Genomic DNA, 54,430 nt, shown 5'->3' with positions numbered 1-54,430 from the left:
AGGCAGTCACCACCATCGAGGGGCTCGCCCAGGGCGGTGCGCTGCACCCCGTGCAGGAGCAGTTCCTGGCCGAACAGGGCTTCCAATGCGGCTTCTGCACCGCCGGCATGATGATGACCGCAGCCACCTTCGATGACGAACAGAAGGCCAACCTGCCCCGCAGCCTCAAGGGCAACCTCTGCCGCTGCACCGGCTACCGTTCCATCGCGGACGCAGTGTGCGGGACCCACGACAAGCACAATCACGATGGCGGCGTGGCGGGTGGCGCGGCCCGTCCAGCTTCGGCGGCCGGAACCGCCGCGGACGGCAACACCGCGGCCGGCACCACGGCATCCCGGGCCGGGCAGCTCGGCGACAACGTGCCCGCCCCGGCAGGCCTCGCCGTCGTCACCGGCACCGCCCGCTACACACTCGATGTTCCGTCGGGCGAGCTGGAAGGACTGCTGCACCTGAAGCTGCTGCGCTCACCCCACGCGCACGCGCGGATTGTCTCCATCGACAGGACGGCCGCACTCCGGGTGCCCGGCGTCGTCGCCGTCTTCACGCACGAGGACGCCCCGGCGCAGCACTTCTCCACTGCCCAGCACGAGTTCTACACTGACGATCCCGACGACACCCGCGTGCTGGACGACGTGGTGCGGTTCATCGGCCAGCGCGTGGCCGCCGTCGTGGCCGAATCCGTGGGTGCCGCCGAGGCCGGGGCCCGCGCCCTGCAGGTGGAATACGAGCTTCTGGACACCGTCTTCAGCCCGCAGGACGCCATGCTTCCCGGCGCCCCGGCATTACACGGGGACAAAGACCCCGTAAAGGCCCGGATCTCGCGCCCGCGGCAGAACGTGGTGGCCGAGCTGCACTCGGAACTGGGCAGCGTCGCGGACGGTTTCGCCGCTGCCGATTTCATCCACGAGCACACGTACAGGACCCAGCGCGTGCAGCACGTTGCCCTGGAAACGCACTCCTCCATTGCCTGGCTCGACGCGGAAGACCGCCTCGTGGTCCGCACCTCCAGCCAGGTCCCGTTCCTGGTCCGGCGCACTTTGGGCCGCGTGTTCGACCTCCCCGAGGACCGGATCCGCGTTGTGGCCGGACGCGTTGGCGGCGGCTTCGGCGGCAAACAGGAAGTGCTCACCGAGGACCTCGTGGCCCTCGCCGCGCTCACGCTTCGCCGGCCCGTGCAGCTGGAGTTCACGCGCACGGAGCAGTTCAACGCCACCACCACGCGGCACCCCTTCACCATCAAGCTCAAGGCCGGCGCCAGCAAGGACGGGCTCCTCACCGCGCTGCAGCTGGACGTGGTCACCAACACCGGCGCGTACGGCAACCACGCCCCCGGCGTGATGTTCCACGGCTGCGGCGAATCGCTTGCAGTGTACAAGTGCGCCAACAAGAAAGTGGACGCGCACGCCGTCTACACCAACACCGTGCCCGCCGGGGCCTTCCGCGGCTACGGGCTGAGCCAGACGATCTTCGCGATCGAGTCGGCTATCGATGAGCTGGCTGTCGGCATCGGCATGGATCCCCTGGAATTCCGGCTCAAGAACATGGTGCGCGAAGGCGACGACATGCTCTCCACCACGCCCGAACCGGAGGAGGACGTCCACTACGGCAGCTACGGCCTGGACCAGTGCGTCTCCTTGGTGCGCGATGCCCTGTCTCGAGGCAAGCAGCGCTACCGCGACGCCGGGCTCGATGACCTCGGCCCGGGCTGGGTCACCGGCGAGGGCTCCGCGCTGTCCATGATCGACACCGTCCCACCCCGCGGCCACTTCGCCCACACCCGCGTGAGCCTGCTCCCGGACGGCACGTTCGCAGCCGACGTCGGGACCGCCGAATTCGGCAACGGCACCACCACGGTGCACGCCCAGCTGGCCGCGACGGCGCTCTCCACCAGGGCGGACAGGGTGGCCGTCCGGCAGTCCGATACCGACCTGGTGGAGCACGACACCGGCGCGTTCGGTTCGGCCGGGACGGTGGTGGCCGGCAAGGCCACGCTCCTGGCGGCCACCGGGCTCGCTTCCCGGATCGTCACCGTCGCCGCGGCGCTGACCGGCGTTCCGGAGACCGAATGCGTGCTCGACGACGGCGGCGTGGACTGTGCCCGGCGGCGGGTTCCGCTCGCGGACATCCACGACGCCGCGCGGCACCAGGGCGTGCAGCTCGCCGTCGAGGGCAACTGGGACGGTACCCCACGATCAGTGGCGTTCAATGTGCACGGCTTCCGGGTGGCGGTCAACACCGGCACGGGGGAGCTGCGGATCCTGCAGAGTGTGCAGGCCGCCGATGCCGGCGTGGTGGTTAATCCGCGGCAGTGCCGCGGCCAGATCGAGGGCGGCATCGCGCAGGCGCTGGGCGCTGCCTTGTACGAGGAAGTTAGGGTGGACGACGCCGGCCGGGTCACCACGGACATCCTGCGGCAGTACCACATCGCCTCCTTCGCGGACGTGCCGCGCAGCGAGGTTTACTTCGCATCCACCAAGGACCAGGTAGGCCCGCTCGGGGCGAAATCCATGAGCGAAAGCCCGTTCAATCCCGTGGCGCCGGCCCTGGCCAATGCGATCCGGAACGCCACGGGGGTCCGGTTCGCGGAGCTGCCGATCGGACGGGACAAGATCTACCTGGGTTTGAAGGAAGGAGGTCCAGTCCTCTCCCGCTAGAACCAACGCGGGGTCAGATACGGCCCATGGGGCGGGGTTTAGTAGGCCGTATCTGACCCCGCGTTGATGCGGTCGTAACCGTTTGTGACCAGCCGTGTTCCGGCGACCCCTTGACTGATGCGTGACCCAGGTCATACATTTATTTCACTAGTCGATACCTATCTTCCGCATTGTGGAAATTGCAAGGACGCCCCTGCCGGCAGTTTCCGGCATGAATCCCACAGCGGCACGCATGGAAGACATCTTCAAGAAGTGAGATCAGGATGCAGACAACCCCGCTGACCGGCGGCGACCCGACACCCGAGCCAGCCGTTGACCTGGGCAAAGCAGCCCATCCCTCCATGGGTGTCGACGCGCTTTGCGATGCAGCCAGCGTCGCCTCCGGCCGGACGTCCACAGCCTCGGAAACTACGCCTTTGCCATCGGACTCTTCGCCCTCGGGCTGGGCGGCTGGCAGATCCTTCTCGCTCTGGGAGTCGGAGCTGTCCTCCTGTTTGCGCTGCTCAGCCTCTCCGGCTTTATGGGCGTTAAGACCGGCGTCCCGTTCCCTGTCATGAGCCGGATCAGCTTCGGCATCAGGGGAGCCCGGATCGCCAGCCTCCTGCGCGGGGCGGTGGCCGTGGCATGGTTCGGCATCCAGACCCCCGCGTCCCAAGACAGTCATAGGCTGGCCAATAACGGCGGCGGAAGTGCCCGCTGCACCCTAGCCCGGCCATCAACACAAGGAGCGACCCCATGACTGCAACCCACCGGCCCGTACCACCCCACCGGCCGGCGCCGGTCGCCGTCGTAACCGGTGCTGGTTCCGGGATTGGCAGGGCGGTGGCGCGGCTCTTGCTGGCCGACGGGTACCGCGTGGTGTTGGCCGGCCGGCGTGAGGCTCCGCTGCTGGAGTCCGCGGCCGGGCACCGCCAGGCGCTGACGGTGCCCTGCAACGTAACAGTGCCCGACGACGTCGAGCGCCTGTTCGCTGCCGCCCTCGGGAAGTGGGGGAGGGTTGACCTCCTGTTCAACAACGCCGGCGTGTTCGGCCCGGCTGCGTCGGTGGATGAAATCAGCGTGGCCGACTGGGACGCGGTGGTGGCGGTGAACCTTACCGGCTCGATGCTGTGCGCCGCCGCGGCCGTGCGGGCCATGAAATCCCAGGAACCACAGGGCGGCCGCATCATCAACAACGGGTCCATTTCAGCGCATTCGCCGCGGCCGCGGACCGTGGCCTATACGGTCACCAAGCACGCCATGACGGGTCTTACCAAGAGCATAGAGCTGGACGGCAGGGGCTTCGGCATCACCTGCGGCCAGATCGACATCGGCAACACGGCCACAGACATCATGGCCACCATCGGCGTGGACTCCGGTGCCCTGCAGGCTGACGGCAGCCGCAGGGTGGAGCCCACCTTCCCGGTGCAGGATGCCGCGCGCGCCGTGCTCCTGATGGCAGGAATGCCGCCGTCGGCCAGTGTGGGCTCGGTGGTGATCACGGCCGCCGGCATGCCGTTCATCGGCCGCGGCTAACAAAGAGGAATCCACACCTTTCCGCCACGGAAACGGACGTCCGCACCGGGGTTTCCCCGGGCGAGCGTCCGTTTGCGTGGCGGATTGTCTTCTGTCCGAAGGATCTCCAAAATTTCGGCGGCAGGCCCGTGATGAGGCCGAGCAGGTCCAGGGATACCTCCTCGGGGATGCCGAGCCGGCGTGCATCGATCCCGCCCGACAGCCGATCTCGGGCGGTCGCCGCGCAGCGCGCCGTGCCGTAACGGGGCGCCGCGCCGAGCCCGGCGTGCCAGAGCAGGTGATCCTAATGCGGATGCGTCGAGAAGCCTGCCACAACGGTATGGCCCGAATCGGACAGGTCGTTCGCGAGGCAGGCCATTTCGTAGCCGTGCACCCCGGCGTAGATGAGCAACACGCCAGCCCCGCCCTGCACGACAACGGCGTTGCTTTGGCAGAACTCGCTCTCGTGGATCAGCACACCCTCTGCAACCTGCGTCAGCACGGGTGGCTCCTTCCGCCTGTGGTTTGCAATCGCTTGTTGAGACGGTAGTACCGGCGGTTGAGGTATGCAAGCAGTATGGGCGAAGCGTATGAGCCGCGGTCGGGGTGCCCGATCGACGCCACCATCGAGGTGTTCGGCGATAGCTGGAGCCTGCTCGTGCGCCGCGACATCGTCTTCGGGGACCGCCGCTATTTCCGAGAGCTGCAGGCCGGCTCAGAGGAGGGGATCCCCTCAAATATGCTCGCCGACCGGCTCAAGCGACTCGTCGCGGTGGGACTACTCACCCGGGAAGACGCGCGAGCCGGCCAGCGGGCGCGCCACAGTCTGACCGAACCCGCGATCCAACTCGTACCCGTGTTCGCTCAGCTTGGCAGCTGGGGCTTCGCCACCGGCCCACGAGCCGCGCGCTGCGCGTTCGCGCCGAACGGCTCGAACAAGGCGGACCCGCGCTCCGGCAAGCGTTCATGGACGAGCTTCGCCATCCGCACCTCAGCTCCGATACCTCACCGCGATCACCGAGCGTTCGCGAACGCCTAAACGCGGCCTATTTCGCTGCTACCAAGTCCTCGTAGCTGCCAGGCCGTCGGCCATGTCCCAAGGCGTCAACGGACACCGCCCGAGATGATGTCTCACATAGGGGACGTTCAACGGGCACTCGCCCGGAAGCTGGCGGTTCTGACACTGCTAGATTGCGACGGTGCCCGTTTGACCGTCCCGGCATCAGGCCCGATGACGGGGCGTGTGGAGTTGGTCGCTAAATGGCGGCGTTCTGTGATCGCTCCATGGCGCTAGTTTCCGATGACGAGGATGCTCGCGGCGGCTTCGATGACGTCGTCGGTGATGGTCTCGAGCTCGTTGATCTTCAGCACCCGGGCAACCTGTCCGACGGCGAGGTCCTCGCCGCGCTCGACGATCGCCGAGCGGCCATACTGCCCGCCCTCAGGCAGTACCTGAGGACTTAGGGTGTGTTGCTAAACCCCTGATTTGATCCAGATGAGGGCCGAGGCGAGGGTGACGCCAGCGAGGTAGCTGCGTGCTGTTTTGTCACTTCTGGTCGCGATGCCACGCCATTGTTTGAGCCGGTTGAAGCAGCGTTCAACCACATTTCGGCCTTTGTAGGCTTCCCTGTCGAAGGATCGGGGGCGTCCGCCTTTGGAACCGCGCCGAGCCCGTCCTGCGATCTGATCTGACCGCTCGGGTTTCGTGACTTTGATTCCCCTGCCGGCCAGGTAGCCGCGGTTGGCGCTGGAGGTGTACGCCTTCTCTGCCAGCACCCGGTCGGGCCGGACGCGCGGCCGTCCCCGGGAGCTGCCGGCGACCGAGATGGTCTCCAGCACCGTTTGGAAGAATGAGGTGTCGGCGGCCTGGCCGGCGGTGAGGACCAGGCCCAGCGGCCGTCCCTTGCCGTCCGTGGCAAGGTGGATTTTGCACGTCATTCCGCCCCTGGACTTGCCGATCGCGTGGTCGCCCGGCTCCTCAGCGCCGAGTTTCTTGTATTTCTGCGGGGCCCCTGTGACCCGGGGAAGGGTGGCGCCATGTTGATGCACCCGGGTGATCGTCGCGTCCACCGACACGGTCCAGTCAATATCACCGGCGCGCTGGCCGGCTGCCTGCACGGCCGCGAGGATACTGGCCCAGGTACCGTCTCTGGACCAGTCCGCGAAGCGCCCGTAGACCGAGTTCCAGTTCCCGAACCTCTCGGGCACATCACGCCAGGGCGCCCCGTGCGGAACCGCCAGACGATGCCCTCGACCGTCCGCCGCAAGTCCATGATCGGGCGCCTGTTCCCCTTCCAAACCGGGAAATGCGGTGCCATCACAGCCCATGCCTTGCCAGAAATTTCCTGCCTTGCTGCCATGAATCAAGCCTGACGGAAATCAACCTTCAAAGGGTTTAGCAACACGCCCTAGGGCCTGTGGCCGAATTCCGGTCGTGAGATGAGGCACCGTGGACTGGGCCGGTCGGCCGCGCCCGTCCGCGGCGGTCTCGTCGGCGCCGCTCCGCCAACCAGCGGCTGCGTCGGCGGGCAGGGGTGCCGGACATGTCCGGCACCGCGGAGTGTGGAGCGCGAGCCGGCCGGCGACGGTCGGAGTGGCGTCGCTCACCGCGGCAGCGGGTTCGGTCCGGTCGCCGTCACGAGGCGCTGCGGGACCCAGTCGTCGACGTGGACGAAACCGTCGAACGTGGCGCCGTGTTGGAGGACGACGACGTCATACAGGGAGCGACGGTAGAACTTGACGTGGGTGAAGTCCTCGAAGAGGACGTAGTAGGGCTCGTTGTCCGCACTCTGGAACTGCTGCCCGGTCAGCGCGGCGCGATGCTGCCGAGAGAAGGCCTCCACTTCGTCGCCGACGACCACTCCGAGGTGCTCGAGGCCCATCTTGTAGACGCGCTGGTGGACCGGCGGAATGAGCTCGATGAGCGGGACGGACATCCCGTCGAGGACCTCGAGCGGCGTGGCGAGCAGGATCATCGAGATCGGCCGGCCGTTCCAGACGTTCTCGGCGCTCGCATTCGCGTGGCGCTCGAGCAGGGTCCGCGCGTGGACGTACTGGTCCCATTCCGGCACGCGGAAGGCCATGTGGCTGAGCGTGTACGCGCGGATGTCGATGCCTCGGGCGAGCAGGCGGTGGTGCTGCTGCAGGGCGAACGCCCGATAGTCCCCGATTATGTCTCCCACCGGATCGGCCATCGTCTCCTCCTCTTGGTCGCCATCGTACTACGCGGTATGCGGCGAAGGGATCAGACGACCGCGCGCCAATCCACACAGACCGCGGGCTCCGTGGGAATGAGCTCGTCGAAGGCCGCTTCTTCAATATCGACCGCCTCAATCACCTTCGCGAGAGCATCGTTTAGGCGTTCGGTGCGTCGGTGCTCAAGCTCCCGACGATAGATCCAGTAGGCGATAACGGCCGCGACCGCTGCGCCGATGGAGGGTTCCGATGCTCGCGGACAGCGTGTCAGGCAGGAACGATCCCCAGAGGTCGGCGCTCAGCTGCACGGTCATGTCCGCACCCTACTGGCAGACAACGATGCGGAATGACTGCCACCGCGACGTCGAGGGGTCAGAGAACGCCGCCAAAGAGCAATCAACTCCACAGACGGGGCGTCATACGCACGAGCTCGAGCACGTCATCCTATTGTCTCGCAACCCTAGTGTTCTGAGACGGAAAGGTTTCGAGACACCGAGTGGGATGGGGAACCTTCAACGGTTCGTTTCGAAATTGGCCGCGTGGAAGCAGAGGTTGCGCGACGGCTATTCGGACGTCTAGTTGGTAGACAGGTCACAGGAACGTTAGAAAAGACCAGGAATGAATTTCGAACTGACCACACTCTTCCCTAATGCCTTGATGTATCTCGTACTAGAGGATGATCCCGAAGATTCCGGATATCGATATCCACGGGGTTACGCTGTGGTCGCGTCAGGGCAAGGAACTTGACCGGTATTTTGTTTGGCCTGAAGCGCCGCCGTGCTGACTTTGGCCTGTTCAGAGTGCACTATCAGTGCGCGACAGGTGTCGCTCACTTGTCTGAGTATCTCGACTTCATCCGGGACCACCATTGATACCAGGGAAGCACGGACAGCGTGTCTTCCAGGGTGGCAGCAACAACCGCGAAGTTCTTGATGTTGCCGAATTCGGACCCGACGGAAAATCAGGTACTCCCGGCCGGTGACTGGAAACCCTCATCAGGCGTACGGTGACTGCTACACACCCTTGGTTGGGTCCCCATGTAGAAGTCCAGTTGCTCCGGGTCCCTCTTGGTAGACCAGCTATATGTGAGAGGTGGATAGTGACTTCTAGGAGGTCATGAAATGCCTTTTGAATATCCTGCATCTGTCCGCCGTGGACTGAGCGAGCGTATGCGCCAGGGGGAAGCTGTCTTGGCGGTTCATGCCGAATCCGGGATCTGTTTGGGCACCCTGTACCGGTGGAAGCACCAGGCTCTGGTGGATGCGGGCCTTGCCGCGGGAACGCTGAGCACGCAGGCCCCGGACGTGCAGTCGGCTGCGAAGAGGATCCGGCAGCTTGAGGACGAGCTGGCCATCGTGAAGGCTGCCAGTGCCCTCTACGACGAGCAAGTGGTGGTGCCCCCAAAAGGAAGTTCGCGATTGTCGACGGGCTCGTCGCCCAGGGCTTCTCAGCCAGACGTGCCTGCCGCACCGTCGCGCTGAACCGTTCGACCGACATTAAGCACCTTCGCTGTGAGCTCTCTATCCGGGCCATCAGACGACGCATCGTGGCCGACTATGTCGTAATGATTCACGGGCAGTCCGGTGGGACCTACGGTTGGCGCCGGATCCGTGCCGAGCTCCTGGATGAGTACGAAATGATCGTCAACAGCAAGCTGATCAAGGCTGTCATGCGGGAGCAGCAAATTGCCGGGGTTCCGCGCTTCAAGATCTTCCGCAATCCGCTGGGAGACAAACGCGTGGACGCGGATCTGGTCAAGAGGGTCTTCACGACCGATGGCCCCAACCGGCTGTGGCTTACCGACGTCACCGAGCATCCGACCCGGGAGGGAAAGGTCTATTGCTGCGTGGTGATCGATTGCTTCGCCCGGACAGCTGTCGGCCGTTCTTTCTCTACGATCAACGACACGGCGTTGGTGAGCCGGGCGGTCAGCCAGGCCCACCACAGCCGTGAACGAGACGGAGCCACGGTCATGCATTCGGATCACGGCACCAATTTCACATCTTGGGGTTTCAGCGAAAACCTGCCAGTGGGAGCTCACCGCCTCACTCGGAAGTGTGGGTGACTGTTTCGACAACGCGGCCATGGAGACGTTCTGGGGGCGCATGCAGACGGAGCTGTTGGACCGGAAACGGACCTGGCAGACGGTCATCGAACTGGTGACGGCAATGAATGGTTGGCTCGATTTCTACAACGGCAAACGCCGGCACAGCTACACCGGATATATGAGCCCGGATGCCTACGAAGTACTCTGGAACGACATCAATAATCCGCTCCTTTTCACATAAGAACGGTTGAAGAACCAGGACCCCTATCAGCCTCCGCGGAGGTTTTTTATGAGTCAACTCGACCCGTGGACATTTGGTCAGGCGGAACCTACTATGAGCCATGCCCATGACCGGCCGAGTCGTCTCCGCCGCGGTGCTGCTCGTCATTGGGGCAGCACTGGCACTGCTGGCTGTGCTGGTCCACTACGAATTCATGAGAATATACGGTGATGTCAGCGGTACCGCGTTCGAGGGGCTCACTTGGGGGGTGACGGCCGGTCCCTCCGGATTAGCGCTTGGTCTGGTCGCGATCGTTGCCGTGATCGGCTTGGTACTCTCGACACGATGGTGGATGCGGCCGACGGCCGTGGCCATCCCGGTCCTCATGCTGCTCGGGATGCTCGCTGTCACCCCCGCGGCACTTGGGCAGAAGCTTGAGGTGCAGTTCGACTCGGCTCCGCAATGCGTGATCGAGGGCACGGACGAGCCCATGGCCACTGCAGATCGTGAGTCGCAACGGGCGTTCGATTCCATCAGTCACGTCGGCGATTTCAGCGGTGGCGGCGTAAGTGGTGTCGGCGGCTGTGAACGCAGGTTTGTGCTCTCGGGAGACGTTAACCTTGATGCGATGCGGCACTATCGTTTAGCGCTGCCTGCGGCGGGCTGGGAAGTGGTCGAGGATGACGGGCGCCGCTTGCGGGCCCAGCGTGAGGGCCTGGCGTTCGAGGTGATGCTCTGCCCTGGAGGCGGCGTCGTCTGGGCCGGCAGCGACGACGACCTCGCAAACGGAATACGGATGGGCTGTGACCAGCACTGAAATTTGCCCACACGACCTCTGGCAACGACGGTGAAAACGACATTCCGTAAGCTCAATCCCGAGCACTGTCCAGTGAAGTAGCGCTGCGCACTTTCGGTGGCGGAGTTCGTCTTAGCGGTCTTGAACCAGTTGGCATATCTGACTCGTGTCATCCTGCATCGGCGTGTGGTAGCTGGCCGATAAGGACCACACACGCGATGTCACCCACGACGTCCAAGGGGCGAGGCAGTTCAGTCCTGTAGGCCTCCTGCTGGATCGTGCCGCATCGACTACCGAAACCAGCCTGCAGACGTCCTGCTTCCCTAAATTCAAGAAGTAGGGCTTCGCTAGCACGTTCATCGTGTACCCGTGTCTCAGAAGGTTCTATCTCTGCAGCCTCGCGGCGGCTCCACGTCCACAGGTAGTTCCCGTGAACGTCCGGATGTGGGATCGGAGGGGCAGGAATGGTCACTGCTACACTCTGCTCATGATCGGGCTTCCCTTCGCGGGAGACGGGCTGGTGCACGCCGGCTTATTAGGGCTGGGAATCCTCGCAGCTCTGCTGTTCTACGCCTACGAAAAGCGCCGCAGAGGCCTCACCGATCCACGGTTGTGGCCCATTGCCGGTTTCGCTGTCGCCTTCGGAGCCATCGGCTCAAGGGTCCTCACGTGGGATGTTTCCCGGCAGTTCTCCTTGGCGGACTGGTGGGGCAACGGCGATCGCAGCATCCTCGCGGGCCTGGTCGGCGCGTGGTTCGGCGTCCATCTGGGTAAACGGCTGACAGGTTACCGCGAATCCACCGGGGATTTACTAGCACCCGCGGTCGCCTTGGCGCTGATCATCGGGCGCATCGGCTGCCTCCTTACTGAGTTGCCGGGCACTCCCACTGGGACAACGTGGGGGATCGCACTCACGCCCGGGCAGGCTGCGATGTTGGGCGGAGTTCCCGGGGTAGGGCTCCACCCGTCCTTTGCCTATGAAATCGTGTTCCACGTGGCCGCATTCGTGCTCATGTGGCGCTTTCGGGACCGCCTGCCTCATCCTGGTGACCTCTTCATCTGCTACGTGACCTCCTACGCACTGTTCCGCTTCGGAGTCGAATTCGTCCGAGGCAACGAGGTGCTCTGGCTGGGGATGAGCCGTCCCCAATGGTTCCTCCTGATGATTCTCCCCCTGCTGTTCTGGCGGATGCTGCGCGTATTCGGGAAACCACTCCGCCCGACGTTGGAAGGAAGAGTGGCATGAGCAAGGACCACCCACCGCGTCAAGAAGAGGAGGATCCCCCTGAACCAGGGCTCGGCCCCATGGGGTTCGGAATCCTGTTGGGGACTACTGCCCTTTATGCCTTCTATCTCTTGGGACCGGGTGCTTTCGGTCGTCTGCAGGCCGAGGCTGGTTCAGGACCCTCTTCCATGCGTTTCCTGACCGGGCCGTCCGCCTTCATTCCCATCGCCGGCTATCTGGCGATAGCGATTGTGCTGGCGGTCTGGCCACCCACATCCCGGTGGGGTGCGGGGCTGCTGATTGGTCTGGGGATCTTCACCCTGCTCGGCGGTGGGGTCTGCGTCGGATCCCTCGCACTGATGGGAGGCTGAGATGAATCCGTCACCGTTCTCTTCCCGGCAGGTGCTGCCCGGCCCGGGCCAGCCGCTGCGCGGGGACCGCATTCCGGTTCGGCGTCGAATTCGCCCGGGGCAACGAGGTGCTCTGGCTGGGGATGAGCCGTCCCCAATGCATCCTCCTGATGATTCTCCCCCTGCTGTTCTGGCGGATGCTGCGGGTATTCGGGAAACCATTCCGCCCAAAGTTGGAAAGAAGAGTGGCATGAGCGATGACAGCCCCGAAGAAGCCTGGAGCCCACTGCCACCGCCCCGAGAAGAGGCGCCGCCCTCTGAACCAGGGCTCGGCCTCATGGTGCTCGGAATCCTGTTGGGGGTTCCTGCCCTTTATGCCCTCTATTTCGGGACAACACGTGGTATCGCTCCGGATGAAGGGTACAAGACCTTCCTCGCCGGGCCTGCAGCGTTCATACCAATCGCCGTCTATCTGGCGGTAGCCATTGTGCTGGCGGTCCGGCCACGCACGTCCCGGCTGGGTGCGGGGCTGCTCATGGGCCTGGGTGTATTCACCCTGCTCGGCGGCGGGGTCTGCGTCGCAGCCCTCTCGCAGATGAGAGGCCTGAGATGAATCCGTCACCGTTCTCTTCCCGGCAAGCTCTGCCCGGCCCCGGCCAGCCGCTCCGTGGTGACCGTATCCACCGGTACGTCACAGCCTTCTGTCCCCACTGCCACGAGACAAACCCCCCGCTCGCGCAGGTCCGGCGCCTCTCCGGCGCGCTGCTGATCCGCGATGACCGGGTCTGGCTCGAACGCGGCTGCCCAGATCACGGACTCGTCAGCACCTTGTACGACGAGTCTCCGGAAATTCTGCGCTACCTGGAGAAGTGGCAGGCGCCGACCAAGCAACACATCCCGGACCAGGCCGACAACTACCGCCAGGTACCGGAGGCTTACGCATACGGGCTGCCCGCCATGCAGACGCAGCACACGTGCATCCTCCTGCAGGACATCATCGAGCACTGCAACCTGCGCTGCCCCACCTGCTTCACCGCCTCCGGCCCCCAGCTGCAGGGAGTCGCGCCGCTCAGCGAGGTGCTCGCAAATATCGACACCCGGCTTGCCCGCGAAAACGGGCGGCTCGACGTGCTGATGCTCTCCGGCGGCGAGCCGACGCTTTATCCCCATCTGGCCGAACTTCTGGATGAGCTCGTCGCTAGGCCGATCGTCCGGATCATGGTGAACAGCAACGGCATGCTCATGGCCACCGACGACGAACTACTCGGACTGCTGGCCAGACACCGGGACCGCGTAGAGGTGTACCTCCAATACGACGGCCCGTCCAAAGAGGCATCCATCCACCACCGAGGCGGAGACCTGACCCGCTTCAAAGACATGGCCATCGCGCGCCTGTCCGAGGCAGGTGTTTTCACCACCCTGACGATGACAGCGACACTCGGCGTCAACGACGGTGAGGTCGGCGCCGTCGTCATGAGGGCTTTGGAAACCCCGTTCGTGGGTGGGGTTGCGCTTCAGCCGGTGTTCGGTTCAGGGCGCGGCCACGGCATCGACCCCACCGACAGGCTCACCCACACAGGCGTGCTGGAACGGCTCGCGGAGCAAACCGGAGGGGTGGTCTCATGGCACGACCTGACAGCACTCCCGTGCTCACATCCGCATTGCGCGTCCGTGGGCTACATGCTGAAAGACGACTCAGGGGTCTGGCGTTCGCTGACAGCCCTCATCGGGCACGATCAGCTGCTCGCCTGGCTGGAACTCAATCCTGACAGCATCGCCAACCGCATCGCCGACAGCGCAATCCCGCTCGAGTTGCGCAACCTCATGAAGTCCTCCCTGCTGGACCTGCTGAGCGAGCAGTCCTCGCTGTCCCACCCGCGGACAATGGATCTTTGGAAGAACATCTGCACCCAGTGCGACCTCGGCATCGGCACACTCACCACACTGGCTGCCGGCAAGCTTCCAGGACAGCAACAGCGGCTGCGCAGACTCCTCGCCGAACGGATCACCCGCATCATGGTCAAGCCCTTCATGGACATCTCGACCATGATCGAGGAACGGCTCACGCAATGCTGCGTCCACGTGGGCACAAAGAGCGACACCGGCGATCACCAGTGTGCTCCCTTCTGTGCTGTCCAGGCGTGGCCGGCCCTGGCCAAGCAACGAATGAGCACAGCCACGGGCACACGGCTTCTCCCAGTCCGCCAGGTCTGAGTCAGCGATAGGAAGGAATGATGAGTTCAGCTTCTGATGCCCGGCGTATTGCAGCCGGGCCATTGCCGTCGCAACTGGTGCGCTCCAAGCACGCAGGCCGGCACGGACACAGCCCTGACCCTGAAACGGATCCGCAGTCCCCGCCGACCTTCGACCCGCTGCGGCTCTGCATCTTCGCGACCATTGCCCTGCTCGGCTGGGCAGCCGGTCCGGTGGCACTGGCCGTGTTCGCCGCAGTCGGATTCGCAGGCTATTGGAAAGCACGACGGAGGGGCCTGACGAGATCGAACTGCTACCTCCGCGATACGAGGCTGGTCTTGGCCTACCTGGGCATCCTGCTAGCGGCTGGGTTATGGGGGATATATTCGCTGGCAGCTCAACTGTCCGGCTTTTAAACCAACAACAGTGTGCGGTCGCATCGCCGAAGACCCATACCAGCAAGCAGGCGTGCAGACGACTCTGGACATTCCGTGCAGACGACTTCGAAAAGTGACAGCGAGCTTCACGACCCCAGTTCGATCGTGCACTCGACGCGCTAATCGAAGGAGACACCCTCGTCATCACGACGCTGGACCGGCTCGGACGGTCGACCCAGAACATGCTCGCCTTCGGCGACGAACTCCGCGACCGAGGCGCGGGCCTACGCGTCCTGAACCTCGGCGGTGGCGACGTCGACACCGCGACACCCATGGGGTCGATGTTGCTCACGATCATGGCCGCTCTCGCGCAAATGGAACACGAGATCAAACGCGAACGCGTTACCGATTCCATCAGCAAACGCCGCGAGGCTGGAAAGGACCTTGGCGGCCGACCCCGCCGGGTCACTGACAGTCAGATTCGAAGCGCTCTCCGCCTGGTCGAAGGCGGCGAGCCCGCTGCGCAGGTTTCCCGCGATCTCGGAATGTCCCGAGCAACATTTTATAGACGGTCGCGAGCACTCACGAACTAGTCGCGTCGCATCCCCTTAGAGCGACACCAAGCGATCACAGAACGCCGCCAAAGAGCGATCAAATCCACACTCTTGGTGACCCAACGGCCAGAATTTCCTATGTTTCCGCGGTTTTTCGATGATCTGCATCAACGGCACGCGGTTTGTGGTCACGAACAGATCTTCGCCGGCACAGGAGGCCCACCGGCTCGCTTTACCCACGCCATACTGCCGGCCATTCCAGCCAGCAACGCCCTGTTCCGGAAGGATTCTCAGTACGCGAAGTAGGCCACTTGGCAGAGGCGCTCGAGCTGCCGATCACGGAGCGCCCATTCAACGTAGGAGTGTCGAACCGCGTCTGAGCTGGGGATTCGGCAAGGATTGGGGCTATGACCAAGAGAACTGTGCTTATCGGGGGACGCTTTTTCTTTGGCCTTTTGACGTTGGCGGCGGTAGGAACACAGCTGACAGTTCATTTGGGCATGGGCTATGCCGTCTGGAACTTCTTCAGCTACTTCACCAATCTGTCCAACATCTTCGCTGCGTTGGTGCTTCTCATCAGCGGCTACAGGGTCCTGATCCGCAAACGCCCCAGCGAAATCGACGACGTCACGCGCGGCACGGCAACCATCGCCATGGCCGTGGTGGGACTCGTGTTCGGTGCACTGCTCGCCGGGGAAGATCTCGGCTCGCTGCTGCCGTGGGTCAACTTCGTGGTGCATTACCTGATCCCTGTGGTCATGGTGGTGGACTGGCTCTTCCAACCGCCGCGGGCCTTGCTCACGGTCAAGCACATCTGGTACTGGCTGCTCTACCCCGTCGGCTACCTGGTCTACAGCCTGGTCCGCGGGGCCTTAGTGAACTGGTACCCGTACTGGTTCGTCGATCCCGCACGGGCGGGTGGCTGGGGCGGGGTGGTGGTGTTTGCGCTCGCCATTTCCGTCGGCTTCCTCGTAGTGAGCCTGGCGATGCTGTGGCTCGGCAACAAGCTCAAGCGGCAGGTGGATTACTAAGCCCGCATGAGGCGGCCCACACATGCCGTTGCCGCACGTGACGGTTCGTACGACACGGCAGGCGGGACGAACGAGGCTCGGCGTTAGTCGAGGAGGTGCAGTTGTTCGGGGGTGTCGAGGTCCTCGCCGCCGGAGATGTCGCTGCAGTCCACGAGGTCTATCAGTTCCGGGTGGGCCTGGAGGAAATAGCGTGCCCCGGTGTCGCCCGTTGCCGTTTCCGCGGCCTGAGCGCGGAGGCGGGAATCCAGGAGCAGGGGATGACCCCGCTGGAGTTTTCCTTCGGTGCCACGGTAGGCGGCCGCCGTCACCCGGCCAGGCTGGTGGGATGCCAGCAACCGGGCGACGGTTTCTGCGGCCAGGCCGGGCTGGTCCACGAGCGCGATGAGCACATGGTCCCCCGGGGCTGCTGCGGCAACTCCCGCCCGGAACGAACTTCCCATCCCGCTGGCCCAGTCCGGGTTGTCGATGACCCGGTGCCGGCTGAGATCGGTGGCGGCGCGGACCGATTCCGCGTCCGCGCCGAGCACCGTCACCACTTCCAGGCAGCCGCCCGCGAGCAGCACGTCTGCCAGCACTTCAACGAGCGTGCGGCCCTGGAACCGGAGCAATGCCTTGGGCCCGAGCCCCAACCGCGTCCCGGCACCGGCGGCAAGCAGCACCGCCGTCGTGCGTTGTTTGTCCAGGTCAGCCATCGCCCCAGCCTATTCCCCAGCTCCGCCCGCCGCCCCATGGGAGTTTTTGTCCAGATAATGGCTTCAAGGTGGCTTTCAAAGCGCATTATCTGGACAAAAACTCCAGTTGTCGAAGGGTGGGGTCAGGAGTCGCCTCCGGCGCCGCCGGTGGTCCCGGCGTTGACGTCCAGGAGCTTGTAGCGGTCCATCGCGTAGGCGGGCACGCCGCCGTCCACCTCGCCGCGCGAGGCCAGCAGCTGCAGGGTCTTCACCACAATCGAGTGGGTGTCGTTCTTGAAGAAGCGACGGGCTGCTGCGCGGGTGTCGGAGAAGCCGAACCCATCCGCACCGAGCGAGGCGAACTGGTGCGGGAGGAACTGGCGGATCTGGTCCGGCACGGCCTTCATGTAGTCGGTCACCGCCACCACGGGCCCCTGCGCATCGGCGAGCTGCTGGGCGACAAACGGTACGCGGGCGGGCTGGCCCGGGTTCAGGAAGGCGTCTTCCTCCGCGGCGAGCCCGTCGCGGCGCAGTTCGTTCCAGGACGTCACGGACCAGACATCGGCGGAGACGCCCCAGTCCTCAGCGAGGATCCGCTGGGCATCAAGAGCCCAGGGGACGGAGACGCCGGAGGCCAGGATCTGGCTCCTGGGACCTTCAACGCCCGACGCCGACACCCGGTAGATGCCTTTCAGCACACCGTTGACGTCGAGGTTCTCAGGTTCGGCCGGCTGGGAGATGGGCTCGTTGTAGACCGTGATGTAGTACATGAGGTTCTTATCGGATGCAGTTCCGGTTCCGTCGCCGCTTGCGGCCGGCCCATACATGCGCTCGATGCCGTCCCGGATGATGTGGCCCATCTCGTACCCGTAGGCGGGGTCGTAGGTGAGGACGGCCGGGTTGGTGGAGGCGAGGATCGGGGAGTGGCCGTCGGCGTGCTGGAGGCCTTCGCCGGTCAGGGTGGTCCGGCCGGCGGTGGCGCCGATGATGAAGCCGCGGGTCATCTGGTCCGCAGCGGCCCAGAAGGCGTCGCCGGTGCGCTGGAAGCCGAACATGGAGTAGAACACGTAGATCGGGATCAGCGGTACGCCGTGGGTGGCGTAGGACGTTCCTGCTGCGGTGAACGCTGCGACGGCGCCTGCCTCGTTGATGCCGGGGTGGATCAGCTGGCCCTGGGCCGATTCCTTGTAGGCCAGGACCAGGTCCCGGTCCACGGACAGGTAGCCCTGGCCGTCGGGGTTGTAGATCTTGGCAGTGGGGAAGAACGCGTCCATGCCGAAGGTTCGGGACTCATCGGGCACGATGGGGACAATGCGGTGTCCGAATTTCTTATCCCGGAGCAGGTCCTTGAGCAGGCGCACGAAGGTCATGGTGGTGGCGGCCTGCTGCTTGCCGGAACCGCGCTTGGCAACCTCGTAGGTCTTGGGTTCTGGCAGTTCCACCGGCGCGTGGTCCGGCCGGCGTTCGGGGACGAAACCGCCGAGGGCGCGGCGGCGTTCCATGAGGTACTGGATTTCGGGGGAGTCCATGCCGGGGTGGTAGTACGGGGGCCGGTAGAGGTCCGCGTCGAGTTGTTCGTCAGTGATGGGGATGCGCAGGTGGTCGCGGAATTTCTTCAGGTCATCGAGGGTGAGCTTTTTCATCTGGTGGGTCGCGTTGCGTCCCTCGAAGTGGGGTCCGAGTCCGTAGCCCTTGACCGTTTTGGCCAGGATCACGGTGGGCTTGCCCTTGAATTCGGTGGCTGCCTTGTACGCGGCGTGGACCTTGTTGTAGTCGTGGCCGCCGCGCTTGAGGTTCCAGATCTCGTCATCGGAGAGGTCCGCGACCATGTCCTTGGTCTGCGGGGTCTTGCCGAAGAAGTGTTCGCGGACGAACCCGCCGGATTCTGCCTTGTAGGTCTGGTAGTCGCCGTCCGGGGTCTCGTTCATGATCTTCACGAGCGAGCCGTCGGAGTCCTGGGTGAGCAGGTCATCCCACTCCCGGCCCCAGACGACCTTGATGACGTTCCAGCCCGCGCCGCGGAAGAACGCTTCGAGTTCCTGCATGATCTTGCCGTTGCCGCGGACGGGACCGTCGAGGCGCTGGAGGTTGCAGTTGATCACAAAGTTCAGGTTGTCGAGCTTGTCGTTCGCGGCGAGCTGGAGCAGGCCGCGGGACTCGGGCTCGTCCATTTCGCCGTCGCCCAGGAACGCCCAGACCTGCTGGTCCGAGGTGTCCTTGAGGCCGCGGTTGTGCAGGTACCGGTTGGACTGGGCCTGATAGATCGCGTTCATCGGGCCGATGCCCATGGACACCGTGGGGAATTCCCAGAAGTCCGGCATGAGGCGGGGGTGCGGGTAGGAGGAGAGCGCGTGGCCTTCCTTGGACTTTTCCTGCCGGAATCCGTCCAGGTCCTCCTCGGAGAGCCGGCCTTCCATAAACGCGCGGGCGTACATGCCGGGGGAGGCGTGGCCCTGGAAGAAAACGTGGTCGCCGCCGCCGGGGTGGTCCTTGCCGCGGAAGAAGTGGTTGAAGCCGACCTCGTACAGGGTGGCTGCGCCGGCGTAGGTGGAGATGTGTCCGCCCACGCCGATGTTGGCCCGCTGTGCCCGGTGCACCATGATGGCGGCGTTCCAGCGCATGTACGCCCGGTACCGGCGCTCGAACTCCTCGTTGCCGGGGAACGGAGCTTCCTGGTCCACCGGGATGGTGTTCACGTAGTCCGTGGTGGTCACCATCGGAACGCCCACGCTCTGGGCGCCGGCGCGCTGCAGCAGGCTGCGCATGATGTATTGGGCACGCTCGGTGCCCTGTTCCCTGATCAGCGCATCCAGGGACTCAACCCATTCGGCGGTCTCTTCCGGATCACGATCAGGCAGCTGGTTTGTCAACCCGCTGAGGATATGGGAGGTATCTTCTCCTGCAGCCACGTCCAACCTCTTTTCATCGTTGAATAGTTGGCTCAAGTTTTCGGTGTGTGAGAAAACTTTATTGCATCTTGAGAATATGCAAGCGACGATCCGCACGTCAAGGCGAACCGACGGTCACAATCGGCGGCCAAGGGCTCTGCGCACCCGGCCACCAAAAGGTACTGCCTTAAGCAAGCTGGCTCAGGCAGACGTGAGCAGCCTGCCCCAGCGCCGGTCCAGCAGCGGTGCGCCCGTCATCTTGAGGCAATGCCATAGGGTGACGGCCACGGAGTCCAGCACGGGAACGCCGGTGCCTGCCTCAATATCCGCGGTGATGTTGGCGCCGTAGAGGTTGGTGCAGAGGTAGATGATGGCGTCGGGCGCGGCTGCCGCGAGTTCCTGCGACCCTGGACGCATTTCGTCATCCGTGACCCGGGCGAAGGACTCGTTGTCGCTCAGGCCCAGGAACCGGTGGTCGAGGGTCTTGATGCCGTCCCGTTGGTAGGACGCCACGATCTGGTCGTTGACGTCCCCGGTGTATGGAGTGAAGAGCCCGATGCGTTCGGTGCCGAAGGTCCGGAACGCCTCCATGTAGGCCAGGGTGGAGGTGGTGGCCGGAATGCCCGTGGCGTCCGTGATTTCCGCCGCGATCCGGCGGTCATGGTCGGCGCCGAGCCAGGAGCCGGAGGTGCCGTTCCAGGCGATGACGTCCACATCGGCGGTGGCGAGGAGTTCGGCGGCCGAACGCATGACCACGGCATCGAACTGCTTGTCCGAGGAATTATCCAAGGCAATCCGCGTGACCGGGATCCGGGCGAAGTGGATGGTGACGTCGTCCCGATCGCCCAGGATCCGGTAGCTCTGTGGTTCGAGGCAGGAGTTGGAGGACGGCACGATCATGCCGATACGGGTGGCGCGGGCTGTCGAAGGCATGGGGCTCCTAGTGGGTGGTCTGGGTGGCGGGTGTAGCGATGGACTCGAAGGCCGAGTTGTGCTCGTGGAAGCCGAGGCGGGGCACGAAGCGGCCGACGGCGCCGGGGTCGTGGAACCCGTCACTGTCCAGCACCACGCGTCCGGCGGAGACGACGATGGCGGGCCAGCCCGTGAGGGTCCGGCCGTCGAACGGGGAGAAGTCGGTGCCCATGTGCAGGGCGTCGCCGTCGACAGTTCGTTGCTCGGCCGGGTCGAAGATGACCAGATCGGCGTCGAACCCTGGGGCGATGGTTCCCTTCCTTGGAAGGGCGTTGATCCGGGCCGGGCCGGCGGCGAAAACTTCGACGAAGTCCTCCACGCGCGCCTCGCCACCGGCTGCTTCCAGCAGGGCGGTGAAGGTGACGGGCATCCGGGTTTCGACGCCCGGTAGCCCGTGGGGCATTTCGCGGATGTCGTCGGTTCGTTCCCGCTTTTGTGCGAGGTCGTAGCAGGAGTGGTCGGACGCGACAGTGTGGATGGCGCCGTCGGCCAGACGTTTCCGGAGCGCGGCGACCGTCTCCGGACTGCGCATGGGCGGGCAGCAGGCGTACCACTCCGGCATTACCGAGCCGTAGACGCTCTCGTCGAGGCTGAGGTAGTGCGGGCAGGTTTCGGAGTAGGCCTCCTGGCCGTGGCTGCGGGCCTCGGTGACCAGGTCCACGGCTCCCGGCGTCGACTGGTGCACAAAATAGACCGGGGCTCCCGTGTATTCGGCCAAGGCCAGGGTTTCCTTGACCGAGACCTCTTCTGCCAGTTCCGGACGGGTGCGGTGCAGGTGCTCGATGCCGATCCTGCCGTCGTCCGCGTGCTGCGCGGTGCAGTCCGCGATGATGGCGTCGTGTTCGGCGTGGATGTAGGTCAGCCCGTCCAGGCGGACCATCTCACGCATGACCTTGAGGATGGTGTTTCCGTTAGCCATGGTGGTGCCGCGGTTGGTGGTGTACATCTTCACGGACCGCACCCCCTCGGCGGCGAGTTGCTCCAGCTGCCAGGGCACGGTTTCGTCCCAGCTGACCACAGATCCGTGCAGTGCGACATCGCAGCGGGACTCCCTGGCCAGTGCTTTCTTGGACAGCACCGCTTCCAGCGGGGTTTCCCGGGCATCGCGGGGGATGCCGAAGTCGATGATGGTTGTGGTGCCGCCCCACAGTGCGGCGGTCGAGGTGGTCCGGTAGTCATCGAGGGTGCGGAACCGCCCCGTTATTTGGGCAACGTGGCAGTGTCCGTCGACGCCGCCGGGGATGACGAGCCGACCGGTCGCGTCGATGATGCGTGTGCCGGCGGGGATGGGCTCGGCGGCGTCCACCAGCTCATGGATAAGGCCTTCCCGGACCACAACGTGGACCTGTTGGCGGCCGAAACTGTTGACCACGGTGCCATTGGCGATGACGAGTTCTGGGGTGTCGGACATGGTGGTCCTCCTAAGTTTTGGAGTAGCTAGTTGGCCGGTACGGGCGTGGCCGGCTGGCGGCTGCCGCTGCGGGCGGGGTTCTGCGCGGTGGTGAGGGCGGCGTCCAGGTTTCCGGAGAGGCCGCTGCGGGCCTTGACCGGCGGCGGCGCGAAGGCGCCGGCGCGGTGCGGGCCCGAATCCAGGGCGACGACGGCCTCGGCCATGCGAATACCGGCGGAGATGCCGTCCACTACCGGAACCGGGATCTGGCCTCGAAGTTCGCGGGCCAGCCCGGCGAGCGGCGCCCCGGCAAGGATCACGACGTCGGCCCCGTCCTCGGCGACCGCCTGGCGGCTCAGTGCCAGCAGGGTTGCCTTGAAGTCCTGCTGGACCGAACCGATGCCGTTCAGCGACTCGTTGATGGAGCGGATCGAGGCGAGCCGGCCGCCCAGGCCGAAGCGTTCCACGCAGTCCAGGTACCAGGGCCGGATCCGGTCCGAGATGGCGATAATGGAGAATAGGTGTCCTTGCAGGGCTGCTGCGCAGAGGGCCGCCTCCGTGATTCCGATAATGGGGACATCGGCGAGTTCTTTCAACGCCGGCATGCCCGGATCGCCGAAGGCCGCCACGACGACGCCGTCGATCAGGCCCGGGACCTGGGTATATTCGGCAATGATTTCGGCCACGGCGCCGGCTGCGATCAGAGATTCAAAACGGGTTTCGATGTACTCGACGCCATGACCGGCGGTACGGACCACGAGTTCGGTTCCTGCGGAGGCGGAGCGGAGGGCCTCAGCTTCGATCAGCGCGGTGACGTCGTCGCTGATGTTCGGGTTGATGACAAGAAGTTTCATAGGTTCTTCCGATGAAGGGTGGGTTCTGTCCGGCGGAAGTCCTCCGGGAACTGGTCACGATATTTGCCGATGTGCGATGCCGATTGGACGGCGGCGCGGTCCGGGTCGCCGCTGGCGACGGCGGCATAGAGGGCACGGTGCTCTTCGATGAGTTCGGGCAGGTCACTGACATGGCGGAAGAGCCAGTGCATCCGGCCCTGGAGCGGTTCCAGCGCGGATTTGAGGAAGCCGTTGTCCGCGATCCGGGTGATGGCATCGTGGAATTCGCTGTTCGCCCGGTGGGCCTCCATGAGCGCGCCCTTGGCGAGGCAGCGGTCGGCCTCGTCCAGCAAATCTTTTAGCCCGCCAAGGTCTTCGGCGGTGGCGCGCGCCGCGGCAAGGCGGCAGGCCAGCACCTCCAGTGACTGCCGGACGTCGAAGAGGTCCTCTACGTCCTTGGGGCTCAGCGTGCTGACTTCGACTCCACGGGCGCCACGGTCACTGATGAGACCTTCCTGGCGAAGCATCCGCAGCGCTTCCCGGATGGGAAGGCGCGATACGTTGAATTCGGCGGCAAGGTCGCGCTCCACCAGCCTGGTGCCGGGAACGTAGTGCCCTTCAAAGATCCTGGCGCGGAGAGTATCCCGGACGGCCTCGCGGAGGGGGCGTTCTTTGTCCTGGGTTACTTCTGCGGCAAGCATGATGCTCCATTCGGGTTCTTTTGTGGCAGTGCGTTCCCGGCTTCAGGAACTGGTGCGTCTCGCTGGCTTAGACAGGCAGGCGTTTGTTGTAGTTCAGCGTCAGCACCGAGGCTCCCATGATGATCGCAGATCCCACGAAGTACAGCAGTGCCCACGTGTAGGAACCGGTGGCGCCTACGATCAGGCCCACAGCTATCGGGGTGACGAAGCCAGCAATGTTGCCGCTGAAATTCATGGCGCCACCCAGGACGCCGGCGTTCGTCCGGCCGCCGAGGATGGAGGGGATGCTCCAGAACAGGCCTACCCAGCGGAGGAAGAACATTACTACGGACAGCAGGATCACGGCGGTGGTCGAGTCGGCAACAACGGTAACTCCGATGAGGCCGCCGATCACCACGACGCTGGAGATGCCGAGGAGTGTCCGCATAACGAGGTTGGCCGACGCTCCCGAGTTACGCCACTTGTCCGCGATGGTGCCGCCGAGGATTTCCCCGACAAAGCCGGCCCCGAAAATCACAAAGGTGGACCAGCCGATGGTCTTGAGGTCAAAACCCTTGGCCTGGGCCAGATACAGCGGCCCCCACGTCAGCAAGCCGTAAAAAACGCCGTTGAAGCCCAGCCAGCCGAAGCACATGGCCCAGAAAGACCGGAACCGCAGGTAGGGCAGAAGCGCGCGCTTTCCTTTGCTGCCGCCCAGCTCGGCCTCGGCATCCTCTGCGGCGTGGGAGGCCTCAAGGTATTCGGCTTCGGCGTCGTTGACCCCGGGGTGCTGGCGCGGGTTGTCGCGGACGTACCACCAGACGGCCAGGCCCATCAGGACGGTGGCTGCGCCGGCGATGATGAACGAACTCCGCCAGCTGCCGGTGGAGGCGATCAGTCCGGCGATGAGGAGGCCGCCCAGGCCTGCGCCCAGGGGCGCACCGGCGTCGAGGATGGTGGCTCCGCGTCCACGCTCGGACTTGTGCATCCAGATGGCGTTGAGCTTGCCGCCGGCGGGCATAACGCCGGCTTCCGTGACGCCGATACCCATCCGGGCAATGAACATGCTCAGGAAGCCGCCAGCGAAGCCGGAGGCAGCCGTGGCGGCGCCCCAGCCGACGCAGGAAGCCGTCATGACCTTACGCGGACCAAATTTGTCGATCAGGAGCCCTACCGGGACCTGCATCAGGGCATAGGTCCAGAAGAAGGCCGAGAGCAGGAGCCCCACCAGTTCGGGGGCGAGGTTGAATTCCTTCTGGATGATTGGAAGGGCCACCGAGATGGAGCCCCTGTCGATGTAGTTGACGGCAACAAGGACCAGCAGGAGCAGGAACATTTTCCAGCGGACGTTGGTGCGTCGCTGCACCCCATCCTTGCCGGTCTTGTCGTCGGGAAGCGGAACTGTTGTTTCAGTATTTTGAAGAGACACAACTTCTCCTTTGAAGAGTGGAAGATTGCAAACGGGAAAAGACTTGGGCATTCGCGGGGCAGGAGGCCTGCTGGTGGGGCGTCCCGGGTTCCATCCGGAATAGCCGGCAATAAGCGGCGACTCGGAATCCGCAATCTTTTGGGATCCCACTTTGGGATCCCAAAATTAGAATAGAAGTGACCCGAGCCACTGTCAAGGAATTTGTTCTGTCGTGGCCCACATGGGCCAAATAACCGATTGTGACAGCTGCCGATGTGGGGGATCCGGCCGGCGGCGTGGTTGCGGCGGGCATGGAGACGTCGGTAGCCGGGCGATGGGCGCACAGGAAGGGCCCGCGGCGACGCCGCGGACCCTTCCTGTCGTGGCAGGTTTCCGGCAGGTGCCGGCGTACTCAGCTACCCCGGTAGGTGGAATAGGCAAACGGGCTCAGCAAGAGGGGTACGTGGTAGTGGGCCTCCGACTCCACCACGCCAAACGTGAGGGTCACCTCCGGGAAGAACGTCTCGATGCCGCTGGCCGCGAAGTACTTGCCCGTGTCGAAGGCCAGGCGATAGGTCCCTGAAGGCAGCCGGTCCGGTCCCAGCTGCTTGACGCGTCCGTCCGCATCGGTGGCGCCCTCGGCGATCTGGACCCAACGCTCGCCGTCGAGCACGTGGAGGGTTATGGGGACCTCGGTCGCCGGTTTTCCGGAGCCGGTATCGAGTACATGGGTGGTGACGTGGGAAGTGCTCATCTGCCCATCAGTCCTTCGAGTCGGAGCATTGCGATTTCCCGCAACTGCTGGCCAATGATTGATTGTTCTGCTTCGGGGGTATGGGCGAGCCTGGTGTTGAGGGCGGCCAGGATCTCCTCGCGGCTGCGGCCGGCAGCGCGGATCAGGAACACCTGCCCGAACTTCTCCTCGTAGGCCCGATTGCCTTCCGCCAGGGCCTCAGCGACGGCCGCGTCGGCCACACCCAGTCCGGCCTGTTCCGACTGGGACAGCCTGGCTTCCGCACTGTCGCCCTGTGCCCGCTCGCCGATCCGCGGATGGTGGGCGAGGGCTGCTTCGATCTCCGCCAGGGTGAAGGGGTTGGCTGCGTCGCGGCCCGCCGCCAGAAGCACGTCGAGACTGGAATAGGGACGCGCGTCGGCGAGTTCGTCGATCCAGCGGTTGATGTCCAGGCAGGGGCGCAGGAAATCGGCAGCCTCCGGGCGGCCGGCCGCGTTGAACTGTTCAAGGTGCATAAAACAGGTCCTCGTGTTCGATGCTGGCATCCACGGCGTAGGGCTATGCGGATATTATATTCCGCATCATGGAACTGTTATTTCAGCATATGCAAAAAGTCAACCGTACGGACCTGCAGGTGTCAACTTCCGGGACGCTGCCTGGGTAACGCCTCAACGGAAAGCGGACGACGGCGGGAGCTCCCGCCGTCGTCCGCTGACGGGCAAAACGGTCAGCTGCCTCGCCGTGGTTAAAGCCGCGGGACGCACTCCCCGGTTCCCAGCAACGCCAGCCCGGCGCGGTCGCCATCGCCAAAGTCGAACTGCCCGCTGTTTTCCGCATACATCAGCTGCGTGGGATCGTCCACGTGGTCCAGCCCCAGGACGTGCCCCAGCTCGTGCATGATGATGGCGCGAATGTGGGCAGGCCCCTCTGGCCAGGCAAGTGTTTCTGCAAGGCCCGGTGCATCAAGAGTCATTTGGCCGGCAACGTACACATAGGGCTCGCCAGGAATATGGGCGTAGGCGCTGCCGCCGGTCCCTGCGACCTTCCCCGCCAGCTTGGGTGCCTCCGCCGGAGACGACCATGCGATGAGAATCGGCGCCCACTGCTTTCCGTAGCGCGCCGGCTGGTAGCTTTCGCGGGCTTCCGATGGCGCCTCGGACGTGGTTCCGTCATACACGAACTGCAGTCCCGAGGCCGTGGAAACTGCGGACACGGCCTCCTGGATAAGTACGTCTGTTCCTGGCGGCGCATGGTCCGGCCGGACCACGTAGTGCAGCGGACGGCACGGGTCATAAGCAACGAAGGGCTGGCCCGGGTCCGGAGACTTCTGCAGGACATAGGCGGTGGATCCGCTGGTTGCCGGCGGCAGACCGAGCGGACCTGATGCGGCCTCAAACCCTGGCGGCGGCACTTTGGCGCCCGGCAGGTGGGGCATGGCTGCCGGCAATACAAACCGTTCGAAGAGGGCCGGCGTGAAATAGAGACCCACCACGAGGGCGATGCCCATGACCGTGGCGGAGCGCGATCTCCACCTGCTCCCGCTGGGCGAACGGCGGATGCGGGGAAAATCCCTGTTACCGGAATCTGATCTCACCAGGCGCCCCTCGTGCTGCCAAGCCCATCTCCATTGATGCTCAGCCCAGCATAGTGGCGGTCCCGTAGATCCGTACGGAATGATTCCTGAAGCTGGGTCTGCCGGGTTCATCAAAATGTTGCGTTAAATGAGGAAGCGGACGACGGCGGGAGGTCCCGCCGCCGTCCGCCACCAAAGGTGCGGGGCTACTCCTCGATGGTCACGCCGCGCCAGAACGCGATCCGGTCCTCGATGGGCTTCGCCCGGGTCTTGGGCTCCCGGTAGAACCAGGCGGCATCGACGTTCAGCTTCCCGTCCACTTCCAGGGTGTTGTAGCTGGCCTGACCCTTCCACGGGCAGACGGAGTACTGGTCGCTGTCCTTGAGGTAGCCCGCGTTGACGGCGTCGCGCGGGAAGTAGTGGTTGCCTTCCACCACCACCGTGTCCGCAGACTCGGCAATGACTTTTCCGTTCCAGATAGCCCTGACCATGTGGTTCCGTTCTCTAGTGGGCCGCCGGCTGCGCGGGCGGCGGGTCGCAATTATGTCAACGACCCGCACTGTGCGCTTTGTTCCCGCACCCCTTGCGGGAGGTACTGCCTCCGGGCGCGGTGCTCTTTCTCCGGTATCGTGGGTCCATGGTGCGGAACCTGGCCGATATCGGAGCTGAAGGTGTATTGCTCGCCGGGGCGGGCCGCGCCATCCTGCTGCAGATCGCGAACCCCGCGGTCGGCCACGGCGTCGCAGAGCACAGTGACTTTATTGCCCGGCCGCTGGACCGATTCCAGGCCACCGTCACCTATGTCTACGCCGTGGTTTACGGAACCGAGGACCAGGTCGCAGCGGTGCGCCGCAAGGTTAACCGGGCCCACTCGGCGGTCCGCCGCAAGCCCGACGCCGGCTCCCACGGCTACAGCGCGTTCGATGCCAAGGCGCAATTATGGGTGGTGGCCACCCTGTACGACACCGCCATCACCGTCTACGAGAAGATCTACGGCCCGCTGGACGACGAGGCAGCCGATCTTATGTACAGCGACTATGCAAGAATCGGCACCGTCCTGCAACTGCCGGCGGACCTGTGGCCGGCCGACCGCGCAGCCTTCAGGACGTACTGGGACGCGTCCTTGCGGACACTGGAGCTGGACGCCGTCACCGCCGGCGTCGGCCGCGACCTCCTGTACCCGCCGGCCGGGCCGCTCTGGCTGCGGATGAGCATGCCGCTGATCCGGTTCATCACCGCCGGTCTGCTGCCGGACCACTTGCGCGCCGGCTTCGGGCTGCCGTGGAGCGACCGCCACAGCCGCCGGTTCGAGCGCACCACCCGGTGGTCCGCCCTGTTATATCCACGGCTGCCGCGGCCGGTCCGGCACTTCGTCAAGAACTACTGCCTCGGCCGGCTCCGCACCTCGTAGGAAATCACCCGGCCGGGAGGGCGGCCGACGGCGGGAGGTCCCGCCGTCGTTCTTCCTTACCTGCAGCGCCTGGCACAGGGATGGTAGCCGTGACACACCATCTTTCGGCGTCCCCGTAACGAATCCCTGTCATGAACTATTACAGCCAAGCGGCGCAGGAACGGGTTCGGGACGCCGCATACGACGCAGTCGAGAAAGTCCTCAACAGCATGTTCGAACCGTTGAACCGGCAGGCCCTCTCTGCCCGCTGGAACCAGGCCTGCGAAGCCATGGCGAAGCACCTGGAAGCGCGGGACACCGGCGAAGAGTAGGACGGGCCGGCCAGGCCCACCCTGCAGCGCTGCACGCACTGACGTGATCGACTCGGGCAGGAAAACAATCATGGCGATCAGAATGCCGGAAAGCGCCACGGGCGCACCGACGCGGTCGAGCCCGTGGTCCAGGAGCGTGGCCATGTCGTGTGACAGCAGCACGATGGGCAGGACCGTCACGACCCCTGGCAGGCGATCCGCCCCGCAAACTCCGGTTCAACGAGTCTCAAATAGGATCGACAGACGATCGATATCGAAAGGGTTGAGCTGTCTATGAAGGTCAGAACCACAACACTCCAGATGCTCCAACCGCCCCCGTGGGCGGCGCGCCCATTGCCGGATGAGGCACGCCTGGACCGGGCTGTTGGGGTCACTCCGGAGTTCGCCCGCTTCCTCTATGGCCTGGTCGGCGGGCAGTGGCACTGGACGGACCGTCTTGAGTGGACACGGCAGCAGTGGGCCAAGGAGCTCGCGGCGCCGGGTACAGAATTCTGGGTCCTCTATGGCGAGGGCGTGCCGTGGGGCTATGTCCACCTTCAACCCGTCGTCGCCGAGGATGGTACGCACGTGGAGGTCAGGTACTTCGGCCTTTCGGAGCAGGCGATCGGCCGGGGCCTTGGCGGCCGGCTGCTGGAACACGGCATCACGGCGGCATGGTCGCTGACACAACGCTTCGACCTCCCGCCGGTGTCCCGTGTCTGGGTCCACACCTGCACCCTCGACGGTCCCGCGGCCCTGGCGAACTACCAGTCACGCGGCTTCGTGATGTGCGGGACCGAGGAGGCGGACGACGACGTGGCCGACAAACCGCTCGGCTCCTGGGTTGCCACCGGCGGTCGACAAGCGGTCGCCTAACTGACACGAAGCGGCTGAAGACGCAGCAGGAACTCGCGCGCGAGCTCTGGGCGACCAACGACACTGCGGCGAGGCTCGTGGCACTGCTGATCTGCCAGCCGATTGCCTTCGAACGCGACGAACTGGACGCCATGCTCCGCGAGGCGCGCGCCCCCAAGGTGCACGACTGGCTGGTGAACTACGTGGTGAAGAAAAGCCCGCACACGGAGGACCTGCGCGTGGCCTGGAAGGCGGATCCGGATCCGGTGGTGGCAAGCGCCGGCTGGGCCCTGACCAGCGAGCGCGTGGCGAAGAAGCCCGCGGGGCTCGACCTCCCGGACCTGTTGGACACCATCGAGGCGCAGATGAAGGACGCGCCGGACCGGCTGCAGTGGGCGATGAACCACACGCTGGCCTTCATCGGGATCGAGCACGCGGAGCTCCGGGCCCGCGCGCTCGATATCGGCGAACGGCTCGAGGTCCTCAAGGACTACCCGACGCCGCCGAACTGCACCTCACCGTTCGCGCCGGCCTGGATCAACGAGATGGTGAGCCGCCAGGCCAGGGCGTAAGGCTATTGGCCCGGAAGCAAAACGGAAGCGGACGACGCCGGAAACCTCCCGCCGTCGTCCGCTTCAGTTTTTAGCCGTGAACCGATCAGACGGTGGCGAGCTGGCGTTCCTGGCCACGGACGCTGACCGTGAAAGTGTTGGGGCCGCTGCACTGGACCGCAATGCGGCATTTGGTGGTGTTCGCCTTGACCGAGAGGTCGTGCACAACGCTCTCAAGGGTGTGGTCAATCGCGGACCGGTCCCAGATTTTCAGCGTGATGGAGTCAGTGTTTTCAAACGTCATTGTCAGTACTTTCGCTCATGCAGTTAACGGCGCCGCGTCGTCCTTGAGGGGGCCGCATCCTCGTCGGTGAGGATTGCTGATCTTGGTAGTGCGGGAACGAGGTCCCGATCTCATGGTTCATGCTTGCCGCCGACGTTGGCAACCGAAATGGCGAAAGTGTGAGCGATTACACGCTCGCGCTGGCCTTAATTACTGAGGGCGGCGTAAAGGTTCAGGGACGCCGAAAACACCAGCCACGATACGTTCGGCAACATCAGCACTCCGGCCGTTGGGCTAATGGGCCCGAAGCGCAGAACTGTCAGGATGGCTGTGAAGGTGAGAGCGGTGAGGACGGCCAGCGCCAGCCAGAGCGCCGCGGTCCCCAGCAGCGGATACAGGCCGAAGAACGTCATGGGCCAGAGCAGGTTCAAAGCCAACTGAAGCCCGTAGAGCCTGAGTGCGCGGTGGCGCGGGAGGCGCCGCTGCCGCCACACCAGCCAGGCCGCCACGGCCATTGCCGCGTACAGGACCAGCCAGACTGACGTGAACATCAGCCCGGGTGGCGTCCAGGGAGCTTTGTCCGCAAGGACGTACCAGCCACCCACAGCCGCCCGGACCGGGAGGGACCCCAAGAGCGACACGATCCAGGACAGCGAAAGGAAGCCGAACAGGGCGGCAATCTGCCGCCATGGCGATGGCCCGTCCGGGACTGCCGGATCTGGGGCTCGGGTGGGGATAGCGGCAGACACTGACCCACTGTGGACAATGGCGGGTACCCGCGTCAAACCGGGAGGCGGCGGAGGTCTCCGCCACGGTCCCTTCGATGTGGCATTTCGCGGCAATGGTGACCGGCGGCACTGCTGTGAAATGCCATGTCGCGGACCACATTCAAGCCTTGACACCCTGCCGCCCCGGGCGTATCGTACAACCAAATGGTTGTAGATCAGCTCAGAAACGCGGACGTGGACCGCCTGTTCCAGGCGCTCGCGGACGCTACCCGCCGGGACATTGTCCGGCGGGTGACGGCGGGGGAGTATTCCGTCTCCGGGCTCGCCGCCCTCTACGCCATGAGTTTCGCCGCCGTCCAGAAGCATGTGGCGGTGTTGGAGCGGGCTTCCCTGATAACGAAGGAGAAGCGCGGAAGGGAGCAGATCGTGCGGGGTGACCATGAAGGACTGCAGAAGGCCCGCCGGCTGCTTGACGAGTATGAGGCGATCTGGCGGCAGCGTGCCGGGCGGATCGCAGACATTCTGGCTGAAGGATAGGAAGGTTCTGCAATGCCTGTTATCAGTTCCACCAAGAATCTCGAAGCACTCAGCTTCACCCTCGTGGCCGAGTTCGACGCCGGCGTCGACCGTGTCTGGCAGATATGGGAAGACCCCCGCCAGCTGGAGCGCTGGTGGGGTCCGCCCACCTGGCCGGCAACGTTCGAGGAGTTCGATTTCCAGCCCGGCGGGAAGGCCGGCTACTACATGACCGGTCCCGAGGGGGAGAAGGCCGGCGGTTGGTGGCGCTTCACCGCCATCGAAGCGCCGCACAGGCTCGAGTTCGACGACGGCTTCGCCGATGAAGCCGGCGCCCCGAACGAGGCCATGGGAATCACGCATGCCGCCGTTGACCTTGAGGACCTGGGCGGCCGCACCCGGATGACCGTTATGTCCACCTTCGAGTCCGAAGAACAGATGGAACAGATGGTCCAGATGGGCATGGAAGAGGGCATGCGCGAGGCGGCAGGCCAGATCGATGCTGTCCTCGCCGAGCACGCCCGCGCCTGACGGCACCCGGGGGGAGCCAAAGCGAAAGGACAGGGCACGACGGCGGGAGGTCCCGCCGTCGTGCCCTGTCCTTTTGTGGTGACCAGGTTTACCTGGCCACCCGTGCTACTTGGTGACCAGGAGTCCGGTGTCCCAGTTGAACTCGGAGAACTCGGGGTTGGCCTGCATGGTCATCAGGACGAACTGGAAGCCCTCAAGCTCGCGGGAGCGCTTAAGCGGGCCGACCACCAGCGGGCGCATGCCGGCGGAGCTGACAAAGCCGCTCACTGCCTGATTGGCGTCCTCGTCGTCTCCGGCGATGAAGACATCCAGCGGCTGGCCGCCGGATTCGCCTGCCACCAGCGTGCCAGCGAAGGTGGTGTTGAAGGCCTTGACCACGCTGGCGCCGGCCGGGGCCAGTGCAGCGATTTCCTCGGCGGCCGAGGAGCCGGGCTCCACCACCAGGGAATCGAAGGTTTCGAAGTTCACCGGGTTGGTGATATCCACAACCGTCTTGCCGGCAAGTTGGTCGCCGTAAGCAGTGACCACTGATTTGGCGGCGTCGAACGGGACAGCCAGGATCACGATGCTGCCCTGCGGGGCGCTGGCCGTGGTGCCATGGGTGACACCTGCGCCGAGTTCGCTGGCGAGTGTCTGCGCCTTGGCGGCATCCTGGCCGAGGATCTCCACCTTCTTGCCTGCAGCGACGGCGCGGGTGGCGATGCCGCGGGCCATGTTGCCGTTACCGATGATGGTGATGTCAGTCATGGGATTCTTCTTTCCGAAAAGGCGGGCAAGGAGGGTTTTCATCAGATTCAGTTCTGCTGGAGGGTGGCTACTTGAAGCTACAACTGAATGTACGCCTAGAAAGTTGAAGCGTCAATCATTTTTTTGAGAAAATTTCCAGCCCGTTGGCCGCGTAAGCTGCGAGGGCCTCGGGGCCGTGCAGGAAATCGCGCAGTACCGCGGCGCCGGAAGGGCGGGACGCCTCGCTGCCCAGCGCCGTCGAGAAGTCCGTGTACTCCTGAATGGCCCCCGGAAGCGGGCCGACGATTGTGGCCGCCGGAACGAGGATCAGTTCGCTCAGCTGCTGGATGGCGAGGTCCGCCCGGCCGTCCAGCAGGGCCACCGCAGTCGGCCCGGAATCAATCACGGTGGCCCGGGCCTTGACCCGCTCGGCAATCCCCAGCTGTTCCAGCAGGCCGGCGAAATAGATCCCGCTGGGACCGCTGCGGGAATAGGCCACCGAGCGGGCGGACGCCACGGCGGCGATGAAGGTCTCCACGGTGTTGATGTCAGGAATCCGGGCGTCCGGTGCGACTGCCACGCCCACGCCGGTTCGGGCGACGGGCCTTGGGTTCGCCAGGATGTTGGATGCAACCAGATCCGCCAGTGATCCGGAGATGCCTGCCATCACGTCCGGCCGGGCGCCGGACTCGATCCGCGTCAGCAGCCGGAATGTGGGTTCAAAGACCGCCTCCACGGGCGCCCCGCCGGCCTGAAGGTATGCGGGGAGGATGACGTCCTGCACGGCCCGCTTGAGCGCAAACGCGCAGAAAAAAGTGACGGGCCGGGTGTCTTCGTTTGCAGTATGCGTGTTCATCGGAGTCCTTAATAGTGCGCGCCCACAAGACTTACCTTGTGGGAGCGGGCACTGCTCGTTTATTAAGCCCGGGACTACCTGTGCAAGCAGTGCCTGCTTGTCAGGCCGGGCGTCAGCGGGTTTGAGTGTCACCTGCTGCTGCGACGGCATAGACGATGAACGCCTGGGAGAAGCCGTTTCCCAAGGCCAGCAGGGCGAGCTCGTGTGCCGCGGAGCCTCGAGCTCCAGGCTGAATGCTGTTCAGGGCTACGCGTCAGTGTTCCTGTGGGCTGCCGGCGTGGCCATCCTGATCGCGCCGCTCGCACTGCTCCTCATCACTATCACCAGGAAGACGTTCAGCGGCAGCGATGAGAACCAGCCGGTCCACCTGGGCTGATCCTGCAGCACGCCGAGCTTCGGCGAACACAAAGACGCCGACGACGGGACCTCCCGCCGTCGGCGTCTTTTGTTTTGCCGGATCTCCCCAGCGGCGATGTGGACTGCTTAGTGCGTCAAGTCCTTGCCCTTGGTCTCCGGGATGGTGAAGACGAACGCGATGCTGATAACCAGCAGGACCACCGCGTAGACGTTGAACAGGTTGGCCTGTCCGATGGAGCCGAGCCAGGCCTGCAGGTACGGCGCGGTACCCCCGAAGGCTGCGACGCAGATGGAGTAGGGGACGCCCACGCCCACCGTGCGGATCTTGGTGGGGAACAGCTCGGCGTAAACGGCTGGGACGATCGCGGCGGCGCCGGCGATGAAGAACAGCATGACGGACATAGTGACCGTGAGCTGCCACGGTGAATCCTTCAGCAGCCAAGTCATGGGGAAGTGGAACAGCGCGGCGCCGGCGGCGCTCATGATCATGACCGGTTTGCGGCCGATACGGTCGGAGAGCTTGCCCCAGAAAGGAAGAGCGGCGATGAACAGAACGTTGGCGATCACGCTTGCCCAAAGGGCCTCTCCACGGTCCATCTTCAGCACAGACGCGGCGTAGCTTGGCGTAACGACACCCCAGATGTAGTAGGCCACCGTCAGTCCGACGGTCAGGCCAATAACCTGCAGGGCCTGCTTGCGGTGCCGCCAGATCTGCGGCCACATCGGCTCGTGCTTTTCCTTGGGCGATTCTGCTTCGAAAACTGCGGTCTCCTTCATGCGGGCCCGCATGAACAGTGCATAGAGGCCCATGACGCCGCCAATCAGGAATGGTACCCGCCAGCCCCAGGCGTTCATGTCAGCCTTGCTCAGGACGTTGGACAGAATGGCTCCCAGTATGGTCCCGGCAAGGATTCCCACGGTGCCGGACGTGTAAATGAGCGTTGCCCAGAAGCCGCGCTTTTCCTTGGGCGCCATCTCGGAGAGGTAGGTCTGCGACGACGGCAGCTCTCCGCCGTGGGCAAGGCCCTGGATGAGCCGAGCCACCAGCAGCAGGACCGAGGCGAAGGCCCCGACGGCTTCGAAGGTGGGGGCGACGCCGATGATCAGGCTGCCCAGGGCGGCGAGGCCCACCGCGAACGTCATGGACGTCTTGCGGCCGATCCGGTCTCCGATCCAGCCGAACACGAAGCCGCCGAACGGACGGGCGACAAAGCCGACGGCGAAGATCGCCAGGGTGGCGAGGAAGGCCGACGTCGGATCCGCCTTGCTGAACAGTGCGCTCGCGATGAACGGCGAGAAGGTGGCATAGATGGCCCAGTCGTACCATTCAACAGCGTTGCCGATGCCGGTACCGATGAGTGTCCGCAGATGGGACTTGTGAACCTGGACGTCGGCTGGGACGCCTGCAGTTGTGGTCATGGTGTGCTCCAGTGATTGATGGGAAAGTCAGTTGGCCGAGGCCAGGGCTGCGATGCGAGAAACGGCCAGCTCTGCGTAGAGCGCTGCGCCGTCGGAGAGTACGCCGTCGGCGAAGGCGGCATAGGGGGAATGGTTGAACGGGGCGGAGGTGTGATCCGCGCCGGGGGCGACGGCGCTGAGGCCGATGAACGTGCCGGGTACTTCAGCTAGCACCCTCGAAAAATCCTCGGATCCACTGAGCGGGGTGGCCCAGCGGGTGAGGCGCGAGTCTCCAAAGAGGCCTTGAATGGTCTTCTCGGCGGTGCGGGTTTCGTCGTCGTCGTTGACGGTGAGGGGGTATTCGTCACGGTAGTCGACGTCCACGTCGAGGCCGTGGGCAGCGGCGATACCCCTCAACAGGGTGGGAACGGCGGACATCATCCGTTCCCTGGATTCGTCCGAGAAGGTGCGGATAGTGGCTTCGATGCGCGCCGATTCCGGAATGATGTTGCGCTTCGTTCCTGCCTGGAGGACGCCGACCGTCAGAACCACAGGATCGAACATGTTGAACTGGCGGGTGATCATGACCTGCAGTGCCGTCACCATTTCTGCTGCCGCCGTGACGGGGTCTTTTGCCGTGTGCGGGGCCGATCCATGGCCGCCGGCGCCCAGGACGGTGACGGTAAGTGCATCGGAGGCGCTCAGCATCACCCCTGGTTTGGTGCAGAAGCGGCCGTGCGGCTCCAGCGCAGAAAATACATGCAGCCCATAAGCGGCATCAACCCGGCGCCCGGCCGCGTCCAGCACGCCTTCGCGGATCATGTGGCCAGCGCCGTCCCACCCTTCTTCGCCCGGCTGGAACATCAGCACGACGTCACCGGCCAACTGGTCCCGGCGCTCGGCCAGTAGGGTGGCTGCTCCGGCGAGCATGGCGGTGTGGAGGTCGTGGCCGCAGGCGTGCATGGCGCCGTCGATCTTGGACGTGAACTGGACGCCGGTGCGTTCCTGGACGGGGAGGCCGTCCATGTCGGCACGCAAGAGCACCGCAGGTTTCTTGGCCGATCTGTGCGGTGCGCTGCCGCGCAAGACCGCGGTGACCGACGTCGTGCTCTTGCCCAGAGTGATATCGAACGGCAGGCCGTCAAGCGCCTTGAGGACTTTTTCCTGGGTGCGGGGCAGCTGGAGGCCGACCTCCGGCTCCTGGTGCAGCCCATGACGCAGCCGGACAATATCGTCCTGCAGCCCCTTCGCATCGGTGGTGATCGACATCTGCTCTCCCTCTCAACAAACCGTCCATTGACGGTCTGCTCTCCATTGTGTGGTGACGTGGTTCACAAGCTGCGAAATACCTGAAAAAAATCAAAACTATGATTGAAGCGGCAGGATTTATTCACAAGAGACATAGAGGGCTGCGAAGTGGTACTCAGCGAGGAAGACCTTGCCCTGATCAACGTGCTGCAGATTGCGCCGCGGATCAGCTGGTCGGATGCGGCCGATGTGCTGGGAGTGCATGCCACAACGCTGGCCGCGCGCTGGGACAGGCTGAGATTGTCGGGGGCGGCCTGGACGACGGCCCATCTGATAGGCGATCCCAAACAGATGTGCCTGGCACTGGTGAACGTGGATTGCGAAATGCGGTTGCGGGCCGAGGTGACGGCGGCGCTCGCCGCCATCCCGGAAGTGGTCACGGTTGAGGAAGCTGCAAGCAACAGGGACCTTATGCTGACGGTCATCGCGCCCACCTTGGCCCGGTTTACGGATCATGTGCTTCCGCGGTTCAAGGAGATCCGCGGATTGTTGAAGTACCGGACCTCGCTGGGTACCCGTCTGCACTCTGCTGGCCATGCGTGGAGGCTCAATACCTTGGACAAGGCCAAGCAACATGCGCTCCAGGCCCTTGCCGGTCCCGCGGCCACCGGTCCGGCAGCACTGAGGCTTGGAGTCCCGCTGCCTCCGAGCCATCTGGACCTCATCCCGTTTCTGGCGCGGGACGCGCGTGCGAGCGCCGCGGACATCGCGCGCAGCCTGGGCCGGAGCCCGGCGACGGTCCAGCGGCAGCTCAACAGGGTGATGTCCAGCGGGCTGCTGTCCTTCCGTTGTGAAATTGCCCAGAAGCTGTCCGGCTACCCGGTGAGCTGCCAGTGGTTCGCCAACGTGCCGCCGGGCCAGCACGAGGTCGCGGCCGCCGACCTCCGCAGCCTCCGCACTGTCCGGTTCAGCGCGTCTATTACCGGAGGCACAAATTTTGTGATCCTCATGTGGCTGAATTCGCTGGCCGATGTGATGAACGCCGAATTGGCCCTCCAGCAGCGCATCCCGCAGATCGAGCTCGTGGAGAGTGTCGTGATACTGAGCAACGCCAAGCGGATGGGTTGGATGCTGAACCCGGATTCGACGGCGAGCGGCGCCGTCGTGGTCTCCGGCGCGAAGTGGCCGTCCATAGGGTTCCCTTGAGCTTCGGTGCGCCGCCGTGGGTGGCCCCCGTTGAAACCCCGGACCGGCCTTCTGAATACTGGAAGCCTGATCCAATCCAGGCACGGAGGCGGTGGCAGGCAGTGAGCGGGGCGGGGTACTTCAAGCGCCGGCTGGAACGGGCTGCAGAAGTGCGCTCCTACCGCGGAGCGGGAATCAGCGCCGAGGAAGAGGCCGAAATCGAGGCCGCCGAGGCCAAGGAACGGGACAATCGCAAAAAGGTGGACGATGCCCGGCGGGCGGAGTACCTGATCCGGGACGCCATGGCGCAGGGAAAATTCGATAACCTCAAGTACGCCGGCAAGCCCATCCCGGGCTGGGGGAGGCCTACGATCCCGACTGGTGGGTCAAGGGCCTGATCCAGCGCGAGAACATCAGCGGCCTGGGTCCCCAGGCCATTCTGCTCCGCACCGAAGACGCCGAACTGGATGGCCGGCTTGATGCCCAGTTCACCGAAAAACAGGTCCGCGACATCCTGGCGGACTTCAACGCGCGGGTGATCGACGCCCGTCGCCAGCTCCAGGGCGGCCCGCCCGTCATCACCAAAACGCGGGACATCGACGGCGGGGTGGCGCGCTGGCACGAACGCCGCGCCGCCCACGCACAGGACGCCCTGCCCGAGCCGGAACGGCAGCGCTCTTGGTGGCAGCGGCTCTGGCGCGGCAGCACTTAGGGAACGGACGACGGCGGCGTGGGCTCAGGAGCAGGAGGTGGCTCTGGCGCAGGAGCGGGGGCAGGAGCGGGGGCCGGCGCTGGGGCGGGAGCGGGAGCAGGCCTTGGCGTGGCCGGCGCGGGAGACGGTTTCGGCGGGGCCACCATGGAAGCCGGTGGCGCAGGGAAGGGATTTGCCGGGTAGAGCGGCGCAGCCTGAAGCATGTAGTTGACCCACTGCGGCCCGGCGATCATGTAGCCATCAAGTCGCGGGTAGAACTGGCCGTTGACGGTCACGTTCTGGCCGGGGCGGTTCTGGCCCTCCAGGGCGTCGCCGAAGAAGGATGCCGTGACCAATCCCGACGTGTAGCCCACCACCCAGGTGGAGCCGTTGTTGTTGGACGTGCCGGTCTTGGCGGCAACGGGCATCAGAGTGTGGATTTTGGGGTTGATCCACACCCCGGAGCCGACCTTCAGCACGTCCTGGAGCACCGCGTTGACGCCCCGGGCAACCTCCGGCTTGACGGCGTCGCGGCACTCGCTGGTCTGGCCCGGGAGTTTCCCGCCCGACACTTCCGTTACCTCAAGCACGGCGATAGGGGAGCAGTACCGGCCGTCATTGGCGAAGGTGGCGAAACCATTGGCCAGGTGGACCGGGGCGACGCCGATGGCGCCGAGAAGATTGCCCAGCTGATGCATGTTGATCTGTGCGCCATCCAGTCCGCTGTGCAGTCCCACGGCGTCCACCATCTTCTGGATGCCGCAGAAATCGAGCTGGGTGGCGGCAGCGAAGGTGGCCGTGTTGATGGAGTTGTACAGCCCGTAGTTCACGGGCATGGGGCGGTAGTAGCCCTCGTCGGCATTCTGCAGGTCATCGGCGGCGCCCAGCTCAGGGTTGTTCTGCGCTGTGCTGTAGGCGCCCAGCACCTTTCCGCAGCTGGAGCGCCACGGGAAGCCCAGCGGATACACCCGGCGTGAGGCGTCCACCATCCCGGTCAGCGGCTTGCCCTCGTTCAGCCACTCTGCGAACGTGAAGGGCTTCATGGTGGAGCCTGGCTGGAAACCGCCCGCCCCGTTGAGATCATTGCCTTGCAGATCGCGGGAGTCCACGTTGAAGTTCAGCTGGGTATCGAACTTGCCCTCGGCAGGCAGGAACACCGTGTTCTGCGCCATCGCCAGGATTTTCCCGGTGCCCGGCTGGATCGAGACCAGGGACGCGCCCCAGCGGTCGGGATTCGCTCCGGCGGTGCTGTCCACCTGCGCCTGGGCCGCCGCCTGGAGCCGGCTGTCCAGCGTGGTGACGATGGTGAGCCCGCCGCGGTACAGCTTCCGCTCGCGCTCGATCAGGGTGGTGCCGTAGACCGGGTTGTTCAGGATCAGATGCGAAATGTAGTCGCAGAAGTACGGCGCCATCTGGGCGTAGGCGCAGCCCTGCTTCCCTGGACTGAGCTTGAGTTCGATGGGCGTGGCCGCGGCGGCGTCGTGGTCTGCCTGGGTGATCTTGCCTGTGGTCAGCATCTCGGCAAGAACCTGGTTCCGGCGGCTCGTGGCCTGCTCCGGATTGACCGCGGGGTTGTAGTAGCTGGGGCTGTTGACCAGCCCGGCCAGTAGGGCGGCCTGCGGCAGCGTGAGGTCCGCCGCCGTGGTGCTGAAGAAGTAGTGTGCCGCCGCCTCGATTCCGTATGCCTCGCGGTTAAAGAACACGATGTTCAGGTAGCCCTCGAGGATCTGGTCCTTGCTGAACTTCTTCTCCAGCGCGATGGCAAGCTTCATCTCCCTGAGCTTGTCCCCAATGCTCTTCTGGCCGCTGAGGACGACCTCGTCGGTCTTGTCCTGGGACACGAAGGACTCGTTGATCACGTTGGTGACGTACTGCTGGGTAATCGTGGAGGCACCCTGCTTGCCCGCATTCGTCAGGTTGAAGATTGCAGCCCGGACGATCCCTTGCGGGTCAACGCCCGGGTGTTTATAAAAGCGGCTGTCTTCGATGGCCACGATGGCATCCCGGACATACGGGGATATCCGGTCCAGGGGGATCTTGATCCGGTTCTCGGTATAGAACGTGGCGATGGGCTGGCCGTCGGAGGTGAGGACTTTGGTGGATTGCGACGGCGGCGCCACGATCAGTTCCGAGGGCAGATTTTCAAAGTAGCTGATGGAGGTGCTGACTCCGTAGCCGACCGTCGCAACAGCTGGGACCACCAGGCTTGCGGCTAGGACCCCGCACATGGCGCTCGCCGCAAAGAATCCGATGACCCTTCCCAGGGTGGAGGCCAACCGGTGCCTGCGTTTCTTTTGCTGCGCCATTGTTCAGCCCTCAAGCTCGCGACGTGTGAACAGGATACGCCGCCTGACCTGCTGCATCCAGATGCTGGACCAACTGATGCCAAGACGAAATTTTCCGTCTCTTAAAGTCTTGTTCCGGGTCTTGTCGCGCGATACATACCGATATATCGTTAAGTGTCGGTGAGCAGTTGACCGATGACCATTCAACAAGTCAGGAAGGGACGACACCACCATGAAAGGCATTCACGACGACAAGTTTTTGGAACCGCAATTCGGGCGGGGGCGGTTTGAGCGCGGCAGGGGCCGCCGCGGACCGCACGGGCACCGCGGGGGAGGATTCGGCCCGGGCTTTGGGCCGCGGGGCGGGTTTGGTCCCGGCTTTGGACCGGGAGGCGGGTTTGGTCCCGGCTTTGGCCCCGGTTCCCGGCGGGCAAGCAGGGGTGACGTCCGGTGGGCCATCCTGTCGCTGCTGGCCGAAGCCCCGTCCAACGGTTATGGCCTGATCAAGACCATCGCGGAGAAAACGTCGGGGGCATGGCGCCCCAGTCCGGGGTCGATCTACCCGACGCTCCAGCAGCTGGTGGACGAGGACCTCATTGCGCCCCTCAGCGAGGGGCGGCGGACCGACTTCACCCTCACCGATGCCGGCAAGGCCTACGTGGCCGAGCATGCGGAGGAGCTAGAGAACGCGTGGAACAGTGATGCGGAAGGATCCGGGCCCGCATTCCACCAGAGTGTGGGCAAGCTGATGGGGGTTATTCATCAGTTCCGCACTGCCGCCACGGAAGAACAGCGCAATGCTGCGGTGGAAAAGCTCGACGAAACCCGCCGCGCGCTCTACCAGATCCTGGCCGACTGAGCCCGCTCAGGTCAGACTGAACAGGCTCAACCGGATGTTTCGGCAGGCGTCCAGCCCTAGGCAGCCTTGCGTGGTGAACAGCAGGACGAGCCGGGACTGGTGGGCGGCGTCGCGGTAGATCTTGTGGGTGACGGGCCGGCCCACCGGCAGGTGGAACGCGTCCGGCGGGAGCAGCGCGTTGTGCTCGTCCGCCAGCGGCTCGTTGTTTGAGAGCTCCACCACCAGCTTGTGGCCCGGCGTGAACGTATTCGCGAACGGGTAGAGGCGCAGGACGTACTCCTCGATCTTCCCGGGTTCCACCGGCACGTAACGGGTGTGCGGGTGGAACGGGTTGCCCTCCGTGGTGCGCTCGTCGAGCTCGCGGTGCGAGGCCTTGAGGTAACCGCTGGTGATGAGCTGGCGCTCGCCGTTGGGGGCGTAGTCCCAGAGGCGGATGATGAAGTTCGTGTCGGTCTGGTCGACCTCCGCGAAGATGTGGGCGGCGCCGGTGCCGATCATCTCGGTGTCGGCCTCAAACTTATCGGTAATCCAGGAAAGGATCTCCACCTTGTCGGTCACCGTGAGTGGTGCCTGGTAGAAGCCGTCCGGGGCGGCGTATCCGCCGCCATCGGCTCGGACTCCGGGGACAGCTTGCCGCGCGGGCGCAGGTTGAGCGACTTGTACCCCGCGTCCTTCGGCGGCCACCGCTCGGCCGTGACGTGCTCACGCGAGCCCTCCACGAAGACGCTTACGGCAGGTTCGTCCATCACGCCGTTGTCGATGCCCTTGATCCAGTAGTCGTACCACCGGAACATCTTGTCGTGTTCCTCGATGAAGGGCGCGACTGCATGGGGAGGGATTGGTCTTGAGCAGGTTAACGGGGCGGGCTCCGGCCAGGTCCCGGGATGGGGTGACCATCCAGACCGTGAAGTAGTTGTGTGGAATCTGTAGCTCCTTTGCACGCTGAAAGAGCTCAACGGCCGCCGGTCGTAGCTGGCCGCCCGGGAGGAACCGGAAGCCCGGGCAGAACGTGCCGTCGTCTGAAGACCCGTACGAGCTGCTGCATCACGGGTCCGGGGTCCGCCATCAGCTCCGAGAGCCGGCGGCGCACCTGTTCAGGGCCGGCAGCGTGAATTCTGTCCTGTTCCCTTCCCAGATCTGATCGCGGATTGGCTGGCTGTTTGGTGTCACCTTTGCCTAGTCGCCGTCGCTGATGTTCGCCAAAAGCCACTGGGTGGCCAGCGGGTTCCGGCGAAGCGTGAAGGTGCGCAGGGCGGAGCCGGAGCCGAGGCGGATTATCTCCCCCTCAAAACAGCGTTAACGCAGGTCAGCGCCGAAGGACATTGCAAGCCACGTTGGCCGCGTCCGGATCGGGTGTGGACGAGTCACCGAAGCGGTCAGGCGGCCAGCCGCGGAGATGTCGCCGCCCACCAGCCCCAGCGGCTGAACCAGTGGGAGGATTCGGTGTCAGGGTCAACGGCCCGGTGGTGTCTAGGACTCGACGAGCGTCAGGATTGTTTCCGGGCGGACGCCGTCGAATTTCATCGCATCGGCTGCAGCTTCGGACTCCATCATTCGCTGGAACGTATCCATGTCGGGGACTTGGACGATTAGGCCTACACGGTGGGTCTTCGCCGGGTCGATGAACGTTCGAACCGTGATGCCCAGAGGCCCGAAGATTTCTTCCCGTTTTGGTGAGCTGAGCCAGTGCTCAACGTCGTCGACCTCGTGGAAGATCATTATTGTTGGCATCGTTGCCTCTGCTTTCTGAAGTTGCGTCAGGAGCCGGACTGGAGAGGGACCGCGTTAGGACATCGTGATCACGCTGAACGTACCATGGCCTCGATTGCAGCGATAGGGAAGAGAAACGACGGTGCGGCCCCTCACAAGCCGGCCAGCGTCACGCCATCGTCGGCGTCACACGCTGGGAAGGATCATGCACCGCCACCCGCGGCCTGTCATAGGCATGCCTGCAACCGCTAGGCGAAAGTGTCTTCCTTGGCGGGACGGGAGGCGATGTCGACGGCGGGGTCCGCCTTTGCGAGCACAGATGCCGGTGGCCGGTGGCCCAGCGGGTTGAAATGGCCGGCGCCGCGCTCGCCGAAGGCGTAGGCCGTCTCGGCGTGCTCGGACAGGTCCACCCCCACGGTTTCGGCCTCGTGGCTGACGCGGAAGCCGATGAATCGGTGGATGGCCCGGCCAATGACCAGGGTGACGAGGCCGGACAGCAGCACGGTGACCACCACAGCTACGGCCTGCGCCACCAGCTGCTGGACGCCGCCGCCGTAGAAGAGGCCGCCGCCCAGGCCGTCCACGGGGAGGGCTATGAAGCCCAGGGCGAGTGTGCCGATGAGCCCGGCGCCGAGGTGGACTCCCACCACGTCCAGGGAGTCATCCAGGCCAAAACGGTACTTCAGGTCAACAAACACGCAGCAGGCTGCCCCGGCTACCAGGCCCAGGCCGATGGCGGCCACTGGGCTGATGTTGGCGCAGGACGGTGTGATGGCCACCAGGCCGGCGACAACACCGGAGGCTGCGCCCAGGGACGTGGGGTGGCCGTGGCGGATCTTCTCCGTCAGCAGCCAGCTGAGCATGGCCGCGGCCGGAGTCACCAGGGTGTTGATCCAGATCAGGCCGGCCTGCTCCGCGGTGGTGGCGGCGCCGCCATTGAACCCGAACCAGCCGAACCACAGGATGGCTGCGCCCAGCATGATGAAGGGAACATTGTGCGGGCGGTGGCTGGGATCCTTGGCGAAGCCCTGGCGCTGGCCAACCACCAGGGCCAGGACCAGGGCCGCCGTACCCGAGCTGATTTCCACCACTGCACCGCCGGCGAAGTCGATGACCTGGCCGAAGGCCTCGGTGATGGCTCCGCCGGCGCTCATGAGCCCGCCGCCCCAGATCATGTAGGCGAGGGGGCAATAGACAAGTGTGACCCACAGCGGCACAAACACTGCCCAGGCGCTGAACTTGGCGCGGTCCGCGATGGCCCCGCTGATGAGGGCCACGGTGATGATAGCGAAGGTGGCGCTGAAGCCTGCCTTGATGAGGTCAGGGGAGCCCATGAGGTTCTGCAGCCCGAAGTTGGCGAAAGGGTTGCCAAAAATGCCCAGGATTCCCTCGCCGGTGGTCATCGAGTATCCCCACAGGACCCACACAACGCCTACGATGCCGGCGGAGATGAAGCTCATCATGATCATGTTCAGTGCTGCCTTGGCGCGCGTCATGCCGCCATAGAAGAGACCGAGTCCGGGTGTCATGAGCAGCACCATTGCCGCCGCGATCATCATCCAGACGTGTTGCGCAGTGATCTCCACCGGTGGGTCCCTTCCATTGATCCTGAATACGGGGACTTTCCTACGTGGCCCGCGCAATCCCCCCGATCAATATTTGTCGCCGAGTGTTTCCGTTTGCTCTTCGCTAAGTTGCGGGCAGGTTACGGCCAGGCGGCTTTCGTGACGATCTCATGACCGTGATGTTTCCGGCGTGTAAACGGGACCTGTTGAACGGCGTCGGGGCGGGAAGCCCTGCGACCCTGATGCCCGCGACGGCGGGCGCCGGTGCGCGCACTTGGTGAGAAGCCGCCGTCGGACGCTGAAAAGGGCAACGTTTCCTGAAAGTGAACGGCGGCTCACCGCCGTGGGGCTGCCGCATTGACATGGCGTGGGGGAGTGCCTCAGCCGTTTGATGAAGGGGCCAAGCCTGAGTTTGTCCGGCGGGGCAGGAACGTGACGCGGGGGATCTCCCAGGGGCGTCGCATGATGCGCACCTGGACTGTTTTGGGCCGTGGCTGGCTTCGCTCAGGGGATTTGTGCTTTCCTGAGCGCGGCCCAGCTCTCGCCTGGCGGGATTCCCCGGGAGGATCCGCTAAGCGGGGTCAGAAGGTCCGGGCGTTGGCCAGGACGGGCAGTTTGCCGCGGACCTCGGCAATGACGGCCTGGTCAATGTCGACGACGGCGAGTTCCGGTTCGCCGCCGAGGGCCACCAGTGCAGCACCGAGGGGAGAGATGACGGCGCTGTGGCCGACGCCGGTGGGAGCGTTGCCCGCGGAGGCGATACCGGCGCTTGCCGGATCGCCCTGTCCGCAGGCCACCACGAAGGTGGTGCTGTCTAAGGCGCGGGCGCGGACCAGGAGGTCCCACTGATCAGCCTTGCCCTCGCCGGCACCCCACGAGGCGCAGACGATGTTGACTTGGGCGCCGGCTTTGGCATTGGCCGTGAACAGCGCCGGGAACCGTACGTCGTAGCAGGTGGCCAGGCCGAAGGTGGTGCCGTTCACTTCGAAGGTCACGGGGGCTGTTCCGGCGTCCACGGTATCGGACTCGGCGAAACCAAATGCATCAAAGAGGTGGATCTTGTCGTAGGAGGTCTCGATGCCAGGGCCGGTGACCAGCAGGGTATTCCGCACGCGGCCGCCGTCGCCCGGGGTGAACATGCCCGCCACGACGGTGATATCCAGCTCTTGGGCAATGCTGCGGACGGCGGCGGCCCATGGCCCGTCCAGCGGCTCGGCAATGTCCGCCAGGCTGTTGCCGAACGCGCGCATCGCGGCTTCCGGGAACACCACGAGCTCGGCTCCGGCGGCTTTGGCACGCGTGGCGTAGTCTCGAATCAGCTCGAGGTTGGCGGCCAGATCGGCTCCTGTGATGATTTGGGCCACTGCTAAACGCATGAAATTGCTCCAGTCTTTTGTATACACAATGTATGCGAAAAAGTTCGGGGACGGCGGCGTCCGGCCGCGAGAAGGCGTACGCGTACTTGCGCGAAAACATCCTGATTGACCCGGAGGTGCAGGGGAAGTTCCTGAACGAGCAGGAGCTGGCCGCCGAGATCGGCGTTTCGCGAACTCCGGTCCGGGAGGCGCTCCTGCTCCTCGTCTCCGACGGCCTGGTGGAACTGATTCCTCAGCGCGGGGCCTATGTTCCGCCGGTGACTGGCCGCGAAATGTCGGAGCTGATGGAACTCCGTGGTGTGCTGGAAAGCCATGCCGCCCGCCTGGTTATCGAACAGCGCCGCGTTCCTGCGAAAACGATGCAGGACACCCTGGACCAGCAGGAACAGCTTCCCGAGCAGCTGAATGCGGAGGCTGCGCAGGAGTTCATTCGACTGGACACCCTCTTCCATCAGCTGCTGATCGACGCCGCGGGCAATGAGCTCATCTCCCGAACGTACAGCAAGCTCCACGTCCGGCAGATCCTGGTGGGAGTCTCTGCCCTGTTCCGCACCGGCGACCGGCGCGGACAGGTGTGCGCCGAACACCAGGACATCCTCGATGCCCTGGTGTCCGGCGACGCGGCGAAGGCGCAGGAGGCCATTGACCATCATCTGGCCGTCACCCGGGATATCCTGCTCCGCACCTAATGGAGTTTTTGTCCACATAACGCGAGTTGAAAGGCGTTTTGGCTGCATTATGTGGACAAAAACTCCGGCCGGCTTAGTTGGAATCGTCAGCTGGGTTTGCCGGTGGCCGTCTGCTGGCGCGCTACTGCGGATCCTTCCAGCAGCAGGCGGGGACACCCCGGACACGCTGATCCAAAACAGCTCACTGGAAGCCCTGCTGACCCCGGACTACTGGCTGGAGGTACTGACCGAGCGCGGCCTGAACGAGCCGGGGACGGTCCTCATTTCCGGCACAGTGGCCATGACCCACGGCGTAGACCAGTTCGCCCGCAGCTGGAAAGTGGAAATGACAGACCCCGCGACCGGATCCACCGTGGATGCCCAGTACATGGTGGAGCAAATGGCCGAGCCCATCGGCTGATTCCGCCAGGCCCGGGGCACGCTTGGGGGGCGCAAACTCCCGGTAGCATCATTGATATGCCCACTGCGCTTGAAATGGCAGGTCCCATCCTGGAAATGATGACCTGGCTCTGCCTTCCGCCGGGGCTTGCCCTGCTTTTCTACTCGGGCATCCTTCGGCGGTTTGTGCACCCGTGGACCGTTGCAGAAGCGGTGGTCTACGCGGACGCTACCGGGACTGGCTTTCGCTGGTTTGACCGCAAGTACCAGGTCCACCACGCCCCGATGTCGCCCCACGACATCAAGGACCTGGCCGTGGGCGACGCCCTGCCGATCTATTACCACCCCAAGCGCCCCACGCAGTGGCAGACCGCAGCGCCCGAAACGGTGGGGCGGACCGCCGTCGTGCTTGGCCGCGTGCTTACCGGGATCGGTGCCGTGGCCCTCATCGCGGGCTTCCTGCTGCCGATGTTCTGACGTTCAGTGGCTGTATCAGCAGCGGGTACGACGGCGGTCGCGGCCAGGGCGGGTCAGCCCGCGTTTCGCGGGGCAAACATGATCACAGCCACCCCGACCAGGCAGATGACGGAGCCCGCGATGTCCCACCGGTCCGGACGGAAACCGTCGAAGATCATTCCCCATGCAAGCGACCCAGCCACAAACACTCCGCCGTAGGCGGCCAGGATCCGGCCGAAATGGGCGTCCGGCTGGAGGGTGGCCACAAAGCCGTAGAGGCCCAGAGCTATGACACCCAGCCCTGCCCACCACCAGTCCTTGCCCTCGCGGACTGACTGCCACACGAGCCACGCGCCGCCGATCTCGGCGGCAGCGGCCAGGACGAAGAGCACAGTCGTTTTGGCGATCGCCACGGTTTCGGCAGGAATACTCACAGCCTCATCATGCCAGCCGGGAATGCGGCCAGCCGCGGGGAGGTTGGGCCATACATGCAACGCATCGGATTCCTTTCGTTCGGCCACTGGGGCCCCGGCCAGGGTTCCCGCACGAGAACCGCCGGCGAGGCCCTGCGCCAAGGCATTGAGTTGGCGGTGGCGGCCGAGGAACTCGGAATCGACGGCGCCTTCTTCCGCGTGCACCACTTCGCCCGTCAGCAGGCGTCCCCCTTCCCGCTGCTGGCAGCCATCGCCGCCCGGACCAGCCGGATAGAGATCGGCACCGGCGTCATCGACATGCGCTACGAAAACCCGCTGTACATGGCCGAGGAAGCCGCGGCCACGGATCTGATCAGCGGCGGCAGGCTGCAGCTGGGCATCAGCCGTGGTTCACCCGAGCCTGCCCGGAACGGAGCCGCCGCCTTCGGCCACAAACCGGGAGAAGGGGAGACCGACGCAGACATGGCCCGCCGGCACACAGCCCAGTTCCGGCACGCCATCAGCGGCGCCGGAGTGGCTGAGGCGGACCCGCGCTACGCCGGCGGCGCCATCGGCCTGTTGCCGGTCCAGCCACAGTCGCCGGGTCTCGCGGAGCGGATCTGGTGGGGCGCCGGAAGCCGCAACACCGCCGTGTGGGCGGCCGGCCTGGGCATGAACCTGATGAGCTCCACCCTGCTCACCGAGGACACCGGCGTCCCCTTCGACCAGCTGCAGGCGGAGCAAATCCGACTCTTCCGGGACGCCTGGGCCGCGGCAGGACACAGCCACCAGCCGCGTGTCTCCGTCAGCCGGAGCATCCTGCCGATCGTCGACGACGAGGACAGCAGGTATTTTGCGGGCAGCGCGCTGCGGGACAGCCGGGACCAGGTGGGCGTCATCGACGGCCTGACAGCACGCTTTGGCAAGACCTATGCCGGCGCCCCGGATGTCCTGGCCGAACAGCTGGCGGCCGACGCCGCGGTCCAAGCCGCGGACACACTGCTGGTGACAGTGCCCAACCAGTTGGGCGTTGACTTCAATGCCAAAATGCTGGGCAACATCGCCCGCTACATTGCGCCCGCCGTCGGCTGGACCCCGGCCCGTTCCTGATCCGGCGCAGATTCCGCTGGGTGATCCGCCCGGAAGGGAATATCCTGAGAGGGTGCGGGCCGCTGAGGCCCGGTTATTCCTCACGGCCTAGAGAGGCTCACCATGTCCGAAAAGCTACACCTGACACCGGAAGACGAGTTCCCGGAAGATCTTTCCGCAGTTCCGGACAAGGAGTTGCAGGTTTTGGACAGCCAAGTGCAGCGTCAATTGGACTATGAGTACGTGGCCGAGGGCGAACCGAACCCGGAGACGGAGTTCAGGCACCATGACCTCGATGAGGAGTTCGAGGAACGCGACGACCGCTGACCCGGGAACCATCCACAAGCCAGAGCCGTTAGGCTTGTAGCGGGCTTTGGGGGGCTAAGGGCCCCATTATTACTGCGTGACTGCTTATTACTGCGTGACAGCGGAACGGTCAGGAGAGAGAAATATGGCTCGCGCCGCTTTAGGTTTTACTGCATGATCCGGCTACGTCAGCTGGCACAGGCGGCTTCCGTACTGACCACGCCATTGGCACCGGAAGATATTCTGGCGCTCTTCAACCCTGTCTTCTCCGCGCGCCAGTTGCGCGGAGTGGTAACCCGTGTGGTCCAGGAAACGGCGCAGTCGGCCACAATCTTTTTCCGTCCCGGTCGCGGCTGGCATTCGCACCTGGCCGGCCAGTGGGCGCGCATCGGCGTTGAGCTGGACGGCGTCCGCCACTGGCGCTCCTATTCGCTGAGCGCCCCCGCCGGCAAGGACCCCGCCATCACCGTCACCGACGTCGGCGCTGTTTCCGGAACCCTGGTCCGGACCACCAAACCGGGCGACGTCCTTTTCCTGGCACCCCCGCAAGGCGACTTCGTCCTGCCCGAGCACCCCAGGCCGCTCCTGATGGTCACCGCCGGCAGCGGCATCACTCCGGTGATGTCCATGATCCGCACACTTGTTCCCCGCCGCCCGGATGCCGACGTCGTCCTTGTGCACTCCGCCCGCACACCCGGCGACAGCCTCTTCCGCGAGGAACTCGCCGAACTGGCCGACCAGTTCCCCAACTTCCGGCTGGCCCACTGGTACACCGGCGAACAGGGCCGGATGGACCTGACCAACACGGCCGAGCTCGATGAGATCTGCCCGGACTGGAAAGAACGGGCCGCCTACGCCTGCGGCCCGGACAGTTTCCTGGACGACGCCGAGGCATTATGGAAGCAGGCGTCCCTCACCGCCGGCGCCCCCGGTTCCGATGTTGCTCTCGCCGGCGATCCCGGCAACCTGATGATTGAACGGTTCAACACCACCTTCGCCGGGGGTGTGGGGCACGACGGCGGCCTGGTCACCTTTGAGGCGTCGGACCGGGAAGTTGACGCGGACGGCGATACCCCGCTGCTCGACCTCGGCGAGGACGCCGGGGTGCTGATGCCCAGCGGCTGCCGGATGGGAATCTGCCACAGTTGCCTGACTCCGCTCCTGGCCGGACAGGTCCGTGACCTTCGCACCAACGAGGTCCACGGCGAACCCGGCCAACTGATCCAAACGTGTGTCTCGGCAGCCGCCGGACCCGTCAACCTCGAACTCTGAGGAGCAATACCGCATGTCAGTAGTTTCAGAAAGCAAGAAAGTCTCCGAAAGCAACACCGCCCCCACCGGAGCGGCAAAGAGGCGCCCCGGTGCGCTGGCCGAGTCCGGCAGCCCCTTGGTCCGTCCTCCTGCCGCTGCGCACCTTACCGACGAACAGGTAGCTGAGCTGGGCCGCGAACTCGACGCGATCCGCGACGAAATCCTGGCCAAGCGCGGCGCCTCCGACGCCGCCTACATCCGCCGCATGATCAAGATCCAGCGCGGGCTGGAGATCTCCGGCCGCGCGGCACTGCTGGTCAGCAAGAACAAGGCAGCCTGGGTCACCGGCACCACGCTGCTGAGCTTCGCCAAGATCCTGGAAAACATGGAACTCGGCCACAACATCCTGCACGGGCAGTGGGACTGGATGCGGGACCCTGACATCCACTCCACCACCTGGGAGTGGGACTTCGTCACCCCGTCGCGCGCCTGGCAGCACACGCACAACGACCTCCACCACCGCTGGACCAACGTGGTGGGCAAGGACAACGACGTCGGGTACAACCTCCTGCGTATGGACGAGGACCAGCCGTGGAAGCCCCACAACCTGGGCAACCCGGTATACAACGCCATCCTTTCCCCGCTCTTCGAATGGGGCATCGCCATCTACGACCTTGAGCTTGCCGAGTACCAGGCAGGCAAGAAATCCAAGGAAGCGCTGGTCAAGGACCTCAAGGCCCTGGGCCGCAAGGTGGTCACCCAGTTCACCAAGGACTACGCCGCCACTCCCGCCGTCGCCATGCTCACCGGTTCCGGCAAGCAGGCGCTCTACGGCACCCTGACCGCCAATGCCGTCCGCAACGTCTGGGCGCACGCCGTGATCTTCTGCGGCCACTTCCCGGAAGGCGCTGACACCTTCACCGAGGAAATGGTGGAAGGCGAAACCCGCGGTGACTGGTACGTCCGCCAGATGATCGGCTCTGCCAACATCTCCGGCTCCAAGTTCATGCACCTGATGACCGGCAACCTGTCGCACCAGATCGAGCACCACCTCTTCCCGGACCTGCCGTCCAACCGGTACGCCGAGGTTGCTCCGCGGGTACGCGAGATCTGCCAGCGTTACGGCCTGAAGTACACCACAGGTCCGCTGCTGAAGCAGGTGGGATCTTCCTGGGCGAAGGTCTTCAAGCTGGCGCTGCCGGGCAAGGCTGCCAGGGCTTGAGCTGACTAAGCCTGATAAGAGTGGATGGGCCAGGCGAAACGCCTGGCCCATCCACTCTTTTTTGTTATCCGGTCTGCTTCTTCAGGAAGGCGAGCAGGGCTTCGTTGACTTCCGCGGCGTGCGTCCACAGCAGGCCGTGCGGGGCGCCGTCGATCTCCACATAGTCCGCCGACGGCAGGGCCTTGGCGAACCTGCGGCCGGTGACATCGATGGGGAGGATGTTGTCTGCCGTGCCGTGAACGATCAGCGCGGGAACATTGATCCGGGGGATGTCCCCGCGGAAGTCGGTCAGCCACGTGGGCTGCGCGGCGACTGATGCGGTGGCGCCGGCTCCCGCTGCGACGTTCCAGCTGGCGTCCAGAACCTCCTGGCTGAGCCGCGGCGTACCCAGGAACGTGTCCGTGTTGTAGAAGTTCTTCAAGAATTCCGTGAAGAACGCGTACCTGTCCGCGGTGACGGCTTCGGTGAGCCCGTCAAAAACCTCCTGCGGGACGCCGTCGGGGTTGTCTTCGGTTTTCAGGACGAAGGGTTCCAGTGATCCAAGGAATGCTGCGCGGGCCACCCGGGCCGAACCGTACGTGCTCAGATAGCGGGCAATCTCGCCGGTGCCCATGGAGAAGCCCACCAGTACGGCGTTGTGGATTTCCAGCCTGTTCAGGAGGGTATTGAGGTCGGCGGCGAAGGTGTCGTAGTCGTAGCCGCTGGTGGTTTTGGTGGACTTGCCGAAGCCGCGGCGGTCGTAGGTAATCACGCGGTAGCCGGCGTCCAGGAGGGCGGTGGTCTGCTTTTCCCAGGACGATCCGTCCAGGGGGTAGCCGTGGATCAGGACAACAGGCTGACCGCTGCCGTGGTCTTCGTAGTAGAGCTCAATATCGGTGCTGTTCTCGGTTCCAACGGTGACGAATGCCATCTCGGCGGTCCTTTCGAAGCTTCGGAATCAGTTTCGGGCGCAAACAAAAGCCGACGCCCGGCATTCCCTACTCTAGGGACCGCCCGCCGCGGCACCAAGGATGTGGCTACTGGGAGGGTTGGGGCAGTTCGCACGCGATCTGCGGGTTGACGCCCAAATAGTTCAAGGGCCCGGCGACGATGGTCACGGCCACCGTTCCAGCTTGGGCGCAGGACCCGGGAGCCCCGCCGAAGTAGCCGCGCTGCCAGGCGGCGATTCCTCCGATGATCAGCCAGATGACAATCAGTGCTCCGAGAAACTTCATGGTGTCCTCCCATGGCCGTGGCCGCCTGTGCGTTCAAGTATGCGCCGATATCCGGAAAGCTCACAGGACCAAAACGCCCGTTACCCTTTTCGTCGGTAACGGGCGTTTTGGGAGGGGAACTAGGGGCGGGCGCCGAAGCCTCCGCCGCCCGGACCCTGTGCAGTGGTGTACTCGCCGGCAGTCGCGGTCGATCCGAGTGTCACCTGCACGCCGGACTGAGTCGAGGAGGTGCCCGATGTGACCGCCATGCCCACGCTGCCGGCCGCCGCCACGTGCCGCCGGTGATGGTCAGTTCGCCGTTGATGGTTTGGTGATGTCGCCGAAGCTGTCGTTGGCGAAGGCTGACTGGAGGGTGGTGACATCGCCGAGCACGACGTCGGCAACGTAGTAAGTGACGGTGCTGTCGCCGCTGGTGGTGGCCGCCGGCCATGCCCAGGTTCTTGGCGCGGAGGCCTATCGTGTCGCCGATCAGGGCACGCGGTCCGGGGACTGAGCATGAGGGTCAACCGGGTGGCGCAGATTACCGTTTCGTTGCGCGGCGCCCAATAGCCAGCGCGTCAGGCAAGGGGGTGCGGCTTACTGCTGCCGTTGTGGAATGGGGCTTCTGGCGGGTAGGGGTGTCCGCCGGGCAGAGCCGCAGTGCGAGCTCCTGCAGTTCCTTGGGGTGGAACGGCTTGGTCAGGTAGGCAGCAGCGCCGGAGGCCATT

Annotated in this window: 59 protein-coding genes and 5 pseudogenes (2 of these 64 running past the window's edge); 32 read left to right on the top strand and 32 right to left on the bottom strand. The window is 64.7% G+C overall.

Features of this window, described 5'->3' with window-relative positions:
* The 3 genes and pseudogenes from ACQCSW_RS18285 to ACQCSW_RS18275 form a co-directional block, all read left to right on the top strand.
* Nucleotides 1–2,654 carry the 3' portion of a molybdopterin-dependent oxidoreductase gene (locus tag ACQCSW_RS18285; RefSeq protein WP_426988153.1) on the top strand. Its footprint begins 196 nt before the window's first position, so 2,654 of the gene's 2,850 nt are visible here — the last part of the coding sequence; the start codon falls outside the window, past its left edge; the stop codon is at nt 2,652–2,654.
* 263 nt (nt 2,655–2,917) lie between these two features.
* Nucleotides 2,918–3,297, top strand: a pseudogene (locus ACQCSW_RS18280) (cytosine permease); the annotation flags it as partial.
* A 92-nt stretch (nt 3,298–3,389) separates the two neighbouring features.
* Complete coding sequence (locus ACQCSW_RS18275) at nt 3,390–4,169, top strand: SDR family oxidoreductase (protein ID WP_426988151.1); 780 nt, start codon at nt 3,390–3,392, stop codon at nt 4,167–4,169.
* Between the two features lie 283 nt (nt 4,170–4,452).
* Here ACQCSW_RS18275 and ACQCSW_RS18270 read toward each other — a convergent pair whose 3' ends face one another.
* Nucleotides 4,453–4,650, bottom strand: coding sequence for a hypothetical protein (locus tag ACQCSW_RS18270; protein WP_426988149.1), 198 nt, complete (start codon nt 4,648–4,650; stop codon nt 4,453–4,455).
* 75 nt (nt 4,651–4,725) lie between these two features.
* Here ACQCSW_RS18270 and ACQCSW_RS18265 point away from each other — a divergent pair, with 75 nt between their 5' ends.
* A complete protein-coding gene (locus ACQCSW_RS18265) occupies nt 4,726–5,187 on the top strand; it encodes a winged helix-turn-helix transcriptional regulator (protein WP_426988147.1) in 462 nt (153 codons plus the stop codon).
* 251 nt (nt 5,188–5,438) lie between these two features.
* Here the strand turns inward: ACQCSW_RS18265 and ACQCSW_RS18260 are convergent.
* The 3 genes and pseudogenes from ACQCSW_RS18260 to ACQCSW_RS18250 form a co-directional block, all read right to left on the bottom strand.
* Nucleotides 5,439–5,531 (bottom strand): annotated as a pseudogene (locus ACQCSW_RS18260) (AAA family ATPase); the annotation flags it as partial.
* 90 nt (nt 5,532–5,621) lie between these two features.
* Nucleotides 5,622–6,508, bottom strand: a protein-coding gene (locus ACQCSW_RS18255; protein ID WP_426988145.1) for an IS5 family transposase whose coding sequence is annotated in 2 segments (ribosomal slippage) — nt 5,622–6,370 and nt 6,370–6,508 — 888 coding nt in all. Because the reading frame shifts where the segments join, the coding sequence is not laid out codon by codon here.
* 243 nt (nt 6,509–6,751) lie between these two features.
* Nucleotides 6,752–7,330, bottom strand: coding sequence for a VOC family protein (locus ACQCSW_RS18250; RefSeq protein WP_426988143.1), 579 nt, complete (start codon nt 7,328–7,330; stop codon nt 6,752–6,754).
* Between the two features lie 1,134 nt (nt 7,331–8,464).
* Between ACQCSW_RS18250 and ACQCSW_RS18245 the strand changes: the two genes are divergently transcribed.
* From ACQCSW_RS18245 to ACQCSW_RS18195, 11 genes and pseudogenes are all read left to right on the top strand, one after another.
* Complete coding sequence (locus ACQCSW_RS18245) at nt 8,465–8,824, top strand: transposase (RefSeq protein WP_426988141.1); 360 nt, start codon at nt 8,465–8,467, stop codon at nt 8,822–8,824.
* A 65-nt stretch (nt 8,825–8,889) separates the two neighbouring features.
* On the top strand, nt 8,890–9,408 hold the full coding sequence (locus ACQCSW_RS18240; protein WP_426988139.1) for a DDE-type integrase/transposase/recombinase: 519 nt from the start codon (nt 8,890–8,892) through the stop codon (nt 9,406–9,408).
* A gap of 19 nt (nt 9,409–9,427) precedes the next feature.
* Complete coding sequence (locus tag ACQCSW_RS18235; RefSeq protein ID WP_426988137.1) at nt 9,428–9,631, top strand: IS3 family transposase; 204 nt, start codon at nt 9,428–9,430, stop codon at nt 9,629–9,631.
* Between the two features lie 106 nt (nt 9,632–9,737).
* A complete protein-coding gene (locus ACQCSW_RS18230) occupies nt 9,738–10,427 on the top strand; it encodes a hypothetical protein (RefSeq protein ID WP_426988135.1) in 690 nt (229 codons plus the stop codon).
* Between the two features lie 466 nt (nt 10,428–10,893).
* Nucleotides 10,894–11,652 carry a prolipoprotein diacylglyceryl transferase gene (locus ACQCSW_RS18225; RefSeq protein WP_426988133.1) on the top strand — a complete coding sequence of 253 codons (759 nt, stop codon included), beginning with the start codon at nt 10,894–10,896 and terminating at the stop codon, nt 11,650–11,652.
* Nucleotides 11,649–12,002, top strand: a complete 354-nt coding sequence (locus ACQCSW_RS18220) for a hypothetical protein (RefSeq protein WP_426988131.1) — start codon at nt 11,649–11,651, stop codon at nt 12,000–12,002. The genes ACQCSW_RS18225 and ACQCSW_RS18220 overlap by 4 nt, the downstream gene beginning before the upstream one ends.
* Nucleotides 12,003–12,231: 229 nt before the next feature.
* On the top strand, nt 12,232–12,594 hold the full coding sequence (locus ACQCSW_RS18215; protein ID WP_426988129.1) for a hypothetical protein: 363 nt from the start codon (nt 12,232–12,234) through the stop codon (nt 12,592–12,594).
* Nucleotides 12,591–14,195: a radical SAM protein gene (locus ACQCSW_RS18210; protein ID WP_426988127.1), complete on the top strand. Its 1,605-nt coding sequence runs from the start codon at nt 12,591–12,593 to the stop codon at nt 14,193–14,195. Before ACQCSW_RS18215 ends, ACQCSW_RS18210 begins: the two co-directional genes overlap by 4 nt.
* A gap of 20 nt (nt 14,196–14,215) precedes the next feature.
* On the top strand, nt 14,216–14,590 hold the full coding sequence (locus ACQCSW_RS18205) for a hypothetical protein (protein WP_426988125.1): 375 nt from the start codon (nt 14,216–14,218) through the stop codon (nt 14,588–14,590).
* Nucleotides 14,591–14,691: 101 nt separating this feature from the next.
* Nucleotides 14,692–15,144: pseudogene (locus ACQCSW_RS18200) on the top strand (recombinase family protein); the annotation flags it as partial.
* Nucleotides 15,145–15,512: 368 nt separating this feature from the next.
* Entirely contained in the window at nt 15,513–16,136 is a 624-nt protein-coding gene (locus ACQCSW_RS18195) for a Pr6Pr family membrane protein (RefSeq protein WP_426988123.1), read from the top strand.
* An 83-nt stretch (nt 16,137–16,219) separates the two neighbouring features.
* On the opposite strand, the gene nboR is transcribed toward ACQCSW_RS18195, so the two are convergent.
* The 11 genes from nboR to ACQCSW_RS18140 form a co-directional block, all read right to left on the bottom strand.
* Nucleotides 16,220–16,828: a nicotine blue oxidoreductase gene (gene nboR, locus ACQCSW_RS18190; RefSeq protein WP_426988121.1), complete on the bottom strand. Its 609-nt coding sequence runs from the start codon at nt 16,826–16,828 to the stop codon at nt 16,220–16,222.
* Nucleotides 16,829–16,950: 122 nt separating this feature from the next.
* Nucleotides 16,951–19,716, bottom strand: coding sequence for a pyruvate dehydrogenase (acetyl-transferring), homodimeric type (gene aceE / locus ACQCSW_RS18185; RefSeq protein ID WP_426988119.1), 2,766 nt, complete (start codon nt 19,714–19,716; stop codon nt 16,951–16,953).
* 180 nt (nt 19,717–19,896) lie between these two features.
* Nucleotides 19,897–20,628: a maleate cis-trans isomerase family protein gene (locus tag ACQCSW_RS18180; protein WP_426988117.1), complete on the bottom strand. Its 732-nt coding sequence runs from the start codon at nt 20,626–20,628 to the stop codon at nt 19,897–19,899.
* Nucleotides 20,629–20,635: 7 nt separating this feature from the next.
* On the bottom strand, nt 20,636–22,078 hold the full coding sequence (locus tag ACQCSW_RS18175; RefSeq protein WP_426988115.1) for an amidohydrolase family protein: 1,443 nt from the start codon (nt 22,076–22,078) through the stop codon (nt 20,636–20,638).
* Between the two features lie 26 nt (nt 22,079–22,104).
* The gene (locus ACQCSW_RS18170; RefSeq protein ID WP_426988113.1) at nt 22,105–22,911 is read right to left on the bottom strand and encodes an aspartate/glutamate racemase family protein; all 807 of its coding nucleotides are present in this window, start codon (nt 22,909–22,911) and stop codon (nt 22,105–22,107) included.
* A complete protein-coding gene (locus ACQCSW_RS18165; protein WP_426988111.1) occupies nt 22,908–23,591 on the bottom strand; it encodes a GntR family transcriptional regulator in 684 nt (227 codons plus the stop codon). The genes ACQCSW_RS18170 and ACQCSW_RS18165 overlap by 4 nt, the downstream gene beginning before the upstream one ends.
* Before the next feature lie 67 nt (nt 23,592–23,658).
* Entirely contained in the window at nt 23,659–24,999 is a 1,341-nt protein-coding gene (locus ACQCSW_RS18160) for an MFS transporter (RefSeq protein WP_426988109.1), read from the bottom strand.
* Nucleotides 25,000–25,390: 391 nt separating this feature from the next.
* The gene (gene uraH, locus ACQCSW_RS18155; RefSeq protein WP_426988107.1) at nt 25,391–25,732 is read right to left on the bottom strand and encodes a hydroxyisourate hydrolase; all 342 of its coding nucleotides are present in this window, start codon (nt 25,730–25,732) and stop codon (nt 25,391–25,393) included.
* Nucleotides 25,729–26,226 (bottom strand): 2-oxo-4-hydroxy-4-carboxy-5-ureidoimidazoline decarboxylase, encoded by a 498-nt coding sequence (gene uraD / locus ACQCSW_RS18150; RefSeq protein WP_426988105.1) that lies wholly within the window; start codon nt 26,224–26,226, stop codon nt 25,729–25,731. Before uraD ends, uraH begins: the two co-directional genes overlap by 4 nt.
* A gap of 230 nt (nt 26,227–26,456) precedes the next feature.
* Nucleotides 26,457–27,305, bottom strand: coding sequence for a matrixin family metalloprotease (locus ACQCSW_RS18145; protein WP_426988103.1), 849 nt, complete (start codon nt 27,303–27,305; stop codon nt 26,457–26,459).
* Between the two features lie 185 nt (nt 27,306–27,490).
* Entirely contained in the window at nt 27,491–27,775 is a 285-nt protein-coding gene (locus tag ACQCSW_RS18140) for a DUF427 domain-containing protein (RefSeq protein ID WP_426988101.1), read from the bottom strand.
* Nucleotides 27,776–27,921: 146 nt separating this feature from the next.
* Here ACQCSW_RS18140 and ACQCSW_RS18135 point away from each other — a divergent pair, with 146 nt between their 5' ends.
* Both ACQCSW_RS18135 and ACQCSW_RS18130 read left to right on the top strand, forming a co-directional pair.
* Entirely contained in the window at nt 27,922–28,695 is a 774-nt protein-coding gene (locus tag ACQCSW_RS18135) for an oxygenase MpaB family protein (protein ID WP_426988099.1), read from the top strand.
* 131 nt (nt 28,696–28,826) lie between these two features.
* Entirely contained in the window at nt 28,827–29,006 is a 180-nt protein-coding gene (locus tag ACQCSW_RS18130) for a hypothetical protein (protein ID WP_426988097.1), read from the top strand.
* Nucleotides 29,007–29,024: 18 nt separating this feature from the next.
* Here ACQCSW_RS18130 and ACQCSW_RS18125 read toward each other — a convergent pair.
* A pseudogene (locus tag ACQCSW_RS18125) lies at nt 29,025–29,189 on the bottom strand (calcium:proton antiporter); the annotation flags it as partial.
* A gap of 90 nt (nt 29,190–29,279) precedes the next feature.
* Here ACQCSW_RS18125 and ACQCSW_RS18120 point away from each other — a divergent pair.
* Together ACQCSW_RS18120 and ACQCSW_RS18115 are read left to right on the top strand one after the other, a co-directional pair.
* Nucleotides 29,280–29,861: a GNAT family N-acetyltransferase gene (locus ACQCSW_RS18120; RefSeq protein ID WP_426988095.1), complete on the top strand. Its 582-nt coding sequence runs from the start codon at nt 29,280–29,282 to the stop codon at nt 29,859–29,861.
* The gene (locus ACQCSW_RS18115; protein WP_426988093.1) at nt 29,774–30,412 is read left to right on the top strand and encodes a DNA alkylation repair protein; all 639 of its coding nucleotides are present in this window, start codon (nt 29,774–29,776) and stop codon (nt 30,410–30,412) included. The genes ACQCSW_RS18120 and ACQCSW_RS18115 overlap by 88 nt, the downstream gene beginning before the upstream one ends.
* 85 nt (nt 30,413–30,497) lie before the next feature.
* On the opposite strand, the gene ACQCSW_RS18110 is transcribed toward ACQCSW_RS18115, so the two are convergent.
* Together ACQCSW_RS18110 and ACQCSW_RS18105 are read right to left on the bottom strand one after the other, a co-directional pair.
* Complete coding sequence (locus ACQCSW_RS18110) at nt 30,498–30,695, bottom strand: hypothetical protein (protein WP_426988091.1); 198 nt, start codon at nt 30,693–30,695, stop codon at nt 30,498–30,500.
* Between the two features lie 185 nt (nt 30,696–30,880).
* Complete coding sequence (locus tag ACQCSW_RS18105; RefSeq protein WP_426988089.1) at nt 30,881–31,423, bottom strand: TspO/MBR family protein; 543 nt, start codon at nt 31,421–31,423, stop codon at nt 30,881–30,883.
* 183 nt (nt 31,424–31,606) lie between these two features.
* On the opposite strand from ACQCSW_RS18105, the gene ACQCSW_RS18100 reads away from it, so the two are divergent.
* Together ACQCSW_RS18100 and ACQCSW_RS18095 are read left to right on the top strand one after the other, a co-directional pair.
* Nucleotides 31,607–31,939: an ArsR/SmtB family transcription factor gene (locus tag ACQCSW_RS18100; RefSeq protein ID WP_426988087.1), complete on the top strand. Its 333-nt coding sequence runs from the start codon at nt 31,607–31,609 to the stop codon at nt 31,937–31,939.
* Nucleotides 31,940–31,951: 12 nt separating this feature from the next.
* Nucleotides 31,952–32,449, top strand: coding sequence for an SRPBCC family protein (locus tag ACQCSW_RS18095; RefSeq protein ID WP_426988085.1), 498 nt, complete (start codon nt 31,952–31,954; stop codon nt 32,447–32,449).
* 105 nt (nt 32,450–32,554) lie between these two features.
* Here the strand turns inward: ACQCSW_RS18095 and ACQCSW_RS18090 are convergent, their stop codons facing one another.
* Together ACQCSW_RS18090 and ACQCSW_RS18085 are read right to left on the bottom strand one after the other, a co-directional pair.
* Nucleotides 32,555–33,196, bottom strand: coding sequence for an NADPH-dependent F420 reductase (locus tag ACQCSW_RS18090; protein ID WP_426988083.1), 642 nt, complete (start codon nt 33,194–33,196; stop codon nt 32,555–32,557).
* A gap of 115 nt (nt 33,197–33,311) precedes the next feature.
* On the bottom strand, nt 33,312–34,031 hold the full coding sequence (locus tag ACQCSW_RS18085; RefSeq protein ID WP_426988081.1) for a substrate-binding domain-containing protein: 720 nt from the start codon (nt 34,029–34,031) through the stop codon (nt 33,312–33,314).
* 121 nt (nt 34,032–34,152) lie between these two features.
* Between ACQCSW_RS18085 and ACQCSW_RS18080 the strand changes: the two genes are divergently transcribed.
* Nucleotides 34,153–34,407, top strand: coding sequence for a hypothetical protein (locus tag ACQCSW_RS18080; RefSeq protein ID WP_426988079.1), 255 nt, complete (start codon nt 34,153–34,155; stop codon nt 34,405–34,407).
* Nucleotides 34,408–34,514: 107 nt separating this feature from the next.
* Here ACQCSW_RS18080 and ACQCSW_RS18075 read toward each other — a convergent pair whose 3' ends face one another.
* Nucleotides 34,515–35,807, bottom strand: coding sequence for an MFS transporter (locus ACQCSW_RS18075; protein WP_111908814.1), 1,293 nt, complete (start codon nt 35,805–35,807; stop codon nt 34,515–34,517).
* A 27-nt stretch (nt 35,808–35,834) separates the two neighbouring features.
* Entirely contained in the window at nt 35,835–37,055 is a 1,221-nt protein-coding gene (locus tag ACQCSW_RS18070; RefSeq protein ID WP_426988076.1) for a M20 metallopeptidase family protein, read from the bottom strand.
* A 147-nt stretch (nt 37,056–37,202) separates the two neighbouring features.
* Here ACQCSW_RS18070 and ACQCSW_RS18065 point away from each other — a divergent pair, with 147 nt between their 5' ends.
* Both ACQCSW_RS18065 and ACQCSW_RS18060 read left to right on the top strand, forming a co-directional pair.
* Nucleotides 37,203–38,240, top strand: coding sequence for an Lrp/AsnC family transcriptional regulator (locus ACQCSW_RS18065; RefSeq protein ID WP_426988074.1), 1,038 nt, complete (start codon nt 37,203–37,205; stop codon nt 38,238–38,240).
* A 101-nt stretch (nt 38,241–38,341) separates the two neighbouring features.
* Nucleotides 38,342–38,931, top strand: a pseudogene (locus ACQCSW_RS18060) (DUF1992 domain-containing protein).
* Here ACQCSW_RS18060 and ACQCSW_RS18055 read toward each other — a convergent pair.
* The gene (locus tag ACQCSW_RS18055) at nt 38,928–41,216 is read right to left on the bottom strand and encodes a transglycosylase domain-containing protein (RefSeq protein ID WP_426988072.1); all 2,289 of its coding nucleotides are present in this window, start codon (nt 41,214–41,216) and stop codon (nt 38,928–38,930) included. The pseudogene ACQCSW_RS18060 and the gene ACQCSW_RS18055 overlap by 4 nt on opposite strands.
* Before the next feature lie 211 nt (nt 41,217–41,427).
* On the opposite strand from ACQCSW_RS18055, the gene ACQCSW_RS18050 reads away from it, so the two are divergent.
* Entirely contained in the window at nt 41,428–42,054 is a 627-nt protein-coding gene (locus ACQCSW_RS18050; RefSeq protein ID WP_426988070.1) for a PadR family transcriptional regulator, read from the top strand.
* Nucleotides 42,055–42,060: 6 nt separating this feature from the next.
* On the opposite strand, the gene ACQCSW_RS18045 is transcribed toward ACQCSW_RS18050, so the two are convergent.
* The 5 genes from ACQCSW_RS18045 to ACQCSW_RS18025 all read right to left on the bottom strand — a co-directional run bounded on the left by ACQCSW_RS18045 (nt 42,061) and on the right by ACQCSW_RS18025 (nt 46,705).
* Nucleotides 42,061–42,612 carry a CocE/NonD family hydrolase C-terminal non-catalytic domain-containing protein gene (locus tag ACQCSW_RS18045; protein ID WP_426988068.1) on the bottom strand — a complete coding sequence of 184 codons (552 nt, stop codon included), beginning with the start codon at nt 42,610–42,612 and terminating at the stop codon, nt 42,061–42,063.
* Nucleotides 42,609–42,848 (bottom strand): hypothetical protein, encoded by a 240-nt coding sequence (locus ACQCSW_RS18040; RefSeq protein WP_426988066.1) that lies wholly within the window; start codon nt 42,846–42,848, stop codon nt 42,609–42,611. Before ACQCSW_RS18040 ends, ACQCSW_RS18045 begins: the two co-directional genes overlap by 4 nt.
* 676 nt (nt 42,849–43,524) lie before the next feature.
* On the bottom strand, nt 43,525–43,785 hold the full coding sequence (locus tag ACQCSW_RS18035; protein ID WP_426988064.1) for a hypothetical protein: 261 nt from the start codon (nt 43,783–43,785) through the stop codon (nt 43,525–43,527).
* A 227-nt stretch (nt 43,786–44,012) separates the two neighbouring features.
* The gene (locus tag ACQCSW_RS18030; protein ID WP_426988062.1) at nt 44,013–45,350 is read right to left on the bottom strand and encodes an ammonium transporter; all 1,338 of its coding nucleotides are present in this window, start codon (nt 45,348–45,350) and stop codon (nt 44,013–44,015) included.
* A gap of 560 nt (nt 45,351–45,910) precedes the next feature.
* The gene (locus ACQCSW_RS18025) at nt 45,911–46,705 is read right to left on the bottom strand and encodes a carbon-nitrogen hydrolase family protein (protein ID WP_426988060.1); all 795 of its coding nucleotides are present in this window, start codon (nt 46,703–46,705) and stop codon (nt 45,911–45,913) included.
* Between the two features lie 32 nt (nt 46,706–46,737).
* On the opposite strand from ACQCSW_RS18025, the gene ACQCSW_RS18020 reads away from it, so the two are divergent.
* The 3 genes from ACQCSW_RS18020 to ACQCSW_RS18010 are packed head-to-tail and all read left to right on the top strand — an operon-like array spanning nt 46,738 to nt 48,249.
* The gene (locus ACQCSW_RS18020; RefSeq protein ID WP_426988058.1) at nt 46,738–47,394 is read left to right on the top strand and encodes a GntR family transcriptional regulator; all 657 of its coding nucleotides are present in this window, start codon (nt 46,738–46,740) and stop codon (nt 47,392–47,394) included.
* Between the two features lie 49 nt (nt 47,395–47,443).
* Complete coding sequence (locus tag ACQCSW_RS18015; protein WP_426988056.1) at nt 47,444–47,794, top strand: DUF2848 family protein; 351 nt, start codon at nt 47,444–47,446, stop codon at nt 47,792–47,794.
* A gap of 56 nt (nt 47,795–47,850) precedes the next feature.
* On the top strand, nt 47,851–48,249 hold the full coding sequence (locus ACQCSW_RS18010; RefSeq protein ID WP_426988054.1) for a hypothetical protein: 399 nt from the start codon (nt 47,851–47,853) through the stop codon (nt 48,247–48,249).
* A 53-nt stretch (nt 48,250–48,302) separates the two neighbouring features.
* Here the strand turns inward: ACQCSW_RS18010 and ACQCSW_RS18005 are convergent, their stop codons facing one another.
* On the bottom strand, nt 48,303–48,641 hold the full coding sequence (locus tag ACQCSW_RS18005; protein ID WP_252570602.1) for a YnfA family protein: 339 nt from the start codon (nt 48,639–48,641) through the stop codon (nt 48,303–48,305).
* Between the two features lie 75 nt (nt 48,642–48,716).
* Between ACQCSW_RS18005 and ACQCSW_RS18000 the strand changes: the two genes are divergently transcribed.
* From ACQCSW_RS18000 to ACQCSW_RS17985, 4 genes are all read left to right on the top strand, one after another.
* Nucleotides 48,717–49,751: an LLM class flavin-dependent oxidoreductase gene (locus ACQCSW_RS18000; RefSeq protein WP_426988052.1), complete on the top strand. Its 1,035-nt coding sequence runs from the start codon at nt 48,717–48,719 to the stop codon at nt 49,749–49,751.
* A gap of 102 nt (nt 49,752–49,853) precedes the next feature.
* Nucleotides 49,854–50,057 (top strand): hypothetical protein, encoded by a 204-nt coding sequence (locus ACQCSW_RS17995; protein ID WP_354251081.1) that lies wholly within the window; start codon nt 49,854–49,856, stop codon nt 50,055–50,057.
* A 153-nt stretch (nt 50,058–50,210) separates the two neighbouring features.
* Complete coding sequence (locus tag ACQCSW_RS17990) at nt 50,211–51,308, top strand: ferredoxin reductase (RefSeq protein ID WP_111908846.1); 1,098 nt, start codon at nt 50,211–50,213, stop codon at nt 51,306–51,308.
* Nucleotides 51,309–51,321: 13 nt separating this feature from the next.
* Nucleotides 51,322–52,509 (top strand): fatty acid desaturase family protein, encoded by a 1,188-nt coding sequence (locus tag ACQCSW_RS17985; RefSeq protein WP_426988049.1) that lies wholly within the window; start codon nt 51,322–51,324, stop codon nt 52,507–52,509.
* Between the two features lie 64 nt (nt 52,510–52,573).
* Here ACQCSW_RS17985 and ACQCSW_RS17980 read toward each other — a convergent pair whose 3' ends face one another.
* The 3 genes from ACQCSW_RS17980 to ACQCSW_RS17970 all read right to left on the bottom strand — a co-directional run.
* On the bottom strand, nt 52,574–53,419 hold the full coding sequence (locus tag ACQCSW_RS17980; protein WP_354251078.1) for an alpha/beta hydrolase: 846 nt from the start codon (nt 53,417–53,419) through the stop codon (nt 52,574–52,576).
* Nucleotides 53,420–53,525: 106 nt separating this feature from the next.
* Nucleotides 53,526–53,723, bottom strand: a complete 198-nt coding sequence (locus ACQCSW_RS17975; RefSeq protein WP_111908848.1) for a hypothetical protein — start codon at nt 53,721–53,723, stop codon at nt 53,526–53,528.
* A gap of 520 nt (nt 53,724–54,243) precedes the next feature.
* Nucleotides 54,244–54,430: the end of a response regulator transcription factor gene (locus ACQCSW_RS17970; RefSeq protein ID WP_426988047.1), read on the bottom strand. Its footprint extends 278 nt past the window's final position; only the last 187 of its 465 coding nucleotides appear in the window; the start codon falls outside the window, past its right edge; it ends in the stop codon at nt 54,244–54,246.

Source organism: Pseudarthrobacter sp. Y6, assembly GCF_050156205.1.
Taxonomy (GTDB): Bacteria; Actinomycetota; Actinomycetes; order Actinomycetales; family Micrococcaceae; genus Arthrobacter.
Note: the sequence above shows the minus strand (reverse complement) of the source record. Positions and strands in the feature narration are given on the sequence as shown.

Excerpts from the sequence above, each read along its gene's own strand:
- ACQCSW_RS18275 (WP_426988151.1), top strand. The coding sequence starts at position 3,390 with ATGACTGCAACCCACCGGCCCGTACCACCCCACCGGCCGGCGCCGGTC.
- ACQCSW_RS18265 (WP_426988147.1), top strand. The coding sequence starts at position 4,726 with ATGGGCGAAGCGTATGAGCCGCGGTCGGGGTGCCCGATCGACGCCACC.
- ACQCSW_RS18245 (WP_426988141.1), top strand. The coding sequence starts at position 8,465 with ATGCCTTTTGAATATCCTGCATCTGTCCGCCGTGGACTGAGCGAGCGT.
- ACQCSW_RS18235 (WP_426988137.1), top strand. The coding sequence starts at position 9,428 with ATGGAGACGTTCTGGGGGCGCATGCAGACGGAGCTGTTGGACCGGAAA.
- ACQCSW_RS18230 (WP_426988135.1), top strand. The coding sequence starts at position 9,738 with ATGACCGGCCGAGTCGTCTCCGCCGCGGTGCTGCTCGTCATTGGGGCA.
- ACQCSW_RS18225 (WP_426988133.1), top strand. The coding sequence starts at position 10,894 with ATGATCGGGCTTCCCTTCGCGGGAGACGGGCTGGTGCACGCCGGCTTA.
- ACQCSW_RS18220 (WP_426988131.1), top strand. The coding sequence starts at position 11,649 with ATGAGCAAGGACCACCCACCGCGTCAAGAAGAGGAGGATCCCCCTGAA.
- ACQCSW_RS18215 (WP_426988129.1), top strand. The coding sequence starts at position 12,232 with ATGAGCGATGACAGCCCCGAAGAAGCCTGGAGCCCACTGCCACCGCCC.
- ACQCSW_RS18210 (WP_426988127.1), top strand. The coding sequence starts at position 12,591 with ATGAATCCGTCACCGTTCTCTTCCCGGCAAGCTCTGCCCGGCCCCGGC.
- ACQCSW_RS18205 (WP_426988125.1), top strand. The coding sequence starts at position 14,216 with ATGAGTTCAGCTTCTGATGCCCGGCGTATTGCAGCCGGGCCATTGCCG.
- ACQCSW_RS18195 (WP_426988123.1), top strand. The coding sequence starts at position 15,513 with ATGACCAAGAGAACTGTGCTTATCGGGGGACGCTTTTTCTTTGGCCTT.
- nboR (WP_426988121.1), bottom strand. The coding sequence starts at position 16,828 with ATGGCTGACCTGGACAAACAACGCACGACGGCGGTGCTGCTTGCCGCC.
- ACQCSW_RS18180 (WP_426988117.1), bottom strand. The coding sequence starts at position 20,628 with ATGCCTTCGACAGCCCGCGCCACCCGTATCGGCATGATCGTGCCGTCC.
- ACQCSW_RS18175 (WP_426988115.1), bottom strand. The coding sequence starts at position 22,078 with ATGTCCGACACCCCAGAACTCGTCATCGCCAATGGCACCGTGGTCAAC.
- ACQCSW_RS18170 (WP_426988113.1), bottom strand. The coding sequence starts at position 22,911 with ATGAAACTTCTTGTCATCAACCCGAACATCAGCGACGACGTCACCGCG.
- ACQCSW_RS18165 (WP_426988111.1), bottom strand. The coding sequence starts at position 23,591 with ATGCTTGCCGCAGAAGTAACCCAGGACAAAGAACGCCCCCTCCGCGAG.
- uraH (WP_426988107.1), bottom strand. The coding sequence starts at position 25,732 with ATGAGCACTTCCCACGTCACCACCCATGTACTCGATACCGGCTCCGGA.
- uraD (WP_426988105.1), bottom strand. The coding sequence starts at position 26,226 with ATGCACCTTGAACAGTTCAACGCGGCCGGCCGCCCGGAGGCTGCCGAT.
- ACQCSW_RS18140 (WP_426988101.1), bottom strand. The coding sequence starts at position 27,775 with ATGGTCAGGGCTATCTGGAACGGAAAAGTCATTGCCGAGTCTGCGGAC.
- ACQCSW_RS18135 (WP_426988099.1), top strand. The coding sequence starts at position 27,922 with ATGGTGCGGAACCTGGCCGATATCGGAGCTGAAGGTGTATTGCTCGCC.
- ACQCSW_RS18130 (WP_426988097.1), top strand. The coding sequence starts at position 28,827 with ATGAACTATTACAGCCAAGCGGCGCAGGAACGGGTTCGGGACGCCGCA.
- ACQCSW_RS18120 (WP_426988095.1), top strand. The coding sequence starts at position 29,280 with ATGAAGGTCAGAACCACAACACTCCAGATGCTCCAACCGCCCCCGTGG.
- ACQCSW_RS18110 (WP_426988091.1), bottom strand. The coding sequence starts at position 30,695 with ATGACGTTTGAAAACACTGACTCCATCACGCTGAAAATCTGGGACCGG.
- ACQCSW_RS18100 (WP_426988087.1), top strand. The coding sequence starts at position 31,607 with ATGGTTGTAGATCAGCTCAGAAACGCGGACGTGGACCGCCTGTTCCAG.
- ACQCSW_RS18095 (WP_426988085.1), top strand. The coding sequence starts at position 31,952 with ATGCCTGTTATCAGTTCCACCAAGAATCTCGAAGCACTCAGCTTCACC.
- ACQCSW_RS18090 (WP_426988083.1), bottom strand. The coding sequence starts at position 33,196 with ATGACTGACATCACCATCATCGGTAACGGCAACATGGCCCGCGGCATC.
- ACQCSW_RS18085 (WP_426988081.1), bottom strand. The coding sequence starts at position 34,031 with ATGAACACGCATACTGCAAACGAAGACACCCGGCCCGTCACTTTTTTC.
- ACQCSW_RS18075 (WP_111908814.1), bottom strand. The coding sequence starts at position 35,807 with ATGACCACAACTGCAGGCGTCCCAGCCGACGTCCAGGTTCACAAGTCC.
- ACQCSW_RS18070 (WP_426988076.1), bottom strand. The coding sequence starts at position 37,055 with ATGTCGATCACCACCGATGCGAAGGGGCTGCAGGACGATATTGTCCGG.
- ACQCSW_RS18055 (WP_426988072.1), bottom strand. The coding sequence starts at position 41,216 with ATGGCGCAGCAAAAGAAACGCAGGCACCGGTTGGCCTCCACCCTGGGA.
- ACQCSW_RS18050 (WP_426988070.1), top strand. The coding sequence starts at position 41,428 with ATGAAAGGCATTCACGACGACAAGTTTTTGGAACCGCAATTCGGGCGG.
- ACQCSW_RS18040 (WP_426988066.1), bottom strand. The coding sequence starts at position 42,848 with ATGTTCCGGTGGTACGACTACTGGATCAAGGGCATCGACAACGGCGTG.
- ACQCSW_RS18035 (WP_426988064.1), bottom strand. The coding sequence starts at position 43,785 with ATGCCAACAATAATGATCTTCCACGAGGTCGACGACGTTGAGCACTGG.
- ACQCSW_RS18025 (WP_426988060.1), bottom strand. The coding sequence starts at position 46,705 with ATGCGTTTAGCAGTGGCCCAAATCATCACAGGAGCCGATCTGGCCGCC.
- ACQCSW_RS18020 (WP_426988058.1), top strand. The coding sequence starts at position 46,738 with ATGCGAAAAAGTTCGGGGACGGCGGCGTCCGGCCGCGAGAAGGCGTAC.
- ACQCSW_RS18015 (WP_426988056.1), top strand. The coding sequence starts at position 47,444 with ATGTGGACAAAAACTCCGGCCGGCTTAGTTGGAATCGTCAGCTGGGTT.
- ACQCSW_RS18010 (WP_426988054.1), top strand. The coding sequence starts at position 47,851 with ATGCCCACTGCGCTTGAAATGGCAGGTCCCATCCTGGAAATGATGACC.
- ACQCSW_RS18000 (WP_426988052.1), top strand. The coding sequence starts at position 48,717 with ATGCAACGCATCGGATTCCTTTCGTTCGGCCACTGGGGCCCCGGCCAG.
- ACQCSW_RS17995 (WP_354251081.1), top strand. The coding sequence starts at position 49,854 with ATGTCCGAAAAGCTACACCTGACACCGGAAGACGAGTTCCCGGAAGAT.
- ACQCSW_RS17990 (WP_111908846.1), top strand. The coding sequence starts at position 50,211 with ATGATCCGGCTACGTCAGCTGGCACAGGCGGCTTCCGTACTGACCACG.
- ACQCSW_RS17985 (WP_426988049.1), top strand. The coding sequence starts at position 51,322 with ATGTCAGTAGTTTCAGAAAGCAAGAAAGTCTCCGAAAGCAACACCGCC.
- ACQCSW_RS17980 (WP_354251078.1), bottom strand. The coding sequence starts at position 53,419 with ATGGCATTCGTCACCGTTGGAACCGAGAACAGCACCGATATTGAGCTC.
- ACQCSW_RS17975 (WP_111908848.1), bottom strand. The coding sequence starts at position 53,723 with ATGAAGTTTCTCGGAGCACTGATTGTCATCTGGCTGATCATCGGAGGA.